Genomic DNA, 57,671 nt, shown 5'->3' with positions numbered 1-57,671 from the left:
TTAGATAATGAACAAGGAAGAACGATGATCAATGGTATCATTATGAACAAAATCTACGATGGTCGCCCACAATGGGGAAACTGGGGTGGTTTAAATGACGCTACACGTAACCAAGACTACTCTTCTGGTTCTACTCCTTCCGATTTCTCTTTTGGTGGAATATTGGGTACTCAAAACATCACTACGCGTGCTTCTCACATCAGAAGTGGAACTAAAGTTGGTGGTTCTGTTGCAAACACAAATTACAATTGGCGACCGTTTGTAATTCACTCATCTGGCCTAAACAAAAATGGCTGGGCTTATGTAGTCTCTGCGTCTTATCGTGGCGCAAAAGAAGGTCATTGGTCTGGAACAAATTATGATGCTCTTTCATTATTCTCATCTGTCGAAAAAAAGCTAAATGAAAATCACAGCCTAAATTTCACTGCAATCTACGGTCAAAATAAAAGAGGAAAAAATGCTCCCCTTACAGACGAACAAATCTCTCTAAAAGGAGTTAACTATACCCCTTATTGGGGCTACCAAGGAAACGACAAAAGAAATGCTCGCTATAAAGATTTAAAGGAACCTATCTTCTTCCTCTCCCATTATTGGAAAGTCACTACAAATACAACACTAACTTCTACCGTTGCTTACCAATTTGGTCACATTGCCAATAGTCGCCTGGGGTACATAGACAATATGAACCCTGACCCTACTAACTATAAAAATATGCCCAGCTATTACCTTAATCGAATTGATTCACAGTATTGGTCAATGTCCCCTGAGGAGTTTACTAATCTTCCTGAGGATAATGACTTTAAAATGGAAACCATTGCATTACTTAACCAAGCTGAGTCTGTCAAACAACATTTCATCGAAAATGGACAATTGGATTGGAACTGGATGTACACAATTAATCAAGCAAATAATGGGGTTAGTAAGATTATACTTTATGAAGACCGACAAGAGGACAAGCTTCTTTCTTTCAATTCTAATATCAAGTCAGTACTTTCTGATAACTTAACGTTTGATGCAGGTATTAATTATCGAAGACTAAAATCTACAAACTTTAAAAAGGCTATTGACCTACTTGGTGGTGAAGTATTCAAGGATATTGATTCATACCAATCAAGTGGCAAACAAGATAGTGACTTAAACAATCCTAACCGTTTTATCTCTACAAATGATACGTTTGGCTATTTCTATACTATTTACGCTGATGTGATTGATGTCTTTACTCAATTTCTCTTTGATTATGATAAATTCAACTTCTATATAGCTCACAAATCAAGCTACAATGCCTATCAAAGAGAAGGTTTATACAAAAATGGTATATACCCAAGCAACTCCTTTGGTAAAAGCAATCTTATTGAGTTTACCAATTTTGGCTTTAAGGGAGGTGCTACTTATCACTTCTCTGGCAGACAGGCAGTAAATATGAATATTGCTTTTTACAACCAAGCTCCTACTTTAAGAAACACATTTGCGAATGCAAGAGTAAACAACGCGATTATCCCTGATATCACCAATGAAAACATTTTTAGTGTAGATGGGAGTTATATTCTAAGAGACTCAAGATTAAAAGCGCGCTTGACAGGGTATTTGAACGAAATCAAAAATAGTACTCAAGTCAACTTTTACTATGCTGATGGGATTGGAATCACTGATGCAAATGGAGAATATCTAACATCAACTGGAGGGGCTTTTGTTACGGAATACTTAACCAATATAAACAAGCGAAATATCGGTATCGAGTTTGGAGCAGAGTATAAACTGACACAAACTATAAAAATGAACTCAGCCTTAGCTATTGGTCAGTCATTTTATACAAATATGCCAAATCTTACATTAAGCTCGGATAACGCGTCAAAAACATTTGACTATGGCAAAACCTATCTAAAGAACTACAGAGTCGCAAATGGCCCACAAACAGCCATATCGGTCGGTTTCGAGTATAGGTCACCTACTTATTGGTGGATTAGTACAAATGCGAACTACCTAAATAACACTTTTACTAATATATCCGCCTTAAGGAGAACGCATAACTTCATTAATGATCCTACGTTAAATCAACCTTTCGAAAATTTAACTGATGAACAAGTACGAGAAAGATTAAGGCAGGAGAAACTACCCGCTTTCACAGTCTTTAATCTAATTGGAGGAAAGTCGTGGAGAATGCCAAACAGAACGTTTCTCGGTTTCTTTGCCAGCGTTAATAACATACTCGATAACCAATATAAAACAGGGGGCTTTGAACAAGCAAGAAACGCTAATTATGAACGTGAAATTCTAAACACTTCAAGTGGTCAAAACACATTTGCTAACAAATATTGGCACGCTTACGGTCGTACATACTTCATCAATCTATACTACAATTTTTAACTTCTCTATACTATGACAACAATCTTAAAGACTACTGCTTTCTTGTTTGTACTTGCATATATATTAACAGCGTGTGCGAAAAATGACGACTTTATTACTCCCACTACTGAATGTATAGAACCAAGTGTCGTTGCTAATAAAACAATTGATGCGCTTTACAGCAAAATAAGCGAAGGAAAAGAAGTACAATTCTACAAAGCTGATGAGATTACTTCTGGAATAGTAATCTCCAGTGATCAAGGAGGGAACTTCTATCAACAGTTAATTATAGTTGATGAAAAAACACAAACTCCCTTGACTATCAAAGTTGATGTTAAAGGAGGATATGCTTTATACCCTATTGGGTCAAAAGTTTATATAGATTTGAATGGTTTATATGTACAGAACAATTACGGTATGATGACTTTTGGTGGAGGAATATACACCGCGGCAAGTGGTAATAAATATCCTGATATAATTACTGCTGGTAAACTAAAGACGACTATCTCTAAATCCTGCACTACATTATCCGAAAAGGACTTTAATCCATTTATAAATGAGGTAACTATTCCCCAACTACTTGAAGACAAAAAGCTAATTGGAAAACTAATTCGTATCAATAATATTCAGTTTGAGCGATCTATCGTAGGAGAACCCTACTACGCTGAAGATGCACCAACAAATGACAGACAAGGTTACACCCTTCGTATGATGCACGATCCTGAAGGTAACAGTCTACAAGTCAGAACAGGGCAATACACAAATGGATTAAAAGATGAAATTATACCAAATGAAAGTGGTAGTATCACAGGAATAATTAGTGAGTTTCAAGGTGTATTACAATTTTATCCAAGAACTATCCACGATATGGATCTAACATTAGAGCCTTTTGAAAGTGTAATTCAACCACCTACCACAAATCCTACACCAGGAGGGAAAGAAGGCATAAACAGTGACGGTATCAACCAGAACTCACCTAACTACGTTGCAAACTTCAACAATTGGTCGTCTTTCATTAAAACAACAAATAAACTCGGATTACAACGCTATGCAACACAAGCCCCCGGAAAAGGTAAAGATGGCAAAACAGCGTTGCATATTAAAGGGACACCTACTGTAAATGATTATGTGTTTATTGTAGAAAATCAAACCGTAAATCCGAAAGCTAAACACATTTCTATGTACGTAAAAGGCAATACAGAGAAATCGTTGTCGTTTAATGTGTATAGAGAAGATGGCACCTATGCTGTTTTCAATCTTGCAAGTGACGAGGTTATAAAAAGCAAAGAAAAACCTTTCTATAACCACAACTTAAAATTACTACCTACTTCAAGAACTAATGCCGCAAATAAGAGCAATGGTTATAACGACTATGTGTCTGCAATGATTGCAGCACCAGATTGGATTAAAATATCGTTAGATCTAACTGATGTCGATTACAACAAAAGCGGAAAAGGTAATCTATTCGCTTTAAAAGTTGGCTCTAAAGCAGCGTATGATCTTTTAATAAATGAAATAGTATTTGACGATGAAGAGTTGGAAGAAGAAATAATCGATCAACCACAAGATCCAATACATAATGACAATCACTTACCAACTTTACCTAACAACTACCAAGTAACAGAAGAACAAGTCTACTTGAATTTAATAAGTGAAAAAGAGGCCAAAAAGACAATTAATTCTAAATGGTTAAGCAAGTCAATAGCCCAACTAACTACTTCTACAGATGCAATACATACCATCAAAGTAGATTATGAAAAAAGTAATACTATTTTATTCACTACTACAGGTTCACAAAAGTTGAAGTATAAACAACACCTTTCGTTTTTTATTAGAGGTAAATCAACTACAAGGGCAATGAATATAGATCTAATAACAAAAGACGGTGATAAAAGATTATATAAACTATACTCACCAGAAGATGGAGAAAATATTATTATAATTGAGCAATTAAAAGGTACAAATAACTACAATCACTTTAACATTGACACACAAGGAAAATGGCTTAAAGTTTCGATAGACATTTCTGAAATTGAAACAACCATAAACAAAGATGTCATAACACTAAGATTAGGAGGAACAAGCAAGTCAGTTCCAATCAATAAATGGGATCTTGAAATTAGCAGTTTCTTTCTCGAATAGCTATAATACATCCCAACTCGCTAATCCTTGTTGGTATTACAATACACTGCATAAAAAAAGGCTTCAATAGAAATTGAAGCCTTTTTGATAAGTATAAAGTTAGATTAGTTGTTTAATGCTTCAGCACCACCAACAATTTCTAAAATTTCATTTGTAATAGCAGCCTGACGAGCTTTGTTGTAAGAAAGCTTAAGAGCATCTCTTAATTCTTGAGCATTATCAGTTGCTTTATGCATTGCAGTCATACGAGCTCCATGTTCAGAAGCTACAGAATCAGCAACAGCTTTAAATAATTGAGTCTTTAAAGATAAAGGAATTAAAGTACTTAAAATCTCTTCTTTAGAAGGCTCATAAATATAATCAGACGTTACATTCTCATTTGTTTCAATTGGCAATAATGGCAAGAACTGCTCAGTAACAACGATTTGCGTAGCCGCGTTTTTAAATTGATTATATACGATTTGAATAGAATCATATTTTTCTTGAACAAAAGCATCCATCATTCCTTCAGCAATAACAGAACTGTTCTCGAAATCTAATTGATCATATAAATCACTTCTATTATCAATAACGTTGAACGTTTTACGCAATACATCATGACCCTTTTTACCAATTGTCAGAATATCAACATTAGCATCTTTATAGATAGTATTTTTAAGTGCATTAATCTGCTTAATAACATAAGCATTAAATCCACCACAAAGACCTCTATTTGATGTGATAACTACAATAAGTACATTTTTAATATCTCTTTCTTGAGAATATACTCCTGAATTATCACCCTCCAAAGTTGCACTAACATTTTGAATCAATTCAGTCAACTTCTCTGAATATGGGCGCATTGCCATAATAGTATCAGTTGCCTTTTTTAATTTAGCAGCAGATACCATTTTCATTGCAGAAGTAATCTGCATAGTTGATCCGATTGATGAAATCCTATTACGTATTTCCTTAAGGTTTGCCATTGTAAATTGTATATAAAACTATCAACAAGTAAAATCATCTTCTACTTGTTGATAGATATAATTTTTTAATATTTTGCAGAAACTTCTTTAGCTACTTTTTCAAGTACTCCTGTAAGTTCATCATTAAACTTACCAGCTTTTAATTGATTTAAAACATCTCTATGACGAGAGTTTAAAGCCTCTAAATACTCTCTTTCGAATTCTTTAACTTTAGAAACAGGAACGTTTCTTAAAAGGTTTTTAGAACCTGCGTAAATAATTGCAACTTGATCTTCAACAGTATATGGATCATTTACAGCTTGTTTCAAGATTTCAACGTTACGTTGTCCTTTAGAGATAACGTTCATTGTAGCAGCATCTAAATCAGAACCAAACTTAGCGAAAGCTTCTAACTCACGGTATTGAGCTTGGTCAAGTTTTAAAGTACCAGCTACTTTTTTCATTGATTTAATTTGAGCAGAACCTCCAACACGAGATACAGAAATACCTACGTTAATTGCAGGACGAACCCCTGAGTTGAATAAATCAGACTCTAAGAAAATCTGTCCATCAGTAATAGAAATTACGTTAGTTGGAATATATGCAGAAACGTCACCAGCTTGAGTTTCGATAATTGGTAAAGCAGTTAAAGAACCACCACCTTTAACGAAAGGTCTAATAGACTCAGGTAAATCGTTCATATTTTTAGCGATTTCATCATCACCAATAACACGAGCAGCACGTTCTAATAATCTTGAGTGTAAGTAAAAAACGTCTCCAGGGTACGCCTCACGTCCTGGTGGACGACGTAAAATTAATGACATCTCACGGTAAGCAACAGCTTGCTTAGATAAATCATCATAAATGATTAATGCAGGACGTCCTGTGTCACGGAAATACTCACCAATCGCAGCACCAGCCATTGCAGCGTAAACTTGCATTGGAGCAGGATCAGAAGCATTTGCAGCAACGATAATTGAATAATCCATTGCACCTTTATCTTCTAAAGTTTTCGCAATTCCTGCCACAGTAGAAGCTTTTTGTCCAATAGCTACATAAATACAGTATACTGGTTGCCCAGCATCATAAAATTCTTTTTGATTCAAAATGGTATCAATACATACTGTAGTTTTACCAGTTTGACGGTCACCAATAACTAACTCACGTTGTCCACGTCCAATTGGAATCATGGCATCTACAGATTTAATACCTGTTTGTAACGGCTCAGTAACTGGTTGACGATAAATAACCCCAGGAGCTTTTCTCTCAAGTGGCATTTCATATAAATCACCTTCGATAGCACCTTTACCATCAATTGGTAATCCTAAAGTATTAACAACACGACCTACCATTTTCTCTCCAACTTTCAATGAAGCGATACGTCCTGTTCTTTTTACAATAGAACCTTCTTTAATACCAACAGCACCACCTAATAATACAATACCAACATTGTCTTGCTCAAGGTTTTGTACCATTGCTTCTAATCCATTGTCAAATACAACAAGCTCTCCGTATTCTGCATTTGTTAACCCGTAAACACGAGCAACACCATCTCCTACTTCTAATACAGTTCCAACTTCCTCTAAAGAAGCTGCAGAGCTAAATCCAGATAACTGTTTCTTTAAAATCGCTGATATTTCAGCTGGTTTAATTTCCGCCATTTTTATCTATGTTTATACACGAACATTCGTGCGGTGATTTTTTAATTAATTAATTCTCTTTTTAAAACTTGTAATTGATTCGCAATTGAAGCATTATATTGCTTATCTCCGATTCTAAGAATGAATCCACCTAAAATAGATGAATCAATATCATTAGTAATAATAATTTCTTTTGCTGGAGTTAAGCTTTGAACTTTAGATAAAACTTTTTTCTCTAATACTTCGTCCATTGGAACGGCAGTTGTAACAACAACTTTTACTATACCCTTCAAAACATCGTATTGTTTTTGAAACTCAACAGTAATAGCTTCCAAAATTTCGAATCTACTATTAGTTTTAAGTAACTTAAACAATTCTTTAGTCCCTTCTGAAACTGAAGCAAATACTTCATTTAAAGCGCTGAATTTAATCTCATCATTAACAATTGGATTGTTAAGAAAAGTTTTCAATTCCTCACTTTGAGATATAGAATTAGAGATTAAGATCATATCACTATTAATAGCTTCTGAATTTCCTTTTTCACAAGAAATCTCCAGCATTGCTTTTGCATATCTTGCAGCTGCTCTAGTGCCTACCATAATGATCTTTTATTAGTTTAATTTAACATCGTCTAACATTTTCTCAACCAATGCAGTTTGAGCTTCCTTGTTAGCTAATTGTTCTTTCAATAATTTTTCAGCGATTTCAATTGAAATTGAAGCAAATTGGTTTTTCAAATCTACTACTGCTGCAGCTTTTTCGCTTGCAATTACAGCTTTAGCTTGAGAAATCATTTTTTCTCCTTGTGCTTCACCTTCAGCTTTAGCATCAGCAAGCATCTTTTCTTTTATCTCGCGAGCTTCTTTAATTAAAGAATCACGTTCTACACGTGCTTCAGCTAATAACTTTTCGTTATCTGCTTTTAAATTAGCCATTTCTCTTTTAGCGTTTTCTGCAGCTGCTAATGCATCAGCGATACCCTCTTCACGAGCCTCTAAAGCATTTACAATTGGTTTCCACGCGAATTTTCCTAAGACTACAATTAACACAACTAAGATGATTAATTGCCAGAAAAATAATCCAAAACTGAAATCGTTAATTAACTTATCCATTATCTAAAATTATACTTTTTAATACCTATTTTGTTTAATTAAGAAGTTTATCTGCAACCAACCGTCGCAGATAAACTCTTTTAATTGTCTTGGACTATTTACCTAAGATTAAAGCACCGAATGCTAAACCTTCTAATAAAGCTCCAATAATGATCATTGCAGTTTGGATTTTTCCAGCAGCTTCTGGTTGACGAGCGATAGCGTCCATTGCAGAAGAACCGATTTTTCCTAATCCGTAACCAGCTCCGATTACGATTAAACCTGCACCAATAATGTTTGGTAATGTCATAGTGATTGATTTATATAATTAAACAAATTTATTTTTATTCTACTTTTTCTATTGATTAGTGTGCTTCATCATGCTCGTGCTCTTGCACTGCCATTCCAATGAATAAAGATGATAACATTGTAAAGATGAAAGCTTGTAAGAAAGCTACTAAGATCTCTAATACAACTAAGAAAGTTGATAAGAAGAATCCGATTGAAGTTGCCCCTACTGTTCCTAAAGCTTCTTTCATTACGAAAATAATAGCGATCAATCCAAATACTACTGAGTGACCAGCTGTAATGTTTGCAAATAAACGAACCATTAATGAGAAAGGTTTAATCAACGCTCCTAATAATTCGATTGGTGCTAACATAATTTTCATTGGAACTGGTACACCTGGCATCCAGAACATATGTTTCCAATAATCTTTGTTTGCTGAAAACTGTGTAATAATAAATGTTACGATTGCTAAACATGCTGTAACTGAAATACTACCTGTAACGTTAAACCCAAGTGGAGTTAACCCTAATAAGTTCAAGATAAAAATCAAAAAGAATACTGTTAATAAGAACGGCATGAACTTTTTGTATTTAGCCTTTCCAATATTAGGCATAGCCATTTCGTCACGAACATAAATTACTAATGGCTCAAGTACTCTTGAAAATCCTTTAGGTAAGTTATTTGGACCATTTTTGTATGTTTTAGCTAATCCTAAGAACAATACAAAAATTAATATTGTAGTAAAAAATAATGATGCTACGTTTTTAGTAATAGAAAAATCCCAAGGTTTCTCATTTACAGGATGATGTGCCTCATCGTAAGTAATTGTCCCTTCAGCATCAGTTTTGTAGATTTTTCCGTGATAAAGCTTATAGAACTCTCCGTCTTTCTCAACTACTTTGTTTCCATAGTCAAATTCAGAAGACATAAAGATCTTAAGTCCATTATCAAATAAAATTACTGGTAAAGAAAAACCGTAATTTTTTCCTGTTTCTTCATTTGAGAAGAAAATAAACGAATAATCATCTGCTAAGTGATGTTGAATATGATCATTCACTTTCTCTTGTTGAGTTTTTTCAACAGCATGCTCTACGCTGCTTAAAGTTTCTTCAACAGATTGCTCAGTTTCCTGGATAGATTCTCCAAGTTCTTGAGTAGTCGTTTGTGCGTGTGAAAATACCGACGTTGCTGTAAAAATAACAGCTGCTAATAAATTCAGTGATGTCTTCAGAGTCACCATACCTTAACTTCTTGAATATTTGTGGTTCTTAAAATTTTGTGCAAAAGTACAATAAATCTTAGATAATCATACCTTCTTGCGAAACTTTTTTTTATTAACTTTTTGGTTAGCTAACCTTCTTGTTTAAAATACTATACCCTACGAATGCGTCTCCGGCTAAGTAAATCAACACTATTAAGAGAAAATTATACTTAAAATTCTCATCAACTTGTTCACTATCTAATCCAGTTCTTGCAAACAGATAACTTGCGAATAATCGTAGTGTAATCAAGCCAAGGAATACGTATCCTAAATTATTTGGCATACTATTTTTGATTCCTGCTAAGGCAAATAAACTCGCTATTGAGAAAATATATTCGAAGCCATAAAAACTCGCTAATGAGTATCCTAAACTTTGAAATGATTCTCCAAAATTTGTAAAAGAGAAAATCGCAAAGTGCAATCCAAAACAGATTAAAAGCACAATACTTAGCTTAACACCAGTACTTAGTATTCCTTTGTCCATTAATTTTTATTTATTTGATTTACTTGTTTTATTACTTGGTACAAAGCTACTCCTACTCCTAATAAAGTACAAATTTTATTTGCCAACCCGTCAGGGAAAGAATATTTTTCATCTAACCAGGTGCCAAATATATGAAACAAATAAATAGTAATTCCCATTTGAAATGGCATTGTAATCAAACTTAACCATTTATTTGGCCCTGAATTCTTATTCACCTTTGTTTACTTTCTTTTTTGATTCTCCTTTTTCTTCCTTTTTATCCAAAGTGTTTACCGTATTACTCATATCGCATTTTGCTTCTACAACAGCTCCAGATGCAACAGATAATCGGCCTACAAATAGATCTCCTTTCACAGTAGCAGTATCTGTAATATGAAGCAAATCACTCACAAGCATCTTTCCTTCAACTATCCCCTCAATATCAGCATTCTCACACTCAACATTACCATAAACCTGAGCTTTAGGTCCAACAACAACCCTTCCTTTTACCTTTAAATTACCATACAAAACTCCATCTAAACGAAGATCCGTTACTGATTCAATATCTCCCCTAATAATAGTTTCTTCGATAATTCTATTTGTTCTACCTAATTGATCAATAGGACCACTTTTTGTTTTTTGAAACATAATATTACTCTTTTTTAGATTCTTGCTGGTCTATTTTTTCAAAAATCAAATATTCCTGCCAATTCTTTTTAATTTGAACTACTCCGTAGTTTTCTGAACTAATCGGTTTACTTGCGGAATCAAGCAAAGATGCGATACTCCTTGCCTCTTCCTTTGTTTTAAAGCCATGCAATACAAAAAACTCATCTCTGCTATTATATAAATCTTCTGAATACTTTATACCTCTACTGCTATTTTGATTGGTATATTGAAGAAACTTACGACTCATTACTTGATTACTTGAGCTATTTTTATCATCTGCTAAAAACACAACTTTCCAACTTTTCGTTGGCTTTTCAGAGAATCTTTTACCTTCTAATAAAGGAATTGTAGTTTCTAATAGTTTGTTCGCCTCTCTACCTTCTGGAGACGAACTATACGTCAATGCTACAAAATTCAATGCTTCTTTATAAGCTTCCAATCCATTAATATTTCCAATAACGTGAGCCTTTAGCAACTCCAGCTTACTTACATAACCTTCATCATCATATCTTTCTAATGCATCTTCTACCGCACGATAAGTACCTTTATAATCCCCTTCATTATACAACTTATAAACTGTAGCATATACTTGCTCTGGTGATAAATCGTCTATTTTATCACTCGACATATTCTGTAGTAACTTAGCATATCTTGAATTTGGATAACCTGCAATAATACGGTCTTTGACCATAGCTGCTTTATAAATATCTACTTCACTATAAATTTTAAACAACTTATATAAGCTTGGTAAAACAAGCCTTTCTGCTGGATCAAAAGTCAATAAAGACTCTAACTTATCACTTGCTAATTGATGTTTCTTAAAACGATCGTAATACATTGATCCTAATTGAAAATAAGCAAAATCACGATCTTTTTTCAATAGTGCGATTTCTTTTTCCTCGGTAGGTATTTTCTCTACGTATGAGTTTACATCATAACGCGTATCAACAAAATCGGTTTGAATATCAATATTTTTATTCTTATCCTCAATAACTTCTTCTTGACTTGAAGCTAAATCTTCACTAAAGTCAGCACTACTCCATCTCCAATTGTCTCTCAAAGGCCTATTACCCCATTTCTTTTTGAACTCTATTTTCCCATACGAAGTTGCTTGGGTGGAATAAAAGTAAAAGGACGACTTTCCTGCTCCAAAACCAGTATTCTTTAAATCATATGCTTCACTTACAGCCTCTCCAAAATTTGCCATATTGAAGTAATCCTGATTTTTCTTTCCCTTCAAATTTGCTTGTAGTTTTCTAAAATCGCTCTTTCTCAGCTCGTCTATATAATTCTGGAAATAGGTAACACGTTGGTCTTCACTCATTGCTACTAACCTCAAAATACTATCATTAGTATTTGCAACCTTTTCATAAGCAACAACATCCCTTAAAGCATCTCTTCGCTTACTTATTCTAAAACGTTCTTTTGCTTTTTCAGGTAAAATTGATAAAGCACTATCATAATATTGTCCTGATAAGGCATAACCAGCATTGTTAAAGTAAATCTCAGCAATACTTACAAAGTTTTTAGCTTTTAATTGCTCATCACCTTTGCTTCTTTTTACAGCTTCTTTTAAATATTCTAATGCTTTTGAACTATTATCTCCTTGGTCATAAAACAAACCAACTTGCCTATTTAAAACATCTAAAAAAGGTCTGTTTTCACGATCATTAAGCAATCTCTTATATTGCTTTAAAAAACTTACTGAATCGGTAATATTAACTGAGCCTATTTCAAATTGTTGTGCGTGAGAATGAATAATATAAGAACGAGGACTTTTGCGATTTAAGTCAATTACTTCTTGAAACATTTTACCTGCTTCAGCTTTTCGCCCTAATTTGCCATATAGCTGTCCAAGAATAAACTTGTATCGTGAATACTCCTCTTTATCTTTCGTTAAATCAATTGCATTAATTAAGGGAGAAATCGCACTTGCATAATCTTCAATATTGATATACGCTTGTGCTAAAGTAGCATTAGCATCTGCTTCTACTTGCTTTTTAAGTTTATCTTTTTTGCTGCGCAATAACTCTTTTAAATTTTTAATCGCAATGTCATCATAAGTAAGACGCACATTAGTCTTCTCTCTCCATACAGTCGCTTGATCGATTTTATCGCTATCTGGATACTTGTACAAAATATAATTAAATGCCTCTAAAGCAGGGATAAACCTGCCATCATAATACCTTGCTTTTCCCAATAAAAGATAAGCCTCATCCATTTGACTATTGCGTTCTCTACCCTTGATATACATAGAGTGCTTTTGAATAGCTTTGGCAGCCTTATCTTCTGCTCTTTCAAATCCAGTTCCACTATCTTCTTCTCCTTCTCCTGCACTTTTACCGTCAATTTGTAAGTTTTCTAAAAGAGAGCCTTGCTTAGAATCAAGTGATCGGCCTGTTTTAAACTCTTTTTCAGGATCAACCTTAATATCAATCCTCTCTATAGGTAATATGTCCCAAAAATCGTCAAAATACCCTTCTTTTAAACTGATTAGAGCATCTTCGTAGGCCAACTCACCATTATATAGAATATTATAACGTGTAGTCATTGCGTGGTATCCTCTATTGATTAATTTGTCCTTTTTCACAGAACAAGCCATGCCAACTAAGAGTAATACAACTACTGATAAATATTTAATAAAATTGACTTTCAAAATTTTAGCTTTTACTTTAAAACTTGCTTCCCTTCGTTTTAGTATTCAACGAAATGTAAAAATACATTACTTTTCACAATTAAATTAATTCTTTTTAAAAGAAAGGAGTTCAAATCTTCTATTATCACTAAAATCTAAGTTCAATTACTTAAAGACATAAAAAAAGCTCCTAACAAAACAATGTTTGCAGAAGCTTTTTAACTAACTAATTCAAAATTCAATCTAACTATTGTGGAAAAAGGCTTCCAATTCTTGTAAAGACAATTCAGAAGTCAATACATCTTTTTTAATATGACCTTTTTCTAAAGCGATGATACGATCAGATACTTCAAACGTATGTTGTAAATCATGGCTTGAAATGATTATCGTAACATTCCCCTCTTGTATTTTTACTTTTACTAATTCTTTTAATCTAATTTGTGTAGTAGGATCTAAATTTGCAAAAGGTTCATCAAGAATTACCAATTCTGGACTTCCTAAAAAAGCTGCTACAATTCCTATTTTCTTTTGATTTCCTTTTGAAAAATCACGAATATACTTGCGCTGATTCAATACTTCTTCGTTAAAGAAATATGCGTACTGACCTACTTGGTCTATAATCTGTTCCTTTGTCAATCCTTTTAATTCTCCAACAAAAGAGAAATACTCTTCCGCTGTTAAGTAACCAATTAAAAATGATTCATCTAAAAAAGCTGAAGTATAAGATTTCCAAGTTTCGGAATCACTAACATTCACACCCTTTGACAAGATATTCCCTGTTGACGGCTGAATTAAATCTAACAACAAACTAAACAGAGTTGTCTTTCCTGCACCATTATTTCCAACTAACCCGATACTTTGTCCTTCTGGAATTTCTAAATGGTCTATGTTTAAAACCTCTTTTCCGTTGTAGCTTTTACTTATATTATTTACTGTAATCATAACCTAACTTTTTTTATACGCTTGAATAGCACTATACTTTTCCTTTTTATATAACTTGATAATTTGCTTAAAAAGATGCTTTCTAAAAATGATCCCTAAAACACCAAACAATACCAAAATTCCAATTCCTCCATTAAAACCAAAACTCATATTACCGATCCAGAATAAAACTATTGGCAATACTAATTGTGGTATTGAAACTGCTATAACGCGAAGATTAAAGGCATTCTTATCTCCAAAAACATTCTTATTTGCAGTTAAATCTATTGGTGATTTCATAAAAGCTCCTCCAATCAAAACAATGAAACTTGAAATACCTATATTAAAAACGCCTACAGCTAAAATCATATAAAACAAATTCATACTCTTGATGATATATATCGAACCACATAGAGTAGAAATTGCAGTACCTAACACAATCATTAACCATTTTGATTTTATATAGTCTATATACTTTACATTTTGTGTCATCAGTAATGGATAATATGCCGAATCCCAACTTGGTACATACTGACCATACATCATTAAAAAACCTCCAGTGACAAAATAAGCTATGAAAACATACATTGTTAAGGATTCTTTCCCTTCTTGGCCTGACATTAAGAAAATAAAACCATAGAACAAGAACAATACACTCATCAAAACAGTTGTCTTAGCACGCTTATTTCTTAATATCAGCTTAACATCATTCTTTAAGAATATTGCTTGTTGTCCAAAGCGATTCAGCCAATTTAATTCCTGTGTTTCTCCTTCTACTACTTTCTCCCTAATTAAACTATCTAAATACATATTTTTACGATAATACATATAGGCAGCATAAACAGTACCTACTAATAATAGGATATAAACTACTACTGTTAATGGATATTTGTAGGCACTATAAAATATAGGTTGAGTAAAAACAGTTATATCAAACAAAGAATAATATTGCGCTAAACCTAATGAAATAACAATCGCCAAAACACTATAAAACACCTTCTTGTATGACTCCATTAAAATGATAAGAAAATGCATCGTTCCGATTAAACAATACATTGCTATTCCCCACCCTAAAGAAGGCAATACTCCATAACCTCTAATACAGCAAATGATGATAAAAGGAAGTAAGAAGAATAGTTGCATTAAATTAAATGCACTTAAAAAACTTCTACCTAAGAAAAATTTAATGATTTTGTCTCTTGCGATAGAAACAATAAGCAATGGTTTTAGATTTGCAACAGGCAATTTTTGAAGAAAAAATCGCATAGTAAACTCTGTCATACAATAGTAAATCATAAACTGACTTGCTACCTCAATTGGATTTTGACCAGGTAACTCTTTCTCTACGAACTTTACTAAAGCGATTCCTAAAGTCAAGAAAACAAAACCAAAATACACTATTCCTAACCACTTTAAAATTGTGGTAACAGTATCAACGGAACTTGTACTTCCTCTCTTCTTTCTCTTCTTCTCTAAAGCAATAAACATCTTTGTCATACTTAGTCATTTCTTACATAAGTACACAACTTGTTAAAAATGTTACAGAAAAAATAAAAAAAACCAAAAAAATAAAGTCATCTCGTTGATAAAGATGACTTTAAATAAAATCTAAAAACCTAAAACTACATAATGATATATTATAATACTATCCAAAAATAATGCCAACAGCATAATTTTCATTCTTTATTTAAAAATCACAAATAATTTTATCTTTGCATCAAAATCAGAATAATGAAAAAAGACATAGAAATTCCAGTCGTTAAAGACATTGAAATAGCAGTAGTTAAAGAATTTAATGAAGATTATTTACAAGACTCTTGGTATGCTTATTTATTTAACAACTCTGCTTTACCTATGGAAGCCATTATGGTTGTTTCAAGAGCAGAAGGAACAATTGACGGTGAAAAAAGAAATTCAAGTTTATTTAGACATGCATTCAAAAGCTTAGCGCCAAACGAATCTCAAAAAGTTGAATTACTTGATGAAGCTATCTTTCAATTAGATAATACATTTATGCTTACATTTTTTCAAGAAGGTAAGTTATATGACAAGAATTACCTTTTCCCAGCAAATAGTATTTCAGAAGAGAAATTGACAGAATTACCTTTTACTTCTAAAAAAGGAATTTCTGCTAAATAAGATAAACTGTTAATTTACAGCTTAAAACACTTATTTAAATTCAATCCAAAGCTTACTTTGAGTATTTTGGACATTTAGTATAACATCCAAAATAATTCAATTATGAAAACAAGAAATCTATTTACACTTTCTTTTTTTCTAATTCTGTCGGTAGCTCTTTTAGCCTTTACAAATGATACAGAAATAAAAGAAAGCAATGTAACTAAATCAGAATGGAAAAATCTAAAGGTATTACCACAAGATATTTCTAACGACAGTTTAAAAAGCTTAATGCGCGGATACAATGATGCCTTGGGAGTAAAATGTAGTCACTGCCATACAGCAATTGAAGGCACTGATAAGTTAGACTTTGCTGATGATAGTAAAAAAGAAAAAGAAATTGCGAGAAAAATGATATTGATGACTCGTAAAATTAATGCTGATAACTTCAATTGGGAAAACCATCCTAATCCAGAATTAATAAATGTTGTCAATTGTACAATGTGTCATAGAGGCAATACCAAAGCAACAAAAATAATTAATTAAATTTTTCTTTGTTAAAAAACACAATGCGTTATAATCAACTATAACGCATTTTTTATACATAAAAACGCATAAAACATATTTATTTCACTATTTTTATAATACTAATTTCGATTTTAAATGAAATAAACTATGAAAAAGACTATCAAAATCCCAGTCCTAATTACAAACAACTTCCTCTTTATTCCTATTGATGAAACTAAAACAGAAAATCGAATCGAAATTATAGACCCCTATAACAACACCCTCTATTCATTTAAAGCAAAACTCTCAATAGAAAAGGCGCAATATTACACTCCTTTGGACGTAAGCAATCACTTAGGAAGAGAGCTTATTCTTAAAATTTATAATACAACACTTGATCAAAGTATTAGTGAATGCCTTATCCTAAAGCCATTTAATATTTACAATTACTGCGAAAAACATCGCCCCCTTTATCACTTTTCTTCCCCATTTGGCTGGATTAACGACCCAAATGGTCTATACTATAAAAATGGTTTCTATCATTTGTATTACCAATACAACCCTTATGGTATTAAATGGGGTAATATAAGTTGGGGACATGCAACTTCTCAAGATTTAATCCATTGGATCAATCACCCTCCTGCTATACTTCAAAATCATTTAGGTGATGTATTTTCTGGCAGTATAATCATTGATAATAACAATGATGCTGGTTTTGGTAAAAAAACAATTTGTGCGTTCTATACCTCTTCAAGTGATAAACAAGTTCAGAGTCTTGCTTATAGTACTGACGACGGTAAAACTTTTAAAAATTATATGAATAACCCAATTCTAACGGATGAAGAAAACAAAGACTTTAGAGATCCTAAACTTTTTTGGCATAAGCAAACAAATAAATGGATAATGGCTTTAGCTACAGGACAAACTATTACTTTCTATAGTTCTACAAATCTTAAAGCATGGAGTAAACTAAGTATATTTGGAAATGGAATTGGCTGTCACAAAGGAGTTTGGGAATGTCCTGATCTTTTTGAAATATCAAATGGAACAATAACGAAATGGGTGCTTTTTGTTAGCATAAATCCAGGAGGTCCAAATGGTGGCAATGCAACACAATACTTTATTGGGGAATTTGATGGCACTACATTTACTCCTGATGATACAGAATATCCTTTATGGTTGGATTATGGTCGTGATAATTATGCTGGAGTAACTTGGCACAACAATCCAAATAAAAAGCCAAGATACATCGGTTGGATGAGTAATTGGGATTATGCTAATGAAATTCCCACTAAGAACTTTACAAATGCAATGACTTTACCAAGAACAATTGAATTAGCAAAAAATGGTAATTCTTACTGCTTAAGAACTCAACCTATTAAAGAGTTAAAAAATCTACGAGCAGAAAAGCATCTTATTGAAAGTAAATTACTACAAAAAAGTATACTCGTTCCTTACTTCTTTGATGATAACTTAGGAGCTTATGAAATACTATTAGACTTTGTAATTATTGATCAATCTACATCAAATGTAAACTTAACTTTAAGCAACTCTGTGGATGAAAACCTATTGTTCTCCTTTGATATTAAAAATGAAAAACTAACTATAGACCGTAGTAAAAGTGGTCAAGTAAATTTTTCAGAAAATTTCGCAAAAGATAAAATCGTAGCTCCTTTCCCTTCACAAATAAAGCATCAGCTAAAACTATTTATTGATAAAGCTTCTTCAGAATTATTTATCAATAAGGGTAAAATAGCTGTTACAAACTTAATATTCCCTACTGAACCATATTCTTCCATCAATCTTGAAGTAGAAAATGGATCAATTGATATAACAAAATTCACTATTTATAAACTCCAATAAAAAAAGGTTACCTCAATGAGGTAACCTTTTTCTTTATATAATTCTAACTTACGCTACTTTCTTTGGAGGGAATAAAAACGAAGCTACTACTGATAAAATCAATACTCCTGCAATTACTGATAACGATACTAATGAATCGATATGAATGAAAGGAGAGATAATCATCTTCACCCCAATAAATGATAATATAATTGCTAATCCATATTTCAATTTAGAGAACTTATCCATAAAGTTTGCCAATAGGAAATAAAGTGATCTTAAACCTAAAATAGCAAATATATTAGATGTATATAAGATAAATGGATCGTCTGGTGCAATAGCAAAAATAGCAGGAATACTATCTACAGCAAATATTAAATCTGTGAACTCAATAACCATTAATGCTACAAACAATGGGGTTACCATTTTTACGCCATTTTGAACAGTAAAGAACTTCTCTCCATCATAATCCTTACTTACTTTAAAAAACTTGTGTACCATACGTACAGCAAAGTTTTTAGACAAGTCTTCATCTTCGTGATGATCTTCTTTAGCAAACCATGATTTAATACCTGAAACAAGTAAAAACACCCCAAAAATGGTTAATACAACATTTATTTCTACACTCTTACCAAAAATTTCAATTGCTGGTAAGTAAGTATGATTAATTATTTCTACTCCTGCGAAAATAAATATAGCTCTAAAAACTAAAGCCCCTATAATTCCCCAGAAAAGAACGCGATGATGTAATTCCTTTGGAACTTTAAAAAAGGTAAAAACAAGTATGAATACAAATAGATTATCTACGGACAATGCCTTTTCAATCCAATAAGCAGATTGAAAACGTGCAAAGTTTTCAAAATCCATATAATAGTAGATAACACCACTAAAACACATTGCTAAACTTACCCATACAACAGTCCATATCAATGCTTCTTTAGTTGAAACAGTATGACTATGGCGGTTAAATACACCTAAGTCTAATAATAACATTACAAAAACTACAACACCGAAAACAGCTAAAAGCCCAGGGTGATTAATTAAATGATCCATTTTTTTACGTTTATGTGGGCAAAACTAAAACATATATTTTTCCCCAAGAGAATTGCACTTAATAGATTAATTATCAATCAGTTAAAACAAAACAACAAGATAGTAAAAACTACCCTATAAAAAAACAACCTCTTGAAATTCAAGAGGTTGAGTATATCTATTTTGTTAATCATAAAAAGACGACAAAAAATAAAAATTTTTAATCTAACTTCTCTGTTAACTTTCTAAATGTCTTTTTAGGATCTTTTCCATTGTATAAAATATCATACACTGCATTGATAATAGGTGTTTTAGCACCAAAATTCTTATTTAACTCATAAGCACTTTTCGTTGCATAATATCCTTCAGCAATCATATTCATCTCCATTTGTGCTGACTTTACAGTATATCCTTTACCAATCATGTTACCAAACATTCTGTTTCTTGAAAACAGAGAGTAACCAGTAACCAATAAATCACCTAAATAAGCAGAGTTATTTATATTTCGCTTCATGCGGTGTACTTTCTTAATGAACTTCTTCATCTCACGGATAGCATTACTCATTAATAGAGCTTGAAAGTTATCTCCATACCCTAAACCGTGTGCCATACCACAAGCAATAGCATAAATATTTTTCAACACTGCTGCATATTCCGTTCCTACAATATCATCTGTTACTTTAACTTTAATGTAATGACTACTTAAACAATCTTCAATCACTTTTGCGTGTACTTCATTTCTACAAGCAATAGTCAAATAAGATAAACGTTCTAAAGCTACTTCCTCAGCGTGACAAGGCCCTGTAATTACAGCAATATTATCATAAGGAATATCATATGTTTTATTAAAATGCTCACCAACTATCATACTCGTTTCAGGTATAATACCTTTTATCGCAGATATGATAACTTTCCCCTCTAAACTAACGTATAAGCTTTCCATTTCTGGTGTCAAAAACGCAGATGGAATGGCAAAAATAACGTAGTCCGCATAAGAAACAGCTTTATTGATATCGTTAGTCAACAACAATTGATCAACGTCAAATTCTACTGAACTTAAATAATTAGGATTATGATAATTTACTTTTATTTCTTCAATAGCAGTTTCATTACGCATGTACCAAGCAATTTCATTTAGATTCTCACTCAGCATTTTTACAATAGCAGTAGCCCAGCTTCCACCTCCTATAACCGCAAATTTCGGATAATCACTCATATTCTAAGATTATTTCTTTGTCAAAAGTAAGTAAAAAAGAAATTGCAAACAATTGAAAACAAAATCCCTTTTAAGCTAATAAATCTAATTTTATTCAACCAAAAACCCGATTATACTGAAACAAAATTAACAAAAACTACCTAAATCATAATTTTAATGCTCGTATACATCTAATCCATAAATTTAAAACAACAGCATTTATTACCTTGAAATGGTACTTTTAGAAGATATTAACAGCTAAAAGCAAGTTGCAACAATAGAAAAAGCCTTTCTATAATAGATAATCAATAAATCGAGTAACTATTTTAGAAAGGCTAAAAATATCTTTAGAAACTTAATTCTACTATTTCTTTTACTTTATCTACAGTAATATTGTGCTTTTCTCCCATCGCTTCCCAACCTCTTTCAGCAAATCTATCAGCTATAAAAGCACTCGCTTTTTCAAAATCTTCTGTATAATCTGAAATTTTAGTTTGAATACCTAAAGAATGGAAGAATTCAACCATCGCTTCAATTGCTTCTTTAGCCACTACATCATCATTATCTCCTTGTATATTAAATACACGTCGACCTAATTGAGCTAATTTCTCTTTTTTCGTTTCAAACATTACACGGTATAAGTTTGGCCCTATAATCGCAAGTGTACGCCCGTGATCAATGCCATATAAAGCAGTTAATTCGTGTCCAATAGCATGAGTTACCCAATCTACTTTAACCCCCTTGCTAATTAACCCATTTAAAGCCATAGTACAGCACCACATATAATTGTTAGCTGCCTCATAGTTTGTTGGGTCCTCTAAAATTGGTTTTGATACTTCGATCACTGTACTTAAAATACCTTCAGCAAAACGATCTTGTAATGGCGCATTCTGAGGAAAAGTCAAATACTGCTCTAAAACGTGTACAAATGAATCTGCTAACCCATTTGCTATCTGTCTTTCTGGTAAAGATGCTATTACTTTGGGATCACATACTGAAAACACAGGATATAATGACTCTCCTTCAAATGACAACTTCTCTTTTGTCTTTTCAATTGTAACTACTGCACCACAATTCATCTCACTTCCTGTAGCTGGTAAAGTCAAAATAGCCCCATAAGGCATCGCTTTCCAATCTACTCTCATTTTCTTTTGAACTATTGCAATAGGATCTCCTTCAAAATATACAGCAGCTGAAATAAACTTAACACCATCAATTACACTTCCTCCACCTACTCCAAGAATGAAATCAACTCCTTCTGCTTTGATGATATCTACAGCTTTTACAACTGTTTCAAAATGTGGATTAGGTTCTATACCTCCAAATTCCACAACATCAAAACCTTGTAAAGCTTCTTTTACTTGATCGTAAACTCCATTCTTAAAAATACTTCCTCCTCCATAAGCTATTAATACCTTAGCATTAGCAGGAATATAATTTTTAATTTCTCCTATTTGTCCCTCACCATATAACAATCTGGTTGGGTTATATAACTCAAAATTCAACATATCTTCTTTCCTTTTTTATTTACTATAAAAATAAAAAAAGGAATGCATAAGCATTCCCTTTTCTTCGTTATAATTATTATAATTTATTTTTTATAAAATAGATTATGATCAATATATTTCCACACCTCTTTATCTAACAGAGGTTGCACGTTTTTACCTTCTTTAATTGAATCTCTGATAAATGTAGCTGAAATCTCCATAATAGGAGCATTTTCAATTAAGTGTACACTTGGATGACTCAAAAGCGGATTGTCTTCTTGTTTATCACTAAATACGCGTGGATACACGTAAAGAGAATAACGATCTAACAATACTTCATAATTTTTCCACTTCGGTAAAGAATCCAAATTATCTTGCCCCATAATTAAAGCAAACTCATACTTTGGAAAACGTTCGTGCAAATATGCCATTGTATTTACCGTATAATTCGGTTGTGGCAAATTAAATTCTATATCCGAAGGTCTGATGTGGTCATAATCAGCTGTTGCTAAATTAACCATGTGCATACGATGAAAATCTTCTAACAATCCCTTCTTCTTTTTCAACGGACTATGTGGTGTTACCACCATCCAAACCTCATCAAGATCAGTAAACTGAACTAAGTGATTGGCAATAACTAAATGTCCAATGTGAATAGGGTTAAAAGTTCCAAAATACAATCCAACCTTCATAAACTAAAATCCTTATTTAATAAATTCTTTCACTAATTGATAAGCCTCTTCTTTAGCTGTATCTAAATCATAGTTTTTGATAATCATATCAAATTGCGGTGCTGTTGCTAACTCTACAGATGCTTTTGCAATACGCATATTGATTTTATCTTCACTTTCAGTAGAACGTTTCTTTAAGCGAATTTTAAGCTCATCAATACTTGGTGGCTTAACAAAAACTGCTAAAGTTTCGTCTGGAAACTTACGTTTAATACGCAATCCTCCTGCTACATCAATATCAAAAATAACATTCTTCCCTAAGGCCCAAATTCTCTCTACTTCTGATTTTAAAGTTCCATAGAAATTATCTCTATAAACCTCTTCCCATTCTAAGAAATCTTCTCCTTTAATATGCGTTTTAAAATCATCTAAAGATAAAAAGTAATAGTCCTCTCCGTGTACTTCTTCACCTCTCGGCGCACGAGATGTACAAGAAATAGAGAATGCTAAATTCAAATCTTGTTGTTCTAATAAATGTCTAACTATGGTAGTCTTTCCAGACCCTGATGGAGCTGAAAATACTATAAGCTTACCTTTTTTCATAAATATTGCGTCGTCTTGTTTTATATTCTATTAAAGAACGTTTAATACTTGTTCTTTAATTTTTTCTAACTCGTCTTTCATTCTTACTACAAACTTCTGCATTTCAGCATGATTTGATTTTGAACCCATCGTATTAATCTCACGTCCCATTTCCTGAGCAATGAATCCTAATTTACGACCATTCGCTTCAGCTCCTTCTAATGTTTCAATAAAGTAATCTAAATGTTTAGACAAACGCACCTTCTCTTCTGTAATGTCCATTTTCTCAAGATAGTAAATTACCTCTTGCTCAAAACGGTTCTCGTCAATTGTCAATTGCAATTCAGCTAAGTTAGAACGTAAACGCTCTTTTACAGTTAAGATACGCTCACTATCAAGAATTGCAACTTCGTTCATATACTCACGAATATTGGCAACTCTTTTTCTAAAGTCAGCTTCTAATGACCCTCCTTCACTAACACGAAATTCTTTCATATTACTGATAGCTTCTTTTATTACTTTTTCAATCTCTGTCCACTCATTCTCATCTAATTCCACACGCTCTACTTTCAATGCATCTGGCATACGAACAGCCATTTTCATCAATTCTGTTGCATCTCCATTAGGAATGATTTCTTTCATTTGATTGATATATGAAAGTACAATCGGACCATTAATCTTGTTCGAAGTTTCTTCTGCTGTAATCTCGCAAAACAATGAAAAGTCAACTTTTCCTCTTTCTAACTCTTGTGCAATTATGTTGCGTAGAGGAAGTTCTTTCTCTCTATAAGTTTGAGGTAAACGTACATTTAAGTCTAAACTTTTACTGTTAAGAGATTTTACTTCAACTGTGATTTTTTTTGTTGGTAACTGCAAACTTGCTTTACCAAACCCTGTCATCGAATGTATCATATTCTAAAAAATAATAGGTGCAAAGGTAAGAAAAACAACACTAACTAACTTATAAATAGGACAAAATACTACTGTTTTAAACCAAATTAAGCCCAACTTAAAGTAATTATCATAAAATACTCATCCTTTTTTAATAAGGACTAATCTGAATACTATGCTCCTCAAACTAAAAATACGCAAACAAAAAAAGGAGAGCCTAAGCTCTCCTTTTTTATGTCATTCCTACTCTATTTTCGGTTTCATTACGTTCATAGGAACTAACCAAAACAACCATAACTGAGAATATAACCTCCTTTGTCCTTATTAGACCACCACAATCTACAAAGTCAGTATTGTATTCAATGTTGTAATGAAACCTACAGAATTAAATTTTTCAAACCTTAAAAAACAAAAAACAAACCACTTTATTTCCTCTTCATTAAATTTAATTCACAATACACTCAAAAAACACTTGTATTTTCTTTTCTTTTTAAAAAGGATTCATAGCAATTCTTCCCTTTTCGTATACTTAAGACACATAGTAACGTAAAAAGTCACACCTTATTTAAACATTTTTTTAATTTATTTCACAAATAACTAACATTCAATATATTACACCTGTAAAAAAAGTAAAAAATATTTCACTTAAATCGGTTACCTTCCTAAAAAACATACTTTTATTCCTCACATTCTTATGTTTTATCACTTTAAAACAAGTATTATCATAAAAGATTAGATAGCTAAACCTCTTTTTATTCCTATAAAAAAAGTCGACAATACAAATAATGCATTGTCGACTTCAATATTATATACTTACAAGGCTGTTTAAAGCGCAGCTTTCTTCTTTGCTTTCTCAATTACTTTAGCACTGTTTCCAACAAAGATCTCCTCTCCAATGAAAATAACAGGTCTGCTTAAAAAAGTATAGTGTTCTAATAATAAGTCTTTATAGTCTTCCTCTTGTAAATTCTTACTTTTCAACTCTCTATTCTTGTACAATTGTGAACGCTTATTAAAAAGCAATTCATAACTTCCAACTTTTGCATACATTTCTTCTAACTGCTCAGCAGTAATTGGATCCTTTTTAATCTCTTGTAATTCAAAAGTATCAATCGCTGGCATTTCGCTCAAAATGCGTTTACAAGTACTACATGTACTCAAATAATATATTTTTTTCATCTAAATATCTTTAACTTTAATTATGTGTACAGGGCATACTTTCTCTGCCTGTTCACAGCCATCTAAGATAGTGTAATCAGGCGATTTTAAGGTGTGAAACCCCTTATTGTTTACAGACTTCAACAAAACTGTTTTCCCGTCTTTTTTAGACATCTGAAACTGCTTTGGTGCTACCTCAACACAATAATTACATCCGATACATTTATCTCTTTGTAAAGTAACAACAATCATTATGCCTCTACTATTTTGTATAACTTATCTGACAAGCGAATACGGAACGGCAATTTAAACGTACAATCGTCTCCTTTTGTCGCTTTTTCTGTTGGTTGCTCATTCACATACATCTCGTCAATAACTAACTCCTGCGCTCCCGTACTTGGTCCTGTAATCAAGATTCTATCACCTACTTTAATATCATACGCTTCAATCTTAAACTCTCCAATAGACGCTTTCTGGAAGTAGTGCATTGCTTTACCTACATACACTTTCTTTTGAGTAGCGTTACTTCCTGGATTATCACTCCACTCTCCTAACTTTTGTCCTAAGTAATATCCACTCCAGAATCCGCGATTATAAACCGTTTCTAAAGCTTTCATCCACTCAGCAACTTTCTCTTGTGAGTATGTCCCTTCAGCAACTGCATCAATAGCCTCTCTATACGTACGAACAACTGTTGCAACGTACTCAGGAGCTCTACCTCTACCTTCTATCTTCAACACTTTCGTTCCAGCATCAATCACTTGATCTAAGAAATCTAATGTACACAAGTCTTTTGGAGACATCATATACTCATTGTCAATCTCTATTTCAAAGCCAGTTTCTTGATCAATTACAGTATATTTCTTACGGCAATTTTGCTTACATGCACCTCTATTTGCAGATGAGTTATGTGAGTGTAAACTCAAATAACACTTTCCTGAAACAGCCATACACAAAGCACCGTGACCAAAAATCTCAATCTCAACCAAGTTTCCAGACGGACCTTTTATTTGTTCGCGCTCAATTCCTTCTGTAATCATTTTTACTTGACGTAAACTCAACTCACGAGAAAGAACTACAGTATCAGCAAATAAACTATAAAACTTAACAGTTTCAATATTCGTAACGTTTAATTGCGTAGAAATATGAACTTCTAAACCAATTGCTCTTGCAGAAGCAATTACCGCTTGATCAGAAGCAATTACCGCAGTTAATCCTGCTTCTTTTGCTCTGTTCAACAACGTTTTTACAACCGACAAATCGTGATCGTAAATAATGGTATTTAAAGTCAAATAAGTACGAATGTTTTTCTCGTTACAACGTCTTGCAATTTCTTCCAAGTCGTCAATCGAGAAATTAACTGTTGAACGTGCACGCATATTCAATTGGTCAACCCCAAAGTATACTGAATCTGCTCCGCTATCAATTGCTGCTTGCAATGATTCGAAGTTTCCAGCTGGAGCCATTAACTCAATTCTTCCTGAAACTGTCATATCTATTTTATTAGTCTATTATTTTAAATAATTGATCGTTTTTACGAACTCTGAAGCTAAGCTCCATTGTCATTCTATCGCCCTCTTTTGCTACAGTAGCTTCTTGTCCATTAACCATCATCTTAGCAACAGTTAAACGCTCATCTCCTGTAGTAGGTCCAACGATAGCAATCTTATCGCCAACTTGAATTTCTTTACTCATTTCAAATTGACCTACTCCTGCTTTAGTAAAGTAATGTTGAACTACTCCAACTAAAACTTTGCGTTCTACTTGCTTCTTGCGAATCTGAGTAACAGTACTTACTTTAACAGCTTTTATCTCATCAAACACATTGCGTTCCTTTTGGAACTTTAATGATTCTGAACGTCCCTTTTTGAAAATCAAGTTACCTTTCTGAACTCCTTGACGTAAACGTTTTTGTTCGTCTTCTGGTAGTTGAATAATATCTAAACATTCGTCAGAACAACAACCATGCATTTTTTCAGCACACTCATCACATTGAATAAACAATAAATGACATGCCTCATTTGCACAGTTTACGTGTGTATCACATGGTTTTCCACATTGGTGACAGTTAGCAATTACATCATCTGTAATACGCTCTCCTAAACGGTGATCGAATACAAAGTTTTTTCCGATGAATTTACTATCTAAACCTTCTGCTTTTACCTGGCGTGTATATTCAATAATACCACCTTCTAATTGGTAAACATTTTTAAAACCGTGGTGTTTAAAATAAGCAGATGCTTTCTCACAACGAATACCACCTGTACAATACATCAATAAGTTTTTCTCTTCTTTGATGTCGTTTAATTCGTCTTTAATTTTTGGTAATGACTCACGGAAAGTATCAACATCCGGAGTTATTGCACCCACAAAGTGACCAACTTCACTCTCATAGTGATTTCTGAAATCTACTACAACCGTATTTGGGTCAGCAAGCATTTCATTAAACTCTTGTGCTTTTAAGTGAATTCCTTTATTAGTAACGTCAAATGTGTCATCATTTAATCCGTCTGCAACAATCTTATTTCTAACCTTTACAGTTAACTTTAAGAAAGACAAATCATCTTGCTCAACAGCAACATTCAAACGGATTCCTTTCATAAAATCGTATTGTTCTAATGTATCTCTAAAAGCGTCAAATTTTGAAGCAGGAACAGACATTTGAGCGTTGATTCCTTCGTGCGCAACGTAAGTACGTCCTAAAGCATCAAGGGCATCCCAAGCAAGGAATAAATCGTCTCTAAATTGTTGTGGGTCTTGTATTTTTGCGTACGCATAGAAAGATAAAGTCAAACGGTTTTCTCCCGCTTGCTCAATAAGTTCAGCTCTTTCTTCTGCGCTTAATGTGTTATACAGTTGCATGCTATATAATTTAAGTGTAGAATTATTACTATGTTTTTGAAATCCTAAATGGAAGAATTTCCGTGCAAAGATAATACTTTGATTTAAAAGTATTAACCTATTTTTCGTCTTAGTATGTAGTAAGGCTTATTTATTCAAGTTATTACATATCAAGAACATAAATAATACTTTCTGCCTATTATACCTCCTACTTCTAAAATGATTCGACCTATATCAGCCATTGTACAGCAATAATAGGATTACCAATCTTACTTGTACAACCATAGTAAAATTATACAGGTTTCAATACTATCATAAACGATATGCTTCCATACTGTAATCATAATGAACCCAATATGTACACATACTCTTTCCATAATTCTTATGGGAGCATTATGGTACCACTATGGGAGCACTATGGGAACATCCTGAATATGAGCAACAAAAAAGCCGAGTAAAACTCGGCTTTGAACACTATAATTTCATCTTGTAATCCGTAAATACTTTACCTTTTACAATCTTATCTAATTTCTTACTAATCAATTTCTTTGTTAACGAACTCAATCGATCAACAAAAAGGACTCCTCTTGTATGATCATACTCGTGTTGAATGATACGAGCAGTAGTTCCATAAAACGTTTTAGTCTGTGGTTTAAACTCACGGTCAAAGTATTCAATCGTAATAGACCAAGGGCGATTAACTCGTTTAAAGACATCTGGAATACTTAGACAGCCTTCAATATCATCCCATGTTTCGTCAGATTTACCAATAATACGCGCGTTGATAAATGTCTCCTTTATCCCAGTATCTCCATTTACAAAGTTTATTTTGCGTTCTTGCTCATCAGCATTTTCAAACATTACCACACTATCCACTACAAATAACTGAATAGTCTTGTCAATTTGAGGAGCTGCTAAACCACAACCATCAGCATTCTGCATTGTCTCCCACATATTATCAACCAATTGATTCAATTCCGGATAATCTGCTGTTACTTCAGTACAATCTTCTTTCAGTGCTTTGTTACCGTATGCTACTATAGATAATTTCATTGTTACTTATTTTAATGCAAAGGTCTTACAAATTCTAATTCAAACAAGAATATTCCACCTACATTTTTTTATATTTTATACAGTTAAAGACAGTTAAGTATCCAAAAACAGAATTTATTTTTAAAGATTTCTCAGAACTAAAAGCATCCTATACATTTAATAATCAAACAATAAAATCTATTCAATAAGATAAAATGTTTAAAATCAAACAAAATAAGAAATTGCGATAGCAAATAGCAAGACAGTTGTTGCTATAATTTATAGCATAATAATATAAAGCTCTTGGTGAGTTAATAAATTATATTACTTTTACATCAGTAAGAACGTATTTTTTTAAAAAATGAGCGCAGATAAAGAAGCCAAATTAAAAGCGTTGCAATTAACGCTTGATAAGTTAGACAAGACTTACGGAAAAGGAACAGTAATGAAATTGGGAGATACTGCAGTTGAAGAAGTAGAGGTAATCTCCTCTGGTTCACTGGGGATTGACCTTGCATTGGGTGTTAATGGATATCCTAAAGGACGAATTATCGAAATTTATGGACCTGAATCTTCAGGTAAAACAACGTTGACTTTACACGCAATTGCAGAAGCTCAAAAAGCTGGTGGAATTGCTGCATTTATCGATGCTGAGCACGCATTTGACCGTTTTTATGCTCAAAAATTAGGAGTTGATATTGATAACTTAATCATATCTCAACCAGATAACGGGGAACAAGCTTTGGAAATTGCTGAAAACTTAATCCGTTCTGGTGCTATTGACTTAGTTGTAATTGACTCTGTTGCTGCATTAACACCGAAAAGTGAAATTGAAGGTGAAATGGGAGATTCTAAAATGGGATTACATGCTCGTTTAATGTCTCAAGCTTTAAGAAAATTAACTTCTTCTATCAGCAAAACAAACTGTACTGTATTTTTCATTAACCAGTTGCGTGAAAAAATCGGTGTTATGTTTGGTAACCCTGAAACTACAACTGGAGGTAACGCACTTAAATTCTACGCTTCTGTACGTTTAGATATCCGTAGATCTACTCAGATTAAAGACGGTGAAAATGTTATTGGTAACAGAACAAAAGTGAAAATCGTTAAGAACAAAGTTGCTCCACCTTTCCGTACTGCAGAATTTGATATTATGTATGGTGAAGGGGTTTCTAAAGTAGGTGAAATCTTAGACTTAGCGGTTGATTATGAAATCGTGAAGAAAAGCGGTTCTTGGTTTAGCTACGGAGATACTAAATTAGGTCAAGGTCGTGATGCTGTAAAATCATTAATCAAGGATAATCCTGAATTAATGGAAGAACTTGAAATAAAAATCAAAGAAGAAATTAAGAGTAGAGAAGCTTAATTGACTTGATATAATTACAAGGCCGATTCTTTTGAGAGTCGGCCTTTTTTTATGCTCTTTTTCTAAAAAATACAAGCATAATAAATTGCTTTTACTCTCCTTGTTAAAGAATAAAAAAACAATTGTAGTAAGTTTGTATTCTTCAAATAACAAAACAAACTAAATGAAACTAAAACTATTCGCATTGCTATTAACTATTGTCTCTTTGACAAGCTGTAGTAACATGCTAAAAAATCAAGATTTCTACCTTTCTAATCCTACAGAAAAGGAAATAACTGTTACTATAGATGAGCAAACTTATGCTTTAGCAGCAAACTCTTTTGAAGTCGTGAAAGTAAAGCCGGGTATTCATACACTGAATTATGAAGGAAAGACATCAGAGTTCAACGTATTTACAGATAATACAGGTGGTATAATAAATCCTACTCTTGCTCCACATTATATATTCTCAATGATCTATGCCAAAGAAGGTAGCTTTGACCGTTTTAAAAGTACTGAGCGTAAAGTAGTCATTGATGGTATCTTATATGAGGACAATATCAAATCGACAAACGCACTGTTTATCGACAATAATTTATACAGATGTAAATATATGTTAGGTGAAGCTTATCCTAAAGAAATGGTAACTAACAACAAAAATAATGAGGGTAACTTTTTTAACAAATTCTTTACAAAAGGTGAGTTTATTAGCTTCCTTAGTGAAGAGGCTTCTGAAGAACACAAAGACTTCCATGAAAAGAATAAACAAGTAAATGGAGAAAACACCATAACAGAAGTAAGTGAAAGAACATTGAATATTCCCAACTTCACAGATAAAAACCTGCAAGATTTATTTCAAAAACAGTATGATTTAGTGCTTGAATATAGAAAAAGTGAAGATCCTAAACGTCAAAAAGAGATTCAAAAAGAATTGTTTGACTTGTCAATGTCTAAAGCTAAAATGAATATCAACTATAGCGCTTTAGGAGTGGAACAAAATGAACGTATGAACGAATTCACAACGCAAAATGGTAATATCTACGGAGCAGGAATAATCGAGTTATAAGCTACTAAGAAGAATAAAAAGAAGCGGCTATGTTTAGTTTACACATAGCCGCTTCTTTTTTTATCGTGTTGCTTTTACTTCTCTTTCCCAGTTTTCAACCGGTTCTAATATCATTTGAAAAGCGTGTTCCTTAACTTCATTGCGACTTTCTAATGTTAATCCAGTCGTATTGATAACTTCCAACATTTTTACTGGAACTTTCCCTGGATATCCTATCCCCCATACAAATGGGAAAAAATGTCTTAGTTTACCTAAAGCAAATGATGCAATTGGTATTTGGTGTTCAATAGCCAAACGGAAAGCACCATCTTTAAAACGATCTAAAATAATAGAGCGGTCATCTGTCACTCCTCCCTCTGGAAAAATACAAATACTCAACCCCTTATTCAATCTCTCTTGTGCACTCTGAAACACTTGAAAGCGACTCTTAGAATCTGCTCTATCAACTAAAATACACGTCTTGCGATAGAAGTATCCGAAAATGGGAATATTAGCTAATTCTTTCTTTCCTACAAATACAAACGGATTATCCTTAACCAGGATATACATCATCATAATATCCAACATTGAGGTATGATTAGCTATAAACATATAACTCTTTCCCTTTTCTAAAGGTTGATATTCTTCCACATTATAACGCATTCCAATACCATAAAAAGTAAGCTTAGCCCAAATGCGAGCAACCTTATAAAAAGAAGAATAACTATCCTCAAAATGAATAGTTACCAATAATAATGGCGATAAAATTATAATCACTAAGGTCATCCAGATATAAAACCACAAACGCCATAGTACACTAAAAAAACTTTTAATTACTTTCATAACTAATTCCAGAACTCTATATCTCTTACTCCTCCCAAAAATAAGGATTTATCAATGTCAATGACACTTAAACACTAAAAAACAAATCATATAAGTCTTAAATGCTTTATCTTTGCTACTTATACAAAATATAATATCACGCAATGGCTAAAATTCTTACAGGAGTTCAAAGCACAGGAACTCCACACTTAGGGAACCTTTTAGGAGCTATTTTACCAGCAGTAGAAATGGCGAATAACAAGGAGAATGATTCTTTTCTTTTTATTGCGAATTTACATTCGGCAACTCAAATTAAAGATGCAAAAACATTACAAGAAAATACCTATAGTGTTGCGGCTACTTGGCTTGCTTGTGGTTTAGATGTTAATCATGTAACTTTTTACCGCCAGTCAGATGTACCGCAAACGACTGAGCTTACTTGGTACTTAAGTTGCTTCTTTCCATACCAACGATTAACATTAGCGCATTCGTTTAAAGATAAAGCATCTGTTTTATCTGATGTTAATGCGGGGTTATTTTACTACCCTATGTTAATGGCTGCAGATATCTTATTATATGATGCAGAATTTGTACCTGTTGGGAAAGACCAGTTACAACACTTAGAAATTACAAGAGATGTAGCTTCAAGATTTAATAACCAAATGGGAGAAACTTTTGTTTTACCAGAGGCTAAAATATCTGAAACAGTTATGATTGTTCCGGGTACTGATGGTCAAAAAATGAGTAAATCAAGAAACAATACAATTAACCTTTTCCAAACTGATAAAGCTTTGAGAAAACAAGTTATGGGTATTGAAACAGATAGTACTCCACTTGAAGATCCAAAGAATCCAGATACTTGTAACGTATTTACTATCTACAAACTATTAGCTACACCAGAGCAAATTGAAGCAATGAGAGCTAATTATGAAGGTGGAAATTACGGGTACGGACACGCAAAACAAGCGTTATACGAATTAATCGTTGAGAAGTTTAAAGATGTTCGTGAGAAGTACGAATATTATATGAACAACTTAGAAGAAGTTGATGCATTACTTTTTAAAGGAGCAGAAAAAGCTTCTGTAATCGCTACAAAAACTTTAAATAAAGTACGCGAAAAATTAGGTTATAACACACCAAGATAAAACGTAAAGAGCTACTAAATCAGTAGCTCTTTTTTTTATTGTATTAATTCAAAGTATTTACCTGGCAAAGGTCTTACAATCCCCTTCAACTCTAAATTAAGCAAAGCTGTACTAACTTTATAAATCGGCATTTCGCAGTTTAAAGCTATCATATCTAACAACTCCCTTTCACAAGTAACCAAATAGTCAAAAACCTTTTGTTCATCATCTGACAAGTCTAAAAACAACATCGGCTGTATTACTTTTGGCTTCTTTGTAATCTGGTCCCAATTCAAAGTTTCTACTATATCATTCGCACTACTAAGCAATTGTGCTCTATTTTTGCGTATTACCTGATTACACCCTTGACTCATCACATCTGTAATTCGTCCAGGAACAGCAAAAACATCCCGATTATAATCATTGGCAAAAGTTACAGTACTCATTGAGCCTCCTTTAATCGCACTTTCTATAACAATTACGGCTTGAGACATCCCTGCTACAATGCGATTGCGCTGTATAAAGTTTTCACGTTCAACGCGACTATTCATCCAAAATTCACTAATCAAACTCCCTCCATTCTCTTCTATTTGTTTGGCAATGCTATAATGTCTTTCAGGGTAAATGCGATTCAGCCCATGTCCTAAAACAGCATAAGTATCTAACCCCTCCTCTAAAGCTGCTGTATGGGCACAAACATCAATGCCATAAGCCAAGCCACTAATGATGATGGGATTGTAATCTTTTAAATCACTAATCAATTGTTCGCAAAACTCAACTCCCCTCTTACTCGGGTTTCTCGTTCCTATGATGCTAATCACTCGTCTGTTATTAAATTCAAAATTAGCATTAGAATGAAATAACATAATAGGAGAATCATCGCACTCTCGCAACAAATTAGGGTAATGAGGGTCTTTATAATAACAAATAGACAATCCTTGATTTTGAATAGCCTTTAATTCTAATTCTGCTCTTTGAAGCACCAAGGGATCGTGTATTTTATTCCACAATACCGTTCCTACTTGATGTACTTGCACAATTTCTTTTTGACTTGCTTGAAAAATTGCCTTAGGCGATTCGAAGTAATCTATTAGTCGCTTTGCAGTAACTGGCCCAATCCCAGCAACGGTTTGCAAAGCTAAAGTGTAAAACAATTTTTCTTCTTCCATAAATACTTTTGATATATATTCGAACTCTTTGTATCTTCACTAAATATCCACAAAAACCTATCCAAAAACTTCAAAAAGTAAGATGCTATTAGTTTCTTTATATCTTTGTAAGAATCTAATACTGAAAAACTTAAAAGTAATTGTAAATATTTGTGAATATTTTTTTGTTTCAGCTATTGTTTAATGTAATTTTGTCTTTATGAAGATCGAGAAATACATATCAGCTTTATTATACAGATACCAGTGTGTGATCATACCGGGGTTCGGAGCATTTTTGACAGAGACTAAGTCATCATACTACAATGAAGAGGAACAAGCGTTTTTTCCTCCTCAAAAAATGATGTCTTTTAATGCAAATGTTAAGCACAATGATGGGCTATTAGCTAATCATATCGCTATGCAAGAAAAAATCAGTTATGACGAAGCAGTTAAGTATATCACTTTAGCTGTTAAAGGTTGGGATAAAGAATTAAGCAACTTAGGTAGTTTAACTTTACCTACTATTGGAGCTTTCCAATGCAATAGTGAAGGAAGCTTGGTTTTTGAACCTACTTCAAATAGCAATTACTTAATGACTTCTTTTGGATTGTCTTCTGTAATGGCATCTTCTGTTGATAGAGTTGCTACAATTCCTTTACAAGAAACAGTGGCGGTTCCTCAACAAAGAAAGAAAAGCAAATATGCATTTGTAAAATACGCTGCTGTTATTACACTTTTCTTAGGTGTTGGTAGTGTTATTGCAGACAAAGGTTATGATGCTTATTTAAACGATCAATCATACACAATTGAGAAAAACGTACAATCAAAAGTTCAAGATAAGATACAACAAGCAACGTTTATCATTGAGCCAAGTGCTACAACAATCTCAATTCCAGTTAGAGAAGAAGTAATCGTTTCTACAGAAGTGGTAAAACCTTATCACATTGTAGCGTGTGCTTTTAGAAGCAAACAAGCCTCTGAAGAAGAAGCGGTTAAATTGCAAAACAAAGGTTTTGAAGGTGCTACAGCACTAGCTCGTACGAAATATGGTATGTATCCTGTTTCTTATGGAGGTTTTGAAACACAAGGTGACGCTCAAAAAGAATTAAAGAAAATCCACCGTTCTACAAATAAAGACGCTTGGATTTTAGTACAATAAATAGTTAAACATTAGTCCCGTAACTGAAAAGTTGCGGGATTTTTTGTTTAATGTCTCTATATTTGCCGAAAACAATTATAATGGAAGCAAAATTAGTATCAGAATCAGCTACATTGATGACTGACCTTGTTCTACCAGGAGAAACAAACCCCTTAAACAATATGTTTGGTGGTGAGCTATTGGCTCGTATGGATAGAGCTGCAGGAATTGCTGCAAGACGCCACTCTCGTCGCGTTTGCGTTACTGCATCAGTAAATCACGTGGCATTCAATAGACCTATCCCCCTTGGCAGTGTTGTTACTGTAGAAGCAAAAATATCTCGTGCATTTAACTCTTCTATGGAGGTATATTTAGATGTTTGGATTGAAGATCGCGAGTCAGGTATCAAGAAAAAAGCAAATGAAGCAATCTATACTTTTGTTGCTGTTGATGATACAGGACACCCTGTTTCTATTCCGGAGATTATTCCACAAACAGACATTGAAAAAGAGCGTTATGTTGGAGCATTAAGACGTAAACAATTAAGCCTTGTTATTGCAGGTAAAATGAAACCGTCTGAAGCAACTGAATTAAAAGCGTTATTTAACGAATAAAGAATATGAAGAAAATACTTTACTTTTTATTAGCAGCGTTATTCACTTTACAAACTGCTAATGTATTTGCTTGGGGAACTACTGGTCACCGAGTAGTAGCTGAACTTGCAGAGAGAAATCTTACGAAGAAAGCTAAAAAACAATTGAAACAAATTATTGGAGACCAACAACTTGCTTACTGGGCAAACTGGCCTGACTTTTTAAAGTCTGATCCTACTTGGAAATTCTCTGATAGCTGGCATTATATCAATTTACCTGGTCATTTAGACCGCCAAGCTTTTGATCAAGAGTTAGCGAATTCTACGGATAAAAACTTATACAAAAGAGCGCTAATGTTGATTGAAGAGTTGAAAGATAAAAACTTACCGCTTGCTAAAAAACAAGAGAATTTATACTTCTTAATCCACATTATTGGAGATGCTCATCAACCTTTACACATTGGTAGATTAGACGATTTAGGAGGAAACCGTGTAAAATTAGAATGGTTTAGAAAACCGACTAACTTACACAGTATTTGGGATTCTTCTTTAGTTGACTTTGACAAATACAGCTATACTGAGTATGCTACTGTTTTAGATGTACACGGAAAAGCATACAATCAAAAATTAACTGACGGAGGAATTGAAGATTGGATCTTTGATTCATACACAATGGCTAACAAGATTTATGACAGCGTTGAAGCTGAAGAATCTTTAAGCTATAAATACCATTTTAATCACAAAGATGATGTTGAAAATCAATTATTAAAAGGAGGTTTGCGCTTAGCAAAAGTTCTAAACGAAATTTTCAAGTAATCATTTGACACAATACAAAAGGGCGAAGTAATTAATTACTTCGCCCTTTTTATTTGGATTTATCTTATTGTTATCTACTATAACTCGATCTTGATGAGGATGAGCTGGAACGTGAAGACGATGATGATGACGGTGCTGAATAAGAAGATCTACTTGATCCTGACGAACTACCGCTATAATTACTTCTTGACGATGAATTGCTACTTCCTGAGTTAGTATTTGATCGTGAGTAATAACTGCTATTAGAGCTACTACTTGGCGAACTACTACTTCTGCTATAACTTGAGCGAGAGCTTGACGAACTACTCGGAGATGAGCTGTAATTGCTATTTGAGCCTTGACTATAACTACCTCTACGTGTTGAGCTACTATTAGTTGATGAATTATTACTTGAAGAAGATGTACCTCTATCGTAATTTGATCTATTAGCAGATGAACTTGTAGAATAACTTGAGCGACTTGAAGAAGAATTTGAGCTTCCTTCAACTTTGTTTACCTCTCTATTATTTGAGCCACTGTAATAATCGCTTCTATTATTTGACCCACTACCACTTGTAGCATATTCACTTCTGCTATTTCCGCGTTTGTAATCTGAGCTTCCACTACTTGAGTTGCTATTCCCCCCTCTGTAATAATCGCTTCTATTATTTGACCCACTACCACTTGTAGCATATTCGCTTCTGCTATTTCCGCGTTTGTAATCTGAGCTTCCGCTACTTGAATTGCTATTTCCTCTGCTGTAATAATCGCTTCTGCTATTTGATCCACTGCCACTTGTAGCATATTCACTTCTACTACTTCTGCTGCTTGTCAAATCAGCACGGTTATAGTAATTACTCTCTCCATATCTCGTTTTAAACGAGTTGTTTGGATTTTGACGTTCATAGTAATCTTGTCTAACATTAGAATACATATTCTCTGCTCTATAACTATTTCTATACGGTCTATAGTAATAATTATTGTTTTGATTTATATGCACGTGTACGTGTGAAACATAGCGCCCGGTTGAGTATGGAGCATATCCGTAGTAATAATTTGGATAATAGTTCCAATACCAAGATGAATAGTAAGGTCTGTAAGAAACACCCCAGAATAAACTAAACATAGGAGGCGTAGTTACATAAATAGGCTCGTAAATGTAGTTTGCTCCATATAAATATGAATTCCCTACTACTTGCATATAAACTACTTTCTTGCGTTTATCCTTTTCTACTTCAATAGTTGCAACGTCTTGATACAAATCTTTACCAAGAACAGCCTGAATAACAATTAAGTGCGTTCTACCCTCAACTACTTCTACAACTCGTAGATAATCTACATAACCATCCCCATTTAGGTCAAGGTTATTTATACGAGAATAAGGGTCATTTAACCTAAACTCAAAGTCAGCCAAATCAGACGATTCTCCAAAAACAGAAGCCACTGCTTGAAGGTCTAAGTTATCGCTAATGTCATAGTTATTAGCCGTTACCACAGTTCTTTGTCCAAAAGACACAGAAAAACTGAGTGTTAAAAATAACAGCGCGATATAATGTAATGTTTTCATAATCTTCTCTTTTCACTTTACCATATACCTAAAGCATTGCAATAAATATACCGTAACAATTTAAAGCAAGGTACTGAAAAACAATATGTAAAAAGCTTAATAATTCCTTAAATACGAGGGAATTGTGCTAAAATGGCGAAATCACTTCAGTTATTTTAAAGGTTTAAGAAACAGTAAACTAAATAAAACACGATAAGTAGTACATTTTTACTAATTTTGTACTATAATATAGTTTATATGATTGATAGAGAAGAAATAAATTTTGAACGTTCTGTAATCGTAGGTATCGTTACAAAAGATCAAGATGAGTCAAAACTTAATGAATATTTAGATGAATTAGAGTTTTTGACATATACGGCTGGAGGAGAAGTATATAAGCGCTTTACACAGAAAATGGAAAAGCCTAACCCTAAGACCTTTGTTGGAACAGGGAAAATGGAAGAAATCCACCACTATATAGTAGAGAACGATATTCATACCGTAATATTTGATGATGAGCTTACACCAGCTCAACAAAAAAACGTTTCAAAAATATTAGATTGTAAGGTGTTAGACCGTACCAACCTAATCTTAGATATATTCGCACAAAGAGCACAAACTTCTTATGCGAGAACACAAGTTGAATTAGCACAATTTCAATATTTACTACCCCGTCTTTCTGGAATGTGGACTCACTTAGAGAGACAGCGTGGAGGTATTGGTATGCGTGGTCCTGGGGAAACAGAGATTGAAACAGATAGACGTATCGTTCGTGATCGTATTACGCTATTGCGCGAAAAATTGAAAGTTATCGATAAACAGATGGCTTCACAAAGAGGAAATAGAGGTGCGATGGTACGTGTTGCTTTAGTTGGGTACACAAACGTTGGTAAATCTACTTTGATGAATACAATCGGTAAAAGTGAAGTATTTGTTGAGAACAAGCTGTTTGCTACCCTTGATACTACCGTTCGTAAAATCGTAATAGGCAACTTGCCTTTCTTGCTTTCTGATACCGTTGGTTTTATTAGAAAACTACCTACACAGTTAGTAGAATCGTTCAAGAGTACCTTAGACGAGGTTAGAGAAGCAGATTTACTATTACACGTAGTTGATATTTCTCACCACGACTTTGAAGACCACATCGAATCTGTAAATACGATTCTAAAGGACATCAAAAGTGATGATAAACCAACGATTATGGTGTTTAATAAAATTGACGCTTATAAACCGGAAGTTATCGCTGAAGATGATTTAATGACTGAACGTACATCACGCCACTACACGATTGAAGAGTGGAAAAAAACGTGGATGAACAAAGTTGGAGAAAATAATGCAATCTTTATTTCTGCAACAAACAAGGAAAATATGGAAGAATTTAGAAAGAAATTATATGAAGCTGCACGTGAGATTCATATCACCAGATTCCCATATAACAACTTTTTATTCCCTGACTATGACCACTTAGTAGAAGGTCCAGACAGCGAATAAAATATTTGTTCATAAAAAAATTTATAAAGTAACTCAGTGTAATAATATTTTTTCTATTTTTACACTATTGCTAAAAAGCTGATTATATGTATTTATCATTGAACAATAATTTCTCTAATAATAATTTGAATTGTGTATACGATTTGAAGAGGGAAGCTATTGGCAATGATTAAAGTTAATTATATATTATTTCATTATCCGTTTAAAGGCTCCTCTCTGAGGAGCCTTTTTTTTTATTAAAAATTCAAACCTAAATATCATGAGTAAAAAACAAATTTTACAGACCGAAAAATCAATTGCATTAGTAAAAGACTTCTTTTCTAAAGACTTGTGCAATACATTGAACTTGTATCCTATTTCATCTCCGATGATTGTAAATGAAGGAACAGGAATCAATGACGACTTAAACGGTGTGGAGCGAGCTGTCTCTTTTCCTGTAAAGTTTCTTAACAATGATCGAGGTGTTGTCGTACATTCACTAGCCAAATGGAAAAGAATTAGACTAGAAGAGTTAGGCCTTGATGTACACGAAGGTATTCTAACAGACATGAGAGCGCTTAGACCTGACGAAGATAGTAGCCCAATACACTCAATTTATGTTGACCAATGGGATTGGGAATTAAAGATTGAAGATAAAGATCGCAGTCTTGATTTTCTTAAATCTATCGTTCGCAAATTATATCAAGTGTTGTTAGAAACAGAGGAACAAGTTTGGAAAGAACTACAAATAGAACGTATTCTGCCTGAATCAATCTCTTTTATCCATTCTGAAGAATTATTACAGCGTTACCCTACTCTATCTCCAAAAGACAGAGAACACGCAATAGCGAAAGAATATGGAGCTGTTTTCATTATGGGAATTGGACACAAATTATCAAACGGAGAGCAACACGACAGTAGAGCTTCTGATTATGATGATTGGAGTACTGAAACAGAAGGAGGATACAAAGGATTAAACGGTGATTTATTAGTTTGGGATCCTATTCTAAACAGATCATTAGAACTATCTTCTATGGGAATCAGAGTAAACAAAGATGTTCTTTTAAAACAATTAGAGATTACACAATCTTTAGAAAAGAAAAACTTACTTTACCACAGTATGTTATTACAAGATAAATTACCATTGTGTATTGGTGGTGGTTTAGGTCAATCAAGAATCTGTATGTTCTTATTGAGAAAAAGACATATTGGAGAAGTACAAGCAAGCTTATGGCCTCAAGACGTAAGAATTGAAGCTGAAAAACAAGGAATCAGTTTATTATAAATAAAAAAGCTCGGTAGAAAACTACCGAGCTTTTTTATTTTATTCTATTTCTAATTGGATTAGAAATTATAGTTAACTCCTAAACCAACCATTTCTCTAATTTGGAATCCTTGGAATGCAAGGTCATCATAGATAGTTTGGAATGTTAAGTTAGTAGAAAGATATTTATTAATCTTCATTACTACGTTTAACTGATAATCAAGAACAACGTTCTGAGGGTCTTTTAAATAGTTAGAATACAAGTTTAAGATGTTTTCAACTGAAACGTTTTCCATAACATTAAATTTATAGTAAGCGTTTACAGACATACCTAATTGGTATTCCATTGATTTTCCTTCTTTCACACCAAAAGCATCACCAAATTCAGTGAAGTGATTGTGAACAAAGATAAATCTTGATGTTGCTGGAGCGATGTTTACTTTTAAGTTATCATCTTTTTTCCATAACATACCTGGACCTATTTGTAAATAAGCAGGAGACATAAAGTGAGAATTTCTAATTCCATCTTTGTCAATACCAGCATCCATTTGTGTTTTGAAATTCAAAAACGCAGAGTAATACCAGTTTTTAGCTGCTTGTTTACCTAATAAAGAGTTTAACTCTAAACGGTCATTTGTTTTCTTTTGTTTATCTCCTTTTAACTTAGAAATACCATAGCTTACCATAGCTTTGTTATCCCAAGTCCAATCATCTTTCTTGTAGTTCAAATCATAATTTACATTAATGTTACCAGACAGGTTATTATCCCCACCAGCTTGCCAATTTGAAAAACTTGATTGATTTACTAAGAAATTAAAATTTCCTTTTGATGTCCAATTGCTTGTATTTTCTACTGTTTCAGCTTCTTGAGCTTGAACAGAGAATGAAGCAAAAACTGCTAATAATCCTAAAACGATTTTCTTCATAGTTACATACTTTTTGCGCAAAACTACTAAGAAAATGCTAAAAAGAAAAACTATCAACCTCTTTTTACCGCTCTCTTGAAGACAGGAACAGCCGAACAAGCTTCTCCAAACATCACAGAACGTGCATGATTCATCATTAATTGAGTTGCTAAAACATAAGCCTCTTCAGGAATCTCTTTTTTTGAACAACCTTTAATAATTACAGGCAAATCAGCATACTGTGTATAGTCTATTGCAAACAACAATTCTTGGAATATAGAGCTTTCTAAATGATGCTTATCTCCTAAATAAACGCGTTTTGCTATTGGTTGTAAGTGGCTTGTTAAAACCATATATGCCCAACCTGGTAAGATTGCATCTGTAGAACAATGTAATCCTACATAAGCATCTTGATAGATAGACCAATCAACTTCTTTCAAAGCCGCTCTAAAGTCTTTCTCTCTAAGAACAAACCCTTCATAAAGCCATTGCGCAATATCAATCTCCATTCTCGGATTTGTTGGATAAATATCCTCTAAATCGAAAACTACAAGAGCACTATTGGCTACTTTATTTACAATTTCTCCTTCCATGATTATAGCATTCCCAATTCTAACTTAGCCTCTTCACTCATCAAATCTTTAGACCATGATGGGTCAAATGTCAACTCAACCTCTACTCCTTTTACGTTGTCGATTGATTTTACTTTCTCTTCTACTTCCATTGGTAACGTTTCAGCTACTGGACAGTTTGGAGAAGTCAAAGTCATTAAAATCTTTACATCGTGAGTTTCGTTTACAAAAACATCGTAAATTAAACCTAACTCGTAAATATCTACTGGAATTTCAGGGTCATAAATAGTTTTTAAAACACGAACTATATTTTCTCCTAATTGTTGTACATCAATTGCTTCCATACCTTAACTATTCTATTTTTAGTGCTTCGCTTGATAAGCTAAAGCATACATTCTTATTTGTTTAACCATTGATACTAATCCATTTGCACGTGTTGGCGACAAATGTTCTTTCAAACCAATCTCATCAATAAAAGACAGGTCTGCATTTAAAATATCTTCAGCTTTGTGACCTGAAAATACGCGAATTAAAATTGCGATAATTCCCTTCGTTAAAATTGCATCACTATTAGCAGTAAACACAATATTTCCATTTGACTCCTCTGCATGTAACCAAACTTGCGATTGGCATCCTTTAATAAGGTTCTCTTCTACTTGATACTGTGCATCAATCAACGGAAGTCCTTTTCCTAATTCGATGATATACTCATATCGTTCCATCCAATCGTCAAACATTGAAAACTCATCAATGATTTCCTCTTGAGTTTCTTTAATTGTCATATTGTTGTAATTATTTTATTTCTCTATTTATGATAACATCATTTTTGCCTTTTTCACTGCAGCAATGAATGTATCGATCTCTTCTTTTGTATTGTAAAAACTAAAAGAGGCTCTAATTGTACCAGGAATACCAAAGAAATCCATGATTGGTTGTGTACAATGATGCCCTGTACGTACAGCAACACCTAATTTATCTACAATAACACCAATATCATACGGGTGAATACCTTCAATATTAAACGAAATAACAGAGGCTTTTTCCTTTGCTGTTCCTATAATCTTAACCCCTTCGATTTCAAGTAACTTCTCAGTTCCGTAAACCAATAGTTCGTGCTCATAAGCAGCAATATTGTCAAAACCAATCTCATTCATATAATCAAGAGCATATCCTAAAACAATTCCTCCTGCAATATTTGGTGTTCCTGCTTCAAATTTATGAGGCAAACACGCATAAGTAGTCTTTTCAAAAGTAACTGTCTTAATCATCTCCCCTCCACCTTGATAAGGAGGTAATTGATTCAACCACTCTTCTTTACCATACAAAACTCCTGTCCCCGTTGGTCCACAAACTTTATGTCCTGAAAACACGTAAAAATCACAATCTAATGCTTGTACATCTGGTTTAATATGTGGAGTAGCTTGAGCCCCATCAATTAAAACAGCAGCTCCAACTTCGTGGGCTTTCTTAATGATGTATTCAATTGGATTAATAGTTCCTAATGCATTTGAAATATGGTTAACAGCTACAACTTTTGTGTTTTTAGAAAGCAATTTATCATACTCATCCATTAAAAGCTCTCCGTTTTGATTCATTGGAATAACTTTTAACGTAGCCCCTGAACGCTCACAAGCAAACTGCCAAGGCACAATATTAGAATGGTGTTCCATAGCAGAGATAATAATCTCATCTCCTTCTTTCAACAAAGCTCCAAATCCGTTAGCAACAAGGTTGATACCGAATGTAGTACCTGCTGTAAAGATTATCTCTCTATCCTCTTTCGCGTTAAGATGCGCTTTTATTTTTTGTCTCGATTCCTCATACGCATCTGTAGCCAATTGACTAAGCGTATGTACTCCTCTGTGAATATTTGCATTTATCGTTTCATAATACTCAACAATAGCATCCTCAACCACTTTTGGTTTTTGCGCTGTTGCTGCATTATCGAAATACACTAAAGGCTTTCCATTTACTTTTTGTTTAAGAATTGGAAAATCCTCTCTAATCTTATTTATATCTAACATGCTATTACCCTTTTTATTATATCAATAAAATATTGACTCTCTTCAATAACAACTTTAGAAGCAAAGATAATAATTCATAAGCTTTGATGCTTATAATAATAATTTAAAATTAATCTAAATATGTTTTGTATAGCTTGAAAAAGATTCTATTTTTGCTGTAATTTAGATTTATTACAAATAACTACCATAATGAAAAACCTAACAGCTTTATTCCTTGTAGCAATCTCTCTATTGAGTTGCAATCAAAACAAAAAACAAGAATCAACTGATTCTACTGAAGTTAAAACAGAACGCATTATATCATTAAATGGTGCAATAACAGAGATACTTGCAGATTTAGGAGAAAAACAAAACATTGTAGCGGTTGATGTTACAAGTACTTTTCCAGAAGACCTAAAACAAACGGCAACTGATTTAGGGCATACATCTAAAATATCAATTGAAAGCATTATGGCGTTAAATCCAAGTATTTTATACGCTACAGAAAAAGATATGACAGATGAAATGAAAGCTCAATTGCAAAAATCAGGTATCCGCTTAGAAATCATTAAACAAGTTTTTACTGTTGATGGTACAAAAGATATGATTAAAACGATTGCAGAATCATTAAATAAAACAGATTATAACGACTTACTTACTCGCATTGACAAAGACTTAGAAGGGTTTCACAAGTTTGAAAAACAACCAAAAGTCTTGTTCATTTATGCAAGAGGTGCTGCAACATTATTAGTAGCTGGAGACGAGACTCCTGTAAACAATGTGATTTCATTAGCAGGAGGAATTAATGCTGTAACTGAATTCAAGGATTTCAAACCTCTTACACCAGAGTCATTATTGAATAGCAACCCTGACTATATCTTAATGTTTACAACAGGTTTAGAAAGTATGGGAGGCATTGACGGAGTTCTTAAAATAGATGGTATTAACCAAACTAATGCAGGTAAAAACAGAAAAGTTATCGCAATGGATGGTCAATTATTAGCCGGTTTTGGTCCAAGAGTTGGTCAAGCAGCAAAAGAATTAAATCACTTATTATCAGAATAATAAAATGCAGAAAAAACTCTCATTTTACGTTATTTGCCTAATTACAATACTTGTACTCATAGCAATAGCGTCTATTTTCATAGGAGTTTACCAATTTGAAGAGGGAGCTTTTCAAACTATTTACAAAATTCTATTTACACAAGAAGCAGTAAAAGCAAGTGATTATTACGTCTTTTTTGACGTGAGATTACCACGAGTACTAATGGCTATATTAACTGGAGCAGGTCTTTCCCTTGCGGGGACCTGTTTACAGGGAATGTTTAAAAACCCTTTGGCTTCACCTGATTTAATTGGTATTACAGCAGGATCAGTCTTATTCGCAGCGGTTACCATTGTCTTAGGTAGTTATGTCAAAGCAATTGTGCCTGAAGTTATTCACTACTCTCTTTTAAGCATTATGAGCTTTATTGGAGCAATGGTTACAATGACGTTTGTATATAAAATGTCAACACAAGCAGGAAAAACAAACGTTAGTATATTGTTGCTCTCAGGTGTTGCAATTACAGCATTAACAGGTGCTGCAACTGGACTACTTACCTATGTATCCGACGAAGAAGAACTGAGAAACTTAACGTTTTGGACACTTGGTAGTTTGGCTGGTGCAACGTGGACTAAAGTAGCTATCCTTGGTATTGTCATCCTTGGTGCACTTATTTTCTTAATAAACAAAGGAAAGGCTTTAAATGCAATGATGCTTGGAGAAAGAGATGCCTCACATTTAGGAATCCCAGTAGAAACCATCAAAAAGCGCATCGTTTTACTATCTGCTTTAATGGTAGGAACAGCAGTTGCATTTACAGGAACTATCGGTTTTGTGGGATTAATTGTACCCTATATCTTGCGATTAATCTTTAAATCGAACTACTATTTCATCCTGCCACTATCTACTGTTTGTGGTAGTATACTATTATTAGTTGCTGATACAGTAAGCAGAACCATCGTTCCTCCGTCAGAAGTTCCAATCGGAATATTGACATCTATTATGGGAGCACCGGTATTTATTGCCATTTTAATCCGATTCAAAAAATCTTTATAAGTATGATTGAAGCACAAAAAGTCAACTATAAGTCTAAAGAAAACTATATCATAAACAACATAGATTTCGACTGTCAAGCAGGAGAATTTATTGCTATACTTGGACCGAATGGAGCTGGTAAATCTACATTTTTAAGTGTCTTAGCAGACGAATTACACGAGAAGGGCAATAAGATTTTATTGAAGTCTTGCGATTATACCAAATGGTGTAAAAAAGAACTTCCAAAGCATAAAGCGAAATTCTCTCAACATCACAATGGCGATATCCCACTAAATGTAGAGGATGTTGTTATGATGGGAAGATATCCTTACTTTGACCATATCCCCACTGAAAACGACAAAAAAGCAATTCAAGATAGTATGGAATGCATAGATATTTGTCCACTGAAAGAACGAGAGTACAATCACTTATCAGGAGGAGAAAAACAACGTGTACACTTGGCAAGAGTATTATCACAATTGACCAATGACATCGAAAACAAACTGTTATTTTTAGATGAGCCCTTAAACAACTTAGATGTTCTCCACCAGCACAAAATTTTAGACTTAATCAAGTCTTTTACAGCAAAAGGAAACACAGCCATAGTTGTTATACACGACCTAAATTTAGCTGCTCAATTTGCAGATAAAATATTACTTTTAGAAAAAGGGAAGAAAGTTATATACGATACACCTCAGAATGTTTTAACACAAGAAATCATCACAAAAGTTTACAACTTTCCTTGTATCGTTACTCAAAACCCTGTCAACAATAACCCGCTAATTATATTTGGCGTTTAAAAAACAACAACAATGAACACAGAAACACTTACATTAAAACAACGTTGGGATGCTTTAAAAGCAGAAAATCCAACTATGAGAATACGCAATGCTGCTCAAGCATTGAAAGCAAGTGAAATGGAATTATTAGCAACACAAGTGGGTGACACAGTTACCCGTTTACAACCTTCTTTTGTTGAAATTTTATCAGAAGTTGAAACACTTGGAAAAGTAATGGCTTTAACGCGTAATGACGAATGTGTACACGAGCGAAAAGGAGTTTATAGCAATCCAGACTTTTCATCACCACACGCTGGATTATTTGTAAACCCTGATATTGATTTAAGAATATTCTTAAGCCATTGGAAAAAGGCTTTTGCTGTAGTAGAACAAGCAGGAGATAAACCAAGAAAGAGTTTACAATTCTTTGGAAAAGATGGAGAAGCAATTCACAAAATATATCTTGTACCTCAAAGTAATGATGAGGCATTTGACGCTTTAGTTTCAAAATACAAATCAGACGACCAAAGTACAGTTGAAACAACAGAAGCTTATATTCCAAGTTTAGACGAACGTTTAGATGAAGAAATAGACGTAGAAGGATTCCGCCAAGGTTGGAAAGACTTAAAAGACACACACGACTTTTATATGTTGTTGAGAAAATACAATGTAACAAGAACACAAGCATTGCGTTTAGCTCCTGATGCTTACTATGCTAAGCAAATTTCAAAAGAAGCAATTGTTACAATGTTAGAAACGGCTTCAGTAAAAGAATTGCCAATTATGGTGTTTGTAGGAAACAGAGGAAACATCCAAATCCACACAGGACCAGTGAAACGCACAATGTGGCATCAACAATGGTACAATGTTTTAGATCCAGATTTCAATATGCACTTAGATATGGACAAAATCAACCAAGTTTGGGTAGTAAGAAAACCAACGGAAGACGGTATTGTTACATCAATTGAAGTCTTCAACGAAATTGGAGAAATCATTGTTCAATTCTTTGGAAAAAGAAAGCCAGGAATACCAGAATTAGAAGAATGGAGAGAAATAATCTCATCTTTAGAATAATTAAAAAAAGCAGAAGTTATCCTTCTGCTTTTTTTATTTCGAGTAGTTACTCGACTAAAAACAGGAAAATCAAACAATGAAAAAAACACAAAAGCAATCCCTAAAATTTAAGAATACCAAAAAAATATTGGTACAATAAATAAATAAAAAACAGCCTAACTAAGACAGCCTGCTTAAAATTGATAATCACAAAAAAAACAATAACTTTAGTTATCAAACATTTGTTGATAACTATTCTTCTTCAATAAATAAAAATACTTGAAATCAATGTCTTATTAGTTTAAATTAGCATAGCTAACTTAGTCGCTTTTAGGGCTTAAAACATCGCAATATTTACTATATTAGTGCTTTACTACTTCACAGTATTTGATGTTTTTAGCCAATTACAAGGCACTAATAGTATTAACCTCAATAAAAATTAAGCTATGTCTATTTTTGATAAAAGAGTTAACTACAAACCATTTGAGTACCCAGGAATCTACCAATTTACTGAAGCAATTAACAAATCCTTTTGGGTACATAGTGAAGTGGACTTCACTGCAGACACACAAGATTTTCACTCTCACTTAACAAGAGAAGAGCAACTTGCTATTAAAAACAGTTTACTGGCTATTGCACAAATCGAAGTTGCTGTTAAAACCTTTTGGGGTAACTTATATCAACATTTCCCTAAACCAGAATTTAACGGTTTAGGAAGTACATTTGCTGAATGCGAATTCAGACATTCAGAAGCTTATTCAAGACTATTAGACGTACTTGGTTACAATGATGAATTTGAAAATTTATTGACGGTTCCTGTTATTAAAGAACGCGTTGAATACTTATCTTCTGTATTAGAGAACTCAAGTAATCAAACTGACCGTAAAAAGTATATTGTATCTCTTATTCTATTCTCTTTATTGATTGAAAACGTTTCTTTATTTAGTCAATTTGCAATCATTTTATCTTTTACAAGATTCAAAGGGTATATGAAAAACGTTAGTAATATCATCGCTTGGACTTCTGTAGATGAACAAGTACACGCTAACGCAGGAATCTATATTATTAATATCGTTAAAAAAGAGTTTCCAGATTTCTTTGACGAAGAACTTATCAACCACGTAAACGAGGTAATTGAGAAGTCAATTAATATTGAAAGCAAAATCTTGGATTGGATCTTTGAAGCAGGAGATATTGAAACAGTAAATAAGCACGATCTATTAAACTTTATGAAGTTTAGAGTTGACGAAAGTATGGAGAAAATTGGCTTGAAAAAAGTGTATAATATTTCATCAGAACAATATAACCCTATGGCTTGGTTCGAAGAAGAAGTATTTGCTAATAGCTTAGATGATTTCTTTGCTAAAAGACCTGTAGAATACACTAAACACGACAAGAGCTTTACTGCTGACGATTTATTCTAAATCGCTATTTCAAAAGCCTATTAAAACTAAAAAAAAAGAAAAAAGATACTATGAATAATTTTTCACTACCATTAATCTCTGAAGATAATCCAAACACTTGTGAAAAACTGTGGTGGAAGAACTCAGAAAGTGAGCAAATTCTAAACAGAGGTTACCTATTAAAAGGTGAAACTGTAGAAGGAGCAATCGACAGAATTTCAACTGCTGCTGCAAAAAGATTATACAAACCAGAATTAAAAGAGTCATTTCAAGAAATGATTGAAAGAGGATGGATGAGTTTAAGCTCTCCTATCTGGGCTAATATGGGAACAGAAAGAGGATTGCCTATTTCTTGTTTTAACGTACACGTGCCGGATAGTATAGAAGGAATTACTCATAAATTAGGTGAGGTAATTATGCAGACAAAGATTGGTGGTGGAACATCAGGATATTTTGGTAATCTAAGAGAAAGAGGAAGTGCTGTAACAGATAATGGTAAAAGTAGTGGAGCTGTTAGCTTTATGAAGTTATTTGATACTGCAATGGACACTATTTCTCAAGGAGGTGTTAGAAGAGGTGCTTTTGCAGCTTATTTAGATATTGACCACCCTGATTGTGAAGAATTTATTCAAATTAAAAATATTGGTAACCCTATTCAAAACCTATTTACAGGTGTTTCTATTCCAGATTACTGGATGCAAGAAATGATTGACGGGGATAGAGAAAAACGCCAACTATGGGCTAAAGTATTGGAAAGTCGTCAACAAAAAGGATTGCCTTACTTATTCTTCTCTGACAATGTAAACGGACATAAACCTCAGGTGTACAAAGACCTTAATATGCGTATTAATGCAAGTAACTTATGTTCTGAGATTATGTTACCTTCTTCTATGGATGAATCATTCATATGTTGTTTATCTTCTATGAACTTAGAGTTATATGACGAGTGGAAAGACACAGAAGCTGTTAAATTAGCAATCTTCTTCTTAGATGCTGTATTACAAGAATTCATAGAAAAAACAGAAGGAAACTACTACTTAGCCTCAGCAAACCGCTTTGCTAAGCGTCATAGAGCTTTAGGTTTAGGAGTTTTAGGATGGCATTCATACTTACAAAAGAATATGATTCCATTTGAAGGATTACAAGCTAAAATGATTACTAATCAAATCTTTGCTGACATTAGTAGCAAAGCTGATAAAGCAACACAAGACTTAGCGCGTATCTATGGTGAACCTGAAATATTAAAAGGATACGGTAGAAGAAATACAACCACTATGGCTATTGCTCCTACTACTTCATCATCTGCTATCTTAGGTCAAACATCTCCTGGTATCGAACCATTTAGTAGTAATTACTATAAAGCAGGTTTATCTAAAGGTAACTTTATGCGTAAAAACAAATACCTTAAAATGCTTTTAGAGGCTAAGGGAATGGACAATGAAGAAACGTGGAGAAACATTATGTTAAGCGGAGGAAGTGTTCAACAACTTGAAGGCTTAACTGATGAAGAAAAAGCTGTATTCAAAACATTCAAAGAGATCAGCCAGCTTGAGATTATTCAACAAGCAGCGATCAGACAGAAATACGTTGATCAATCACAAAGTTTGAACTTAAACATCCCTTCTGGTTTACCAATTAAAGATGTAAACAACCTTATGATTGAAGCATGGAAACTTGGAGTTAAAACATTGTACTACCAACGTAGTCAAAGTGTTTCTAAAGAAATGGTAACAAACTTAGTTTCTTGTAGCAGTTGCGAATCGTAATCACAAGAACTTAAAATACAAAAAAAGAGTGAACTATATAGTTCACTCTTTTTTTGCTCTAAAATCAAAAAGCTTTATATTTTATTCTCTTACCACTATAAACCAATACAAGCCATCTAAAGCAATTTCTATCAAAATACCACGTGAACTTTATTAAACTACAAAAACAGCCTTAAAGTCACTATAATTCAGTAATATCAACACATTACAAGCCAACTCACCTCCAATTACTGTTAATAGCGAAATAATTTATTCTAACTTATTTTCTTTTCATAAATAACTTTGGCACAATATCTGTAAATAGAAAACGCAACAACAAAATAACAAAATTTCTTTTTCATCAAAAGCCTAATTAGAGCCAATAATTAGGCTTTTACTTTTTAGTAAAGACATACAATAAAATATATATCATTCTTAGCCCAAACTAACACAAAAAAAGGGATTACTCAGTAGAGCAATCCCTTTTTACTATATGATAATTCTAAAGTTCTATTAGATATCAAATCCCATAGAAACACCAAGTTTACTTGCAATAACCTTAGCTACTTTAGATTTTAATTCTGGAATTTTTACAGACTCCATTACTTCATCTGTAAACGCGTACATCAATAAAGCTTTAGCTTCTTTTTTCGGAATACCACGTTGACGCATATAGAACATTGCATCCTCGTTTAACTGTCCGATTGTACATCCGTGAGAACACTTAACATCATCAGCAAAAATCTCTAACTGAGGTTTAGCATAAATATTAGCTTTCTCACTTAACAAAATGTTGTTACTCTTTTGGAAACCATCTGTTTTCTGAGCAATTTTATCAACGTAAATTTTACCGTTAAACACCCCTACAGAGTTACCATCATAAATACCTTTATAATTTTGGTGACTCTCACAGTTTGGTTGATTGTGAGAAACTAATGTATAATGGTCAACGTGTTGTTTACCATCAATCAATGTAATTCCTTTTAACGTACTATCAATACGCTCACCATCTTGGTAGAAATTAAGGTTGTTTCTTGTCAATTTACCTCCGAAAGAGAACGTATGAACAGAAACTCTACTTTCTTGTTTTTGTTTAACGAAAGTATTGTCAATTAACGTACCTGTTTCTAAGTCATTTTGCAACTTATAGAAATCAACAATAGCACGTTTATGCGCTACAATTTCAGTTACAGAGTTAGTAAACACGTTAGATTCAACGATACTTTGGTGTCTTTCTAAAATTTGCACGTGAGCATTTTCACCTACAACAACTAAGTTACGAGGTTGCACTAAAAGCGCTTGGTCTTCCACTGTAGATAAGTAAATAATCTCAATCGGTTTAGCAACCACTGTACTTTTAGGGATATTAATAAAAGCTCCTTCACTTGCAAAAGCAGTGTTTAAAGCAGTTAAACTATCCTCTTTATCAGCACAAGTATTGTAGAAAGAGTCGATAATCATTTTATACTTCGGCTTAGTAAAAGCAGAAGACATTAAACAAACATCAAGTCCATCGTGAGTAGTTGACGATAAATGAGAACTAAAGATTCCATTGATAAATACCAATTTGTATGTATCAGAATCACTTAAGAAATACTTCTTAACGTCTTTATATTCAACCGCTACTTCTTTTTTAGGAAAAACACTAAAATCATTCTTTAAAATAGAATTTAATGATGTGTACTTCCAAGCTTCCACTTTTTTAGTAGGGAAACCTTTATTTTCAAATGTCTTAAGACCTTCTAAACGGATATTGTGTAAACTTTCGTGTTCACTAAGTCCTTGTTCAAAAGCGACAAAAGACGATAATAATTTATCTTTAAGCTCCATAATTATTTCTTTGCAATTAGATTAAAATGATTGATTTATAAGATTCTATTGAGACTATTTCCCTAAAGATTCTTTAATCCAATCGTATCCTTTTTCTTCTAATTCCAATGCTAATTCTTTACCTCCTGTTTTCACAATTTTACCATCGTATAAAACGTGTACATAGTCAGGAACGATATAATCTAATAAACGTTGGTAGTGCGTAATTAAAACAACAGCGTTGTCTTCGCTTTTCAACTTGTTAACTCCATTAGCAACGATACGTAAAGCATCAATATCCAATCCTGAGTCAGTCTCATCAAGGATAGCTAATTTTGGCTCTAACATAGCCATTTGGAAAATCTCATTACGTTTTTTCTCACCACCAGAGAAACCTTCATTAAGAGAACGCGACAAGAATTTTCTGTCGATTTCTAATAACTCAGCTTTTTCTTTGATTTTTTTCAACATTTCACTTGCAGGCATCTCTTCAAGACCTTGAGCCTTTCTTGATTCGTTGATAGCCGTTTTCATAAAGTTTGTCACAGAAACTCCAGGAATCTCAACTGGGTATTGGAAAGACAAGAAAACACCTTTATGAGCTCTTTCTTCTGGCCCTAATTCGTTTAACTCTTCTCCTTCTAAAATAATTTCACCTTCCGTTACTTCGAAAGCTTCATTACCAGTAATTACAGAAGATAAAGTACTCTTACCAGCACCGTTAGGTCCCATAATAGCGTGTACTTCACCAGCTTTAACTTCTAAATTAATTCCTTTTAATATTTCTTTATCTTCAACACTTGCGTGTAAATTTTTTATCTGTAACATAAAATTGTCTTTTTAAAATTTTGAGGGTTTGTAAACTAAGTTGAACTAAGAATCTAACATCTTAACCAACACTTCCTTCTAATGAAATCTCCAATAATTTTTGTGCTTCCACAGCAAACTCCATTGGCAATTTATTTAAAACTTCTTTAGAGAAACCATTAACGATTAAAGCGATAGCCTTCTCTGTAGGAATACCACGTTGGTTACAGTAGAAAATTTGATCTTCACCAATTTTACTTGTTGTAGCCTCGTGCTCAATTTGAGCAGTAGTATTCTTAGCTTCAATGTAAGGGAAAGTATGAGCACCACATTCGTTACCCATTAACAATGAATCACATTGAGAGAAGTTTCTTGCGTTCTCAGCTCTTGGTCCCATATGAACCAATCCTCTATAACTATTTTGTGATTTACCAGCAGAAATACCTTTAGAAATAATCGTTGATTTCGTATTCTTACCTAAGTGAATCATTTTAGTACCTGTATCCGCTTGTTGGAAGTTATTCGTTACTGCGATTGAGTAGAACTCACCAACAGAATTATCTCCTTTTAAAACACAAGAAGGATATTTCCAAGTAACAGCAGAACCTGTTTCAACCTGAGTCCAAGAAATTTTTGCATTCTTCTCACAAAGACCTCTTTTCGTCACAAAGTTGAATACCCCACCTTTACCTTCACTGTCTCCAGGGAACCAGTTTTGAACAGTAGAATATTTAATTTCAGCATCATCCATTGCGATTAACTCAACAACAGCAGCGTGTAATTGGTTTTCATCACGAGATGGAGCAGTACATCCCTCTAAATAAGAAACATAACTTCCTTCATCAGCAATTACTAACGTTCTTTCGAACTGACCAGTACCTGCTTGGTTAATACGGAAATACGTAGATAACTCCATCGGACAACGAACACCCTTAGGAATATAACAGAAAGAACCATCTGAGAATACAGCAGAGTTTAATGCTGCATAGAAGTTATCTGTTTGAGGCACTACAGACCCTAAATATTTTTTAACTAACTCAGGGTGGTTTCTAATCGCTTCAGAAATTGAACAGAAAATAATACCACGCTCAGCCAAAGTTTCTTTAAAAGTAGTTGCTACAGAAACAGAGTCCATAACAATATCCATTGCCACACCAGACAATCTTTTTTGTTCATCTAAAGAGATACCAAGTTTTGCAAACGTTGCTAATAACTCAGGGTCTACTTCGTCTAAACTTTTATATTGATCTTTTTTCTTTGGTGCAGAATAATAAGAAATAGCCTGAAAATCAGGTTTAGTATATCTTACATTCGCCCATTCTGGTTCAACCATTTCCTTCCAAATACGGAAAGCCTCTAAACGCCATTCAGTCATCCATTCAGGCTCTTCTTTCTTTGCAGAAATAGCTCTAACAATATCTTCATTTAAACCAATAGGAAATGTCTCTGATTCTATATCAGTATAAAAACCATACTCATACTCCTTGGTTTCTAATTCTTTCTTTAAATCTTCTTCTGTATACTTACTCATATATTTTACTTAAAAGCAAATACGGTGTCGTACGCTTCTTTAATTTTAACTAATTATCAAAAAGGAAGAAAAACGAAATAAATCCCGCTTTTCTACCATGAGTCTTATAATGAAAAACTTTCACCACAACCACAAGTTCTACTTGCGTTAGGATTGTTGAAATAGAATCCTTTTCCATTCAATCCTCCTGAATATTCTAAAGTAGTTCCTACAAGATATAAAAAGCTCTTTTTGTCAACAGCGATTTTCACACCATTATCTTCGAAAACTTTATCATCTTCACCAACTTCGCGATCAAAATTTAATTGATAAGAAAGTCCGGAACATCCTCCACTTGTCACCCCTACGCGAACATAATCCACTGTAGAATCAAACCCTTCATCTTCCATCAGAAGGGCGACGCGTTTACTCGCTATATCTGAAACCTTTATCATACCTTTTTTTAAAATAGATTAGTTCTAAATGTAAGATGCAAAGGTATTATAAAAAAACGGTTTCTAATAGTAACTAACATATTTATAACGATTAGAAGTTTAAATACTAATATCAATAAAAACTATAGTTTGAACCCTGTTTTAATTATTTATTCCTAAGTCATTTAGTAAAAAAACTACTAAAAACGGAACGCTAAAAACAGACATAAAAAACTACTTTCACTCCCTTTTAGTCTTAAAACTACTAAAAACGCTATTTCTTATTAATTCAAATTAATGAAAATAAGCCCCTATTAAAACCAACTTACTATAAAACAATATTTTACATCGTTTAAAGGCAACTAATCCAACTATAAAATTCGGACTTTATTCCTTTAAAGACAAATGAAATACTGAAAAAAAAAACAACTCTTTGCTTTAGTATATCATCATCAAAAGGTAGTTTTAAAATCTTGACCCGTCCTAAAATAACTGTACAGTTTTAAAACAGTTAAAAATGGAAAATAG

At 33.3% G+C, this 57,671-nt stretch carries 54 protein-coding genes (1 of these 54 running past the window's edge); 19 read left to right on the top strand and 35 right to left on the bottom strand.

Features of this window, described 5'->3' with window-relative positions; translation table 11 throughout:
* Positions 1-2,364, top strand: partial view of a carboxypeptidase-like regulatory domain-containing protein gene (locus tag AABL81_RS11015; protein ID WP_341341034.1) — the 3' portion only. 474 nt of this gene lie to the left of the window's left edge; the window shows 2,364 of its 2,838 coding nt (coding positions 475-2,838); the start codon falls outside the window, past its left edge; the stop codon is at positions 2,362-2,364.
* Between the two features lie 12 nt (positions 2,365-2,376).
* The gene (locus tag AABL81_RS11010; protein WP_341341033.1) at positions 2,377-4,485 is read left to right on the top strand and encodes a DUF5689 domain-containing protein; all 2,109 of its coding nucleotides are present in this window, start codon (positions 2,377-2,379) and stop codon (positions 4,483-4,485) included.
* 104 nt (positions 4,486-4,589) lie between these two features.
* Here the strand turns inward: AABL81_RS11010 and atpG are convergent, their stop codons facing one another.
* The 12 genes from atpG to AABL81_RS10950 all read right to left on the bottom strand — a co-directional run bounded on the left by atpG (position 4,590) and on the right by AABL81_RS10950 (position 15,895).
* Complete coding sequence (gene atpG / locus AABL81_RS11005; protein WP_158209714.1) at positions 4,590-5,450, bottom strand: ATP synthase F1 subunit gamma; 861 nt, start codon at positions 5,448-5,450, stop codon at positions 4,590-4,592.
* A gap of 65 nt (positions 5,451-5,515) precedes the next feature.
* Positions 5,516-7,090, bottom strand: a complete 1,575-nt coding sequence (gene atpA / locus AABL81_RS11000) for a F0F1 ATP synthase subunit alpha (protein WP_158209715.1) — start codon at positions 7,088-7,090, stop codon at positions 5,516-5,518.
* A gap of 41 nt (positions 7,091-7,131) precedes the next feature.
* Complete coding sequence (atpH, locus tag AABL81_RS10995) at positions 7,132-7,668, bottom strand: ATP synthase F1 subunit delta (RefSeq protein ID WP_158209716.1); 537 nt, start codon at positions 7,666-7,668, stop codon at positions 7,132-7,134.
* 12 nt (positions 7,669-7,680) lie between these two features.
* Positions 7,681-8,181 carry a F0F1 ATP synthase subunit B gene (locus AABL81_RS10990; RefSeq protein WP_090404433.1) on the bottom strand — a complete coding sequence of 167 codons (501 nt, stop codon included), beginning with the start codon at positions 8,179-8,181 and terminating at the stop codon, positions 7,681-7,683.
* 94 nt (positions 8,182-8,275) lie between these two features.
* Positions 8,276-8,470, bottom strand: a complete 195-nt coding sequence (gene atpE / locus AABL81_RS10985) for an ATP synthase F0 subunit C (protein WP_006257837.1) — start codon at positions 8,468-8,470, stop codon at positions 8,276-8,278.
* A 55-nt stretch (positions 8,471-8,525) separates the two neighbouring features.
* Positions 8,526-9,689, bottom strand: a complete 1,164-nt coding sequence (atpB, locus tag AABL81_RS10980; protein WP_158209718.1) for a F0F1 ATP synthase subunit A — start codon at positions 9,687-9,689, stop codon at positions 8,526-8,528.
* Between the two features lie 106 nt (positions 9,690-9,795).
* Positions 9,796-10,194 (bottom strand): hypothetical protein, encoded by a 399-nt coding sequence (locus AABL81_RS10975; protein WP_158209719.1) that lies wholly within the window; start codon positions 10,192-10,194, stop codon positions 9,796-9,798.
* Positions 10,194-10,409 (bottom strand): AtpZ/AtpI family protein, encoded by a 216-nt coding sequence (locus AABL81_RS10970; protein WP_158209720.1) that lies wholly within the window; start codon positions 10,407-10,409, stop codon positions 10,194-10,196. The genes AABL81_RS10975 and AABL81_RS10970 overlap by 1 nt, the downstream gene beginning before the upstream one ends.
* On the bottom strand, positions 10,402-10,821 hold the full coding sequence (locus AABL81_RS10965; RefSeq protein WP_158209721.1) for a bactofilin family protein: 420 nt from the start codon (positions 10,819-10,821) through the stop codon (positions 10,402-10,404). Before AABL81_RS10965 ends, AABL81_RS10970 begins: the two co-directional genes overlap by 8 nt.
* Positions 10,822-10,825: 4 nt before the next feature.
* Positions 10,826-13,444 (bottom strand): type IX secretion system periplasmic lipoprotein PorW/SprE, encoded by a 2,619-nt coding sequence (gene porW, locus AABL81_RS10960; protein ID WP_445929829.1) that lies wholly within the window; start codon positions 13,442-13,444, stop codon positions 10,826-10,828.
* A gap of 276 nt (positions 13,445-13,720) precedes the next feature.
* Complete coding sequence (locus AABL81_RS10955; RefSeq protein WP_158209722.1) at positions 13,721-14,419, bottom strand: ABC transporter ATP-binding protein; 699 nt, start codon at positions 14,417-14,419, stop codon at positions 13,721-13,723.
* Between the two features lie 3 nt (positions 14,420-14,422).
* Positions 14,423-15,895, bottom strand: coding sequence for a DUF5687 family protein (locus AABL81_RS10950; RefSeq protein WP_341341031.1), 1,473 nt, complete (start codon positions 15,893-15,895; stop codon positions 14,423-14,425).
* A gap of 234 nt (positions 15,896-16,129) precedes the next feature.
* Here AABL81_RS10950 and AABL81_RS10945 point away from each other — a divergent pair, with 234 nt between their 5' ends.
* The 3 genes from AABL81_RS10945 to AABL81_RS10935 all read left to right on the top strand — a co-directional run bounded on the left by AABL81_RS10945 (position 16,130) and on the right by AABL81_RS10935 (position 18,886).
* A complete protein-coding gene (locus AABL81_RS10945; RefSeq protein ID WP_341341030.1) occupies positions 16,130-16,537 on the top strand; it encodes a hypothetical protein in 408 nt (135 codons plus the stop codon).
* A 102-nt stretch (positions 16,538-16,639) separates the two neighbouring features.
* Positions 16,640-17,062 (top strand): c-type cytochrome, encoded by a 423-nt coding sequence (locus AABL81_RS10940; RefSeq protein WP_158209725.1) that lies wholly within the window; start codon positions 16,640-16,642, stop codon positions 17,060-17,062.
* A 129-nt stretch (positions 17,063-17,191) separates the two neighbouring features.
* The gene (locus AABL81_RS10935; RefSeq protein WP_341341029.1) at positions 17,192-18,886 is read left to right on the top strand and encodes a glycoside hydrolase family 32 protein; all 1,695 of its coding nucleotides are present in this window, start codon (positions 17,192-17,194) and stop codon (positions 18,884-18,886) included.
* Positions 18,887-18,934: 48 nt separating this feature from the next.
* Here the strand turns inward: AABL81_RS10935 and AABL81_RS10930 are convergent, their stop codons facing one another.
* From AABL81_RS10930 to def, 11 genes are all read right to left on the bottom strand, one after another.
* Complete coding sequence (locus AABL81_RS10930; RefSeq protein ID WP_158209727.1) at positions 18,935-19,918, bottom strand: TerC family protein; 984 nt, start codon at positions 19,916-19,918, stop codon at positions 18,935-18,937.
* Positions 19,919-20,117: 199 nt separating this feature from the next.
* A complete protein-coding gene (locus tag AABL81_RS10925) occupies positions 20,118-21,113 on the bottom strand; it encodes an NAD(P)H-dependent glycerol-3-phosphate dehydrogenase (protein WP_090404464.1) in 996 nt (331 codons plus the stop codon).
* Positions 21,114-21,439: 326 nt separating this feature from the next.
* Entirely contained in the window at positions 21,440-22,600 is a 1,161-nt protein-coding gene (locus AABL81_RS10920) for an iron-containing alcohol dehydrogenase (RefSeq protein WP_341341028.1), read from the bottom strand.
* A gap of 83 nt (positions 22,601-22,683) precedes the next feature.
* The gene (gene nadD, locus AABL81_RS10915; RefSeq protein WP_090404470.1) at positions 22,684-23,271 is read right to left on the bottom strand and encodes a nicotinate (nicotinamide) nucleotide adenylyltransferase; all 588 of its coding nucleotides are present in this window, start codon (positions 23,269-23,271) and stop codon (positions 22,684-22,686) included.
* 12 nt (positions 23,272-23,283) lie between these two features.
* Complete coding sequence (gene gmk, locus AABL81_RS10910; protein ID WP_158209729.1) at positions 23,284-23,853, bottom strand: guanylate kinase; 570 nt, start codon at positions 23,851-23,853, stop codon at positions 23,284-23,286.
* Positions 23,854-23,883: 30 nt separating this feature from the next.
* The gene (locus tag AABL81_RS10905) at positions 23,884-24,732 is read right to left on the bottom strand and encodes a YicC/YloC family endoribonuclease (protein WP_158211323.1); all 849 of its coding nucleotides are present in this window, start codon (positions 24,730-24,732) and stop codon (positions 23,884-23,886) included.
* 816 nt (positions 24,733-25,548) lie between these two features.
* Complete coding sequence (locus AABL81_RS10900; protein ID WP_341341027.1) at positions 25,549-25,902, bottom strand: arsenate reductase family protein; 354 nt, start codon at positions 25,900-25,902, stop codon at positions 25,549-25,551.
* Complete coding sequence (locus AABL81_RS10895) at positions 25,903-26,133, bottom strand: ferredoxin (protein ID WP_158209731.1); 231 nt, start codon at positions 26,131-26,133, stop codon at positions 25,903-25,905.
* Positions 26,133-27,374: a peptidase U32 family protein gene (locus AABL81_RS10890; RefSeq protein ID WP_341341026.1), complete on the bottom strand. Its 1,242-nt coding sequence runs from the start codon at positions 27,372-27,374 to the stop codon at positions 26,133-26,135. Before AABL81_RS10890 ends, AABL81_RS10895 begins: the two co-directional genes overlap by 1 nt.
* A gap of 10 nt (positions 27,375-27,384) precedes the next feature.
* Positions 27,385-28,743, bottom strand: coding sequence for an oxygen-dependent tRNA uridine(34) hydroxylase TrhO (gene trhO / locus AABL81_RS10885; RefSeq protein ID WP_158209733.1), 1,359 nt, complete (start codon positions 28,741-28,743; stop codon positions 27,385-27,387).
* Positions 28,744-29,196: 453 nt separating this feature from the next.
* Positions 29,197-29,775 carry a peptide deformylase gene (def, locus tag AABL81_RS10880; protein WP_158209734.1) on the bottom strand — a complete coding sequence of 193 codons (579 nt, stop codon included), beginning with the start codon at positions 29,773-29,775 and terminating at the stop codon, positions 29,197-29,199.
* Positions 29,776-30,115: 340 nt separating this feature from the next.
* Here def and recA point away from each other — a divergent pair, with 340 nt between their 5' ends.
* Together recA and AABL81_RS10870 are read left to right on the top strand one after the other, a co-directional pair.
* The gene (recA, locus tag AABL81_RS10875) at positions 30,116-31,120 is read left to right on the top strand and encodes a recombinase RecA (RefSeq protein WP_158209735.1); all 1,005 of its coding nucleotides are present in this window, start codon (positions 30,116-30,118) and stop codon (positions 31,118-31,120) included.
* A gap of 163 nt (positions 31,121-31,283) precedes the next feature.
* Positions 31,284-32,165, top strand: coding sequence for a hypothetical protein (locus AABL81_RS10870; protein ID WP_341341025.1), 882 nt, complete (start codon positions 31,284-31,286; stop codon positions 32,163-32,165).
* A 60-nt stretch (positions 32,166-32,225) separates the two neighbouring features.
* Here AABL81_RS10870 and AABL81_RS10865 read toward each other — a convergent pair whose 3' ends face one another.
* The gene (locus tag AABL81_RS10865) at positions 32,226-32,987 is read right to left on the bottom strand and encodes a lysophospholipid acyltransferase family protein (RefSeq protein ID WP_158209737.1); all 762 of its coding nucleotides are present in this window, start codon (positions 32,985-32,987) and stop codon (positions 32,226-32,228) included.
* Between the two features lie 143 nt (positions 32,988-33,130).
* Between AABL81_RS10865 and trpS the strand changes: the two genes are divergently transcribed.
* Entirely contained in the window at positions 33,131-34,111 is a 981-nt protein-coding gene (gene trpS / locus AABL81_RS10860; protein ID WP_158209738.1) for a tryptophan--tRNA ligase, read from the top strand.
* Between the two features lie 35 nt (positions 34,112-34,146).
* Here the strand turns inward: trpS and dprA are convergent, their stop codons facing one another.
* A complete protein-coding gene (gene dprA, locus AABL81_RS10855) occupies positions 34,147-35,259 on the bottom strand; it encodes a DNA-processing protein DprA (RefSeq protein WP_341341024.1) in 1,113 nt (370 codons plus the stop codon).
* A gap of 199 nt (positions 35,260-35,458) precedes the next feature.
* Between dprA and AABL81_RS10850 the strand changes: the two genes are divergently transcribed.
* The 3 genes from AABL81_RS10850 (at position 35,459) to AABL81_RS10840 (ending at position 37,784) form a co-directional block, all read left to right on the top strand.
* Positions 35,459-36,397 (top strand): HU domain-containing protein, encoded by a 939-nt coding sequence (locus tag AABL81_RS10850; RefSeq protein WP_158209740.1) that lies wholly within the window; start codon positions 35,459-35,461, stop codon positions 36,395-36,397.
* 80 nt (positions 36,398-36,477) lie between these two features.
* Positions 36,478-36,990, top strand: a complete 513-nt coding sequence (locus AABL81_RS10845) for an acyl-CoA thioesterase (protein ID WP_158209741.1) — start codon at positions 36,478-36,480, stop codon at positions 36,988-36,990.
* Positions 36,991-36,995: 5 nt separating this feature from the next.
* Entirely contained in the window at positions 36,996-37,784 is a 789-nt protein-coding gene (locus AABL81_RS10840; protein ID WP_158209742.1) for a S1/P1 nuclease, read from the top strand.
* 70 nt (positions 37,785-37,854) lie between these two features.
* Here AABL81_RS10840 and AABL81_RS10835 read toward each other — a convergent pair whose 3' ends face one another.
* Positions 37,855-39,330: a hypothetical protein gene (locus tag AABL81_RS10835; protein WP_341341023.1), complete on the bottom strand. Its 1,476-nt coding sequence runs from the start codon at positions 39,328-39,330 to the stop codon at positions 37,855-37,857.
* Positions 39,331-39,567: 237 nt separating this feature from the next.
* Here AABL81_RS10835 and hflX point away from each other — a divergent pair, with 237 nt between their 5' ends.
* Both hflX and asnA read left to right on the top strand, forming a co-directional pair.
* Positions 39,568-40,800 (top strand): GTPase HflX, encoded by a 1,233-nt coding sequence (gene hflX, locus AABL81_RS10830; protein ID WP_158209744.1) that lies wholly within the window; start codon positions 39,568-39,570, stop codon positions 40,798-40,800.
* Between the two features lie 259 nt (positions 40,801-41,059).
* Entirely contained in the window at positions 41,060-42,064 is a 1,005-nt protein-coding gene (gene asnA / locus AABL81_RS10825; protein WP_158209745.1) for an aspartate--ammonia ligase, read from the top strand.
* 59 nt (positions 42,065-42,123) lie between these two features.
* Here the strand turns inward: asnA and AABL81_RS10820 are convergent, their stop codons facing one another.
* From AABL81_RS10820 to AABL81_RS10800, 5 genes are read right to left on the bottom strand one after another with little or no spacing between them, the layout of a single operon-like run.
* The gene (locus AABL81_RS10820) at positions 42,124-42,969 is read right to left on the bottom strand and encodes a DUF3078 domain-containing protein (RefSeq protein WP_158209746.1); all 846 of its coding nucleotides are present in this window, start codon (positions 42,967-42,969) and stop codon (positions 42,124-42,126) included.
* Positions 42,970-43,022: 53 nt separating this feature from the next.
* On the bottom strand, positions 43,023-43,541 hold the full coding sequence (locus AABL81_RS10815) for a DUF2480 family protein (protein WP_158209747.1): 519 nt from the start codon (positions 43,539-43,541) through the stop codon (positions 43,023-43,025).
* A 2-nt stretch (positions 43,542-43,543) separates the two neighbouring features.
* Positions 43,544-43,864, bottom strand: a complete 321-nt coding sequence (locus AABL81_RS10810; RefSeq protein WP_158209748.1) for an iron-sulfur cluster assembly protein — start codon at positions 43,862-43,864, stop codon at positions 43,544-43,546.
* Between the two features lie 18 nt (positions 43,865-43,882).
* Positions 43,883-44,302, bottom strand: coding sequence for a SufE family protein (locus tag AABL81_RS10805; RefSeq protein WP_326381826.1), 420 nt, complete (start codon positions 44,300-44,302; stop codon positions 43,883-43,885).
* A 27-nt stretch (positions 44,303-44,329) separates the two neighbouring features.
* Entirely contained in the window at positions 44,330-45,544 is a 1,215-nt protein-coding gene (locus tag AABL81_RS10800; RefSeq protein ID WP_158209750.1) for an aminotransferase class V-fold PLP-dependent enzyme, read from the bottom strand.
* Between the two features lie 189 nt (positions 45,545-45,733).
* On the opposite strand from AABL81_RS10800, the gene AABL81_RS10795 reads away from it, so the two are divergent.
* The 6 genes from AABL81_RS10795 (at position 45,734) to AABL81_RS10770 (ending at position 52,604) form a co-directional block, all read left to right on the top strand.
* Complete coding sequence (locus tag AABL81_RS10795; protein WP_158209751.1) at positions 45,734-46,588, top strand: heme/hemin ABC transporter substrate-binding protein; 855 nt, start codon at positions 45,734-45,736, stop codon at positions 46,586-46,588.
* 4 nt (positions 46,589-46,592) lie between these two features.
* Positions 46,593-47,624, top strand: coding sequence for a FecCD family ABC transporter permease (locus tag AABL81_RS10790; RefSeq protein WP_158209752.1), 1,032 nt, complete (start codon positions 46,593-46,595; stop codon positions 47,622-47,624).
* Between the two features lie 2 nt (positions 47,625-47,626).
* Positions 47,627-48,403 (top strand): heme ABC transporter ATP-binding protein, encoded by a 777-nt coding sequence (locus AABL81_RS10785; RefSeq protein ID WP_158209753.1) that lies wholly within the window; start codon positions 47,627-47,629, stop codon positions 48,401-48,403.
* A gap of 12 nt (positions 48,404-48,415) precedes the next feature.
* Positions 48,416-49,456 carry a hemin-degrading factor gene (locus AABL81_RS10780; protein WP_341341022.1) on the top strand — a complete coding sequence of 347 codons (1,041 nt, stop codon included), beginning with the start codon at positions 48,416-48,418 and terminating at the stop codon, positions 49,454-49,456.
* A 425-nt stretch (positions 49,457-49,881) separates the two neighbouring features.
* Positions 49,882-50,859, top strand: coding sequence for a ribonucleotide-diphosphate reductase subunit beta (locus tag AABL81_RS10775; protein ID WP_158209755.1), 978 nt, complete (start codon positions 49,882-49,884; stop codon positions 50,857-50,859).
* 50 nt (positions 50,860-50,909) lie between these two features.
* Positions 50,910-52,604 carry a ribonucleoside-diphosphate reductase subunit alpha gene (locus AABL81_RS10770; RefSeq protein ID WP_158209756.1) on the top strand — a complete coding sequence of 565 codons (1,695 nt, stop codon included), beginning with the start codon at positions 50,910-50,912 and terminating at the stop codon, positions 52,602-52,604.
* Between the two features lie 492 nt (positions 52,605-53,096).
* On the opposite strand, the gene sufD is transcribed toward AABL81_RS10770, so the two are convergent.
* The 4 genes from sufD to AABL81_RS10750 all read right to left on the bottom strand — a co-directional run bounded on the left by sufD (position 53,097) and on the right by AABL81_RS10750 (position 57,164).
* A complete protein-coding gene (sufD, locus tag AABL81_RS10765; protein ID WP_341341021.1) occupies positions 53,097-54,413 on the bottom strand; it encodes a Fe-S cluster assembly protein SufD in 1,317 nt (438 codons plus the stop codon).
* Between the two features lie 54 nt (positions 54,414-54,467).
* Entirely contained in the window at positions 54,468-55,220 is a 753-nt protein-coding gene (gene sufC / locus AABL81_RS10760) for a Fe-S cluster assembly ATPase SufC (protein WP_090404571.1), read from the bottom strand.
* Between the two features lie 61 nt (positions 55,221-55,281).
* Positions 55,282-56,730 (bottom strand): Fe-S cluster assembly protein SufB, encoded by a 1,449-nt coding sequence (sufB, locus tag AABL81_RS10755; RefSeq protein WP_090404574.1) that lies wholly within the window; start codon positions 56,728-56,730, stop codon positions 55,282-55,284.
* A gap of 104 nt (positions 56,731-56,834) precedes the next feature.
* The gene (locus tag AABL81_RS10750) at positions 56,835-57,164 is read right to left on the bottom strand and encodes a HesB/IscA family protein (RefSeq protein ID WP_090404579.1); all 330 of its coding nucleotides are present in this window, start codon (positions 57,162-57,164) and stop codon (positions 56,835-56,837) included.
* Positions 57,165-57,671: the final 507 nt, after the last annotated feature.

This window comes from Myroides sp. C1519 (genome assembly GCF_038039755.1).
Taxonomy (GTDB): Bacteria; Bacteroidota; Bacteroidia; order Flavobacteriales; family Flavobacteriaceae; genus Flavobacterium; species Flavobacterium phaeum_A.
Note: the sequence above shows the minus strand (reverse complement) of the source record. Positions and strands in the feature narration are given on the sequence as shown.

What these genes read in the sequence shown, in the direction of transcription:
- AABL81_RS11010 (WP_341341033.1), top strand. Translation starts at nt 2,377, where the DNA reads ATGACAACAATCTTAAAGACTACTGCTTTCTTGTTTGTACTTGCATAT.
- atpG (WP_158209714.1), bottom strand. Translation starts at nt 5,450, where the DNA reads ATGGCAAACCTTAAGGAAATACGTAATAGGATTTCATCAATCGGATCA.
- atpA (WP_158209715.1), bottom strand. Translation starts at nt 7,090, where the DNA reads ATGGCGGAAATTAAACCAGCTGAAATATCAGCGATTTTAAAGAAACAG.
- atpH (WP_158209716.1), bottom strand. Translation starts at nt 7,668, where the DNA reads ATGGTAGGCACTAGAGCAGCTGCAAGATATGCAAAAGCAATGCTGGAG.
- AABL81_RS10990 (WP_090404433.1), bottom strand. Translation starts at nt 8,181, where the DNA reads ATGGATAAGTTAATTAACGATTTCAGTTTTGGATTATTTTTCTGGCAA.
- atpE (WP_006257837.1), bottom strand. Translation starts at nt 8,470, where the DNA reads ATGACATTACCAAACATTATTGGTGCAGGTTTAATCGTAATCGGAGCT.
- atpB (WP_158209718.1), bottom strand. Translation starts at nt 9,689, where the DNA reads ATGGTGACTCTGAAGACATCACTGAATTTATTAGCAGCTGTTATTTTT.
- AABL81_RS10975 (WP_158209719.1), bottom strand. Translation starts at nt 10,194, where the DNA reads ATGGACAAAGGAATACTAAGTACTGGTGTTAAGCTAAGTATTGTGCTT.
- AABL81_RS10965 (WP_158209721.1), bottom strand. Translation starts at nt 10,821, where the DNA reads ATGTTTCAAAAAACAAAAAGTGGTCCTATTGATCAATTAGGTAGAACA.
- porW (WP_445929829.1), bottom strand. Translation starts at nt 13,444, where the DNA reads ATGGCTTGTTCTGTGAAAAAGGACAAATTAATCAATAGAGGATACCAC.
- AABL81_RS10955 (WP_158209722.1), bottom strand. Translation starts at nt 14,419, where the DNA reads ATGATTACAGTAAATAATATAAGTAAAAGCTACAACGGAAAAGAGGTT.
- AABL81_RS10950 (WP_341341031.1), bottom strand. Translation starts at nt 15,895, where the DNA reads ATGACAAAGATGTTTATTGCTTTAGAGAAGAAGAGAAAGAAGAGAGGA.
- AABL81_RS10945 (WP_341341030.1), top strand. Translation starts at nt 16,130, where the DNA reads ATGAAAAAAGACATAGAAATTCCAGTCGTTAAAGACATTGAAATAGCA.
- AABL81_RS10940 (WP_158209725.1), top strand. Translation starts at nt 16,640, where the DNA reads ATGAAAACAAGAAATCTATTTACACTTTCTTTTTTTCTAATTCTGTCG.
- AABL81_RS10935 (WP_341341029.1), top strand. Translation starts at nt 17,192, where the DNA reads ATGAAAAAGACTATCAAAATCCCAGTCCTAATTACAAACAACTTCCTC.
- AABL81_RS10930 (WP_158209727.1), bottom strand. Translation starts at nt 19,918, where the DNA reads ATGGATCATTTAATTAATCACCCTGGGCTTTTAGCTGTTTTCGGTGTT.
- AABL81_RS10925 (WP_090404464.1), bottom strand. Translation starts at nt 21,113, where the DNA reads ATGAGTGATTATCCGAAATTTGCGGTTATAGGAGGTGGAAGCTGGGCT.
- AABL81_RS10920 (WP_341341028.1), bottom strand. Translation starts at nt 22,600, where the DNA reads ATGTTGAATTTTGAGTTATATAACCCAACCAGATTGTTATATGGTGAG.
- nadD (WP_090404470.1), bottom strand. Translation starts at nt 23,271, where the DNA reads ATGAAGGTTGGATTGTATTTTGGAACTTTTAACCCTATTCACATTGGA.
- gmk (WP_158209729.1), bottom strand. Translation starts at nt 23,853, where the DNA reads ATGAAAAAAGGTAAGCTTATAGTATTTTCAGCTCCATCAGGGTCTGGA.
- AABL81_RS10905 (WP_158211323.1), bottom strand. Translation starts at nt 24,732, where the DNA reads ATGACAGGGTTTGGTAAAGCAAGTTTGCAGTTACCAACAAAAAAAATC.
- AABL81_RS10900 (WP_341341027.1), bottom strand. Translation starts at nt 25,902, where the DNA reads ATGAAAAAAATATATTATTTGAGTACATGTAGTACTTGTAAACGCATT.
- AABL81_RS10895 (WP_158209731.1), bottom strand. Translation starts at nt 26,133, where the DNA reads ATGATTGTTGTTACTTTACAAAGAGATAAATGTATCGGATGTAATTAT.
- AABL81_RS10890 (WP_341341026.1), bottom strand. Translation starts at nt 27,374, where the DNA reads ATGACAGTTTCAGGAAGAATTGAGTTAATGGCTCCAGCTGGAAACTTC.
- trhO (WP_158209733.1), bottom strand. Translation starts at nt 28,743, where the DNA reads ATGCAACTGTATAACACATTAAGCGCAGAAGAAAGAGCTGAACTTATT.
- def (WP_158209734.1), bottom strand. Translation starts at nt 29,775, where the DNA reads ATGAAATTATCTATAGTAGCATACGGTAACAAAGCACTGAAAGAAGAT.
- recA (WP_158209735.1), top strand. Translation starts at nt 30,116, where the DNA reads ATGAGCGCAGATAAAGAAGCCAAATTAAAAGCGTTGCAATTAACGCTT.
- AABL81_RS10870 (WP_341341025.1), top strand. Translation starts at nt 31,284, where the DNA reads ATGAAACTAAAACTATTCGCATTGCTATTAACTATTGTCTCTTTGACA.
- AABL81_RS10865 (WP_158209737.1), bottom strand. Translation starts at nt 32,987, where the DNA reads ATGAAAGTAATTAAAAGTTTTTTTAGTGTACTATGGCGTTTGTGGTTT.
- trpS (WP_158209738.1), top strand. Translation starts at nt 33,131, where the DNA reads ATGGCTAAAATTCTTACAGGAGTTCAAAGCACAGGAACTCCACACTTA.
- dprA (WP_341341024.1), bottom strand. Translation starts at nt 35,259, where the DNA reads ATGGAAGAAGAAAAATTGTTTTACACTTTAGCTTTGCAAACCGTTGCT.
- AABL81_RS10850 (WP_158209740.1), top strand. Translation starts at nt 35,459, where the DNA reads ATGAAGATCGAGAAATACATATCAGCTTTATTATACAGATACCAGTGT.
- AABL81_RS10845 (WP_158209741.1), top strand. Translation starts at nt 36,478, where the DNA reads ATGGAAGCAAAATTAGTATCAGAATCAGCTACATTGATGACTGACCTT.
- AABL81_RS10840 (WP_158209742.1), top strand. Translation starts at nt 36,996, where the DNA reads ATGAAGAAAATACTTTACTTTTTATTAGCAGCGTTATTCACTTTACAA.
- AABL81_RS10835 (WP_341341023.1), bottom strand. Translation starts at nt 39,330, where the DNA reads ATGAAAACATTACATTATATCGCGCTGTTATTTTTAACACTCAGTTTT.
- hflX (WP_158209744.1), top strand. Translation starts at nt 39,568, where the DNA reads ATGATTGATAGAGAAGAAATAAATTTTGAACGTTCTGTAATCGTAGGT.
- asnA (WP_158209745.1), top strand. Translation starts at nt 41,060, where the DNA reads ATGAGTAAAAAACAAATTTTACAGACCGAAAAATCAATTGCATTAGTA.
- AABL81_RS10820 (WP_158209746.1), bottom strand. Translation starts at nt 42,969, where the DNA reads ATGAAGAAAATCGTTTTAGGATTATTAGCAGTTTTTGCTTCATTCTCT.
- AABL81_RS10815 (WP_158209747.1), bottom strand. Translation starts at nt 43,541, where the DNA reads ATGGAAGGAGAAATTGTAAATAAAGTAGCCAATAGTGCTCTTGTAGTT.
- AABL81_RS10810 (WP_158209748.1), bottom strand. Translation starts at nt 43,864, where the DNA reads ATGGAAGCAATTGATGTACAACAATTAGGAGAAAATATAGTTCGTGTT.
- AABL81_RS10805 (WP_326381826.1), bottom strand. Translation starts at nt 44,302, where the DNA reads ATGACAATTAAAGAAACTCAAGAGGAAATCATTGATGAGTTTTCAATG.
- AABL81_RS10800 (WP_158209750.1), bottom strand. Translation starts at nt 45,544, where the DNA reads ATGTTAGATATAAATAAGATTAGAGAGGATTTTCCAATTCTTAAACAA.
- AABL81_RS10795 (WP_158209751.1), top strand. Translation starts at nt 45,734, where the DNA reads ATGAAAAACCTAACAGCTTTATTCCTTGTAGCAATCTCTCTATTGAGT.
- AABL81_RS10790 (WP_158209752.1), top strand. Translation starts at nt 46,593, where the DNA reads ATGCAGAAAAAACTCTCATTTTACGTTATTTGCCTAATTACAATACTT.
- AABL81_RS10785 (WP_158209753.1), top strand. Translation starts at nt 47,627, where the DNA reads ATGATTGAAGCACAAAAAGTCAACTATAAGTCTAAAGAAAACTATATC.
- AABL81_RS10780 (WP_341341022.1), top strand. Translation starts at nt 48,416, where the DNA reads ATGAACACAGAAACACTTACATTAAAACAACGTTGGGATGCTTTAAAA.
- AABL81_RS10775 (WP_158209755.1), top strand. Translation starts at nt 49,882, where the DNA reads ATGTCTATTTTTGATAAAAGAGTTAACTACAAACCATTTGAGTACCCA.
- AABL81_RS10770 (WP_158209756.1), top strand. Translation starts at nt 50,910, where the DNA reads ATGAATAATTTTTCACTACCATTAATCTCTGAAGATAATCCAAACACT.
- sufD (WP_341341021.1), bottom strand. Translation starts at nt 54,413, where the DNA reads ATGGAGCTTAAAGATAAATTATTATCGTCTTTTGTCGCTTTTGAACAA.
- sufC (WP_090404571.1), bottom strand. Translation starts at nt 55,220, where the DNA reads ATGTTACAGATAAAAAATTTACACGCAAGTGTTGAAGATAAAGAAATA.
- sufB (WP_090404574.1), bottom strand. Translation starts at nt 56,730, where the DNA reads ATGAGTAAGTATACAGAAGAAGATTTAAAGAAAGAATTAGAAACCAAG.
- AABL81_RS10750 (WP_090404579.1), bottom strand. Translation starts at nt 57,164, where the DNA reads ATGATAAAGGTTTCAGATATAGCGAGTAAACGCGTCGCCCTTCTGATG.